The organism is Shewanella sp. 5_MG-2023, assembly GCF_030547465.1.
Lineage (GTDB): Bacteria > Pseudomonadota > Gammaproteobacteria > Enterobacterales > Shewanellaceae > Shewanella.
Genome location: NZ_JAUORC010000003.1, coordinates 115,344 through 173,014, shown reverse-complemented (window position 1 = coordinate 173,014; position 57,671 = coordinate 115,344). Strand labels below are relative to the sequence as shown.

General features: G+C 42.0%; 53 protein-coding genes and 1 tRNA gene (2 of these 54 cut by a window edge). 27 read left to right on the top strand and 27 right to left on the bottom strand.

What is annotated here, in order from left to right; genetic code table 11:
• Window positions 1–290: the end of an acetate uptake transporter gene (locus Q4557_RS02640; protein ID WP_303410487.1), read on the top strand. 337 nt of this gene lie to the left of the window's left edge; the window shows 290 of its 627 coding nt (coding positions 338–627); its start codon lies beyond the left edge, outside the window; the stop codon is at window positions 288–290.
• Window positions 291–364: 74 nt separating this feature from the next.
• Here the strand turns inward: Q4557_RS02640 and Q4557_RS02635 are convergent, their stop codons facing one another.
• The 5 genes from Q4557_RS02635 to pepA form a co-directional block, all read right to left on the bottom strand.
• A complete protein-coding gene (locus Q4557_RS02635) occupies window positions 365–1,891 on the bottom strand; it encodes an MFS transporter (RefSeq protein WP_102438809.1) in 1,527 nt (508 codons plus the stop codon).
• 177 nt (window positions 1,892–2,068) lie between these two features.
• Entirely contained in the window at window positions 2,069–2,404 is a 336-nt protein-coding gene (locus tag Q4557_RS02630; RefSeq protein WP_102438807.1) for a PBPRA1643 family SWIM/SEC-C metal-binding motif protein, read from the bottom strand.
• Between the two features lie 389 nt (window positions 2,405–2,793).
• Window positions 2,794–5,709: a valine--tRNA ligase gene (locus Q4557_RS02625; protein WP_102475554.1), complete on the bottom strand. Its 2,916-nt coding sequence runs from the start codon at window positions 5,707–5,709 to the stop codon at window positions 2,794–2,796.
• Window positions 5,710–5,767: 58 nt separating this feature from the next.
• On the bottom strand, window positions 5,768–6,220 hold the full coding sequence (locus tag Q4557_RS02620) for a DNA polymerase III subunit chi (RefSeq protein WP_102438803.1): 453 nt from the start codon (window positions 6,218–6,220) through the stop codon (window positions 5,768–5,770).
• A gap of 313 nt (window positions 6,221–6,533) precedes the next feature.
• Window positions 6,534–8,042 carry a leucyl aminopeptidase gene (pepA, locus tag Q4557_RS02615; RefSeq protein WP_102438801.1) on the bottom strand — a complete coding sequence of 503 codons (1,509 nt, stop codon included), beginning with the start codon at window positions 8,040–8,042 and terminating at the stop codon, window positions 6,534–6,536.
• A gap of 256 nt (window positions 8,043–8,298) precedes the next feature.
• Here pepA and lptF point away from each other — a divergent pair, with 256 nt between their 5' ends.
• Window positions 8,299–9,411 carry an LPS export ABC transporter permease LptF gene (lptF, locus tag Q4557_RS02610; protein ID WP_102438799.1) on the top strand — a complete coding sequence of 371 codons (1,113 nt, stop codon included), beginning with the start codon at window positions 8,299–8,301 and terminating at the stop codon, window positions 9,409–9,411.
• Window positions 9,408–10,466, top strand: a complete 1,059-nt coding sequence (gene lptG / locus Q4557_RS02605; RefSeq protein ID WP_102438797.1) for an LPS export ABC transporter permease LptG — start codon at window positions 9,408–9,410, stop codon at window positions 10,464–10,466. Before lptF ends, lptG begins: the two co-directional genes overlap by 4 nt.
• A gap of 367 nt (window positions 10,467–10,833) precedes the next feature.
• On the opposite strand, the gene Q4557_RS02600 is transcribed toward lptG, so the two are convergent.
• Both Q4557_RS02600 and Q4557_RS02595 read right to left on the bottom strand, forming a co-directional pair.
• Complete coding sequence (locus tag Q4557_RS02600; protein WP_102438796.1) at window positions 10,834–11,343, bottom strand: RDD family protein; 510 nt, start codon at window positions 11,341–11,343, stop codon at window positions 10,834–10,836.
• A gap of 94 nt (window positions 11,344–11,437) precedes the next feature.
• On the bottom strand, window positions 11,438–11,695 hold the full coding sequence (locus tag Q4557_RS02595; RefSeq protein WP_102438794.1) for a DUF2960 domain-containing protein: 258 nt from the start codon (window positions 11,693–11,695) through the stop codon (window positions 11,438–11,440).
• Window positions 11,696–11,909: 214 nt separating this feature from the next.
• Here Q4557_RS02595 and Q4557_RS02590 point away from each other — a divergent pair, with 214 nt between their 5' ends.
• Window positions 11,910–12,473 (top strand): DsrE family protein, encoded by a 564-nt coding sequence (locus Q4557_RS02590; protein ID WP_102438792.1) that lies wholly within the window; start codon window positions 11,910–11,912, stop codon window positions 12,471–12,473.
• Window positions 12,474–12,606: 133 nt separating this feature from the next.
• On the opposite strand, the gene Q4557_RS02585 is transcribed toward Q4557_RS02590, so the two are convergent.
• The 4 genes from Q4557_RS02585 to Q4557_RS02570 all read right to left on the bottom strand — a co-directional run bounded on the left by Q4557_RS02585 (window position 12,607) and on the right by Q4557_RS02570 (window position 17,644).
• Window positions 12,607–13,275, bottom strand: a complete 669-nt coding sequence (locus Q4557_RS02585) for a DUF2913 family protein (protein ID WP_102438790.1) — start codon at window positions 13,273–13,275, stop codon at window positions 12,607–12,609.
• 74 nt (window positions 13,276–13,349) lie between these two features.
• Window positions 13,350–13,985 (bottom strand): peroxiredoxin-like family protein, encoded by a 636-nt coding sequence (locus tag Q4557_RS02580; protein WP_102438788.1) that lies wholly within the window; start codon window positions 13,983–13,985, stop codon window positions 13,350–13,352.
• Between the two features lie 235 nt (window positions 13,986–14,220).
• The gene (locus Q4557_RS02575; protein WP_076541129.1) at window positions 14,221–15,522 is read right to left on the bottom strand and encodes a DEAD/DEAH box helicase; all 1,302 of its coding nucleotides are present in this window, start codon (window positions 15,520–15,522) and stop codon (window positions 14,221–14,223) included.
• Between the two features lie 334 nt (window positions 15,523–15,856).
• Complete coding sequence (locus tag Q4557_RS02570; RefSeq protein WP_102475553.1) at window positions 15,857–17,644, bottom strand: aminopeptidase P family protein; 1,788 nt, start codon at window positions 17,642–17,644, stop codon at window positions 15,857–15,859.
• 252 nt (window positions 17,645–17,896) lie between these two features.
• Between Q4557_RS02570 and Q4557_RS02565 the strand changes: the two genes are divergently transcribed.
• Window positions 17,897–19,111, top strand: coding sequence for a Xaa-Pro peptidase family protein (locus tag Q4557_RS02565; RefSeq protein ID WP_102438784.1), 1,215 nt, complete (start codon window positions 17,897–17,899; stop codon window positions 19,109–19,111).
• A gap of 287 nt (window positions 19,112–19,398) precedes the next feature.
• On the opposite strand, the gene Q4557_RS02560 is transcribed toward Q4557_RS02565, so the two are convergent.
• The 4 genes from Q4557_RS02560 to Q4557_RS02550 all read right to left on the bottom strand — a co-directional run bounded on the left by Q4557_RS02560 (window position 19,399) and on the right by Q4557_RS02550 (window position 22,199).
• Window positions 19,399–19,869: an FKBP-type peptidyl-prolyl cis-trans isomerase gene (locus Q4557_RS02560; protein ID WP_102475551.1), complete on the bottom strand. Its 471-nt coding sequence runs from the start codon at window positions 19,867–19,869 to the stop codon at window positions 19,399–19,401.
• A gap of 155 nt (window positions 19,870–20,024) precedes the next feature.
• Window positions 20,025–20,327, bottom strand: a complete 303-nt coding sequence (locus Q4557_RS19920; RefSeq protein WP_368506486.1) for a DUF1294 domain-containing protein — start codon at window positions 20,325–20,327, stop codon at window positions 20,025–20,027.
• A gap of 110 nt (window positions 20,328–20,437) precedes the next feature.
• Window positions 20,438–21,637 carry a DUF418 domain-containing protein gene (locus Q4557_RS02555; RefSeq protein WP_303410473.1) on the bottom strand — a complete coding sequence of 400 codons (1,200 nt, stop codon included), beginning with the start codon at window positions 21,635–21,637 and terminating at the stop codon, window positions 20,438–20,440.
• An 85-nt stretch (window positions 21,638–21,722) separates the two neighbouring features.
• A complete protein-coding gene (locus tag Q4557_RS02550; protein WP_102475549.1) occupies window positions 21,723–22,199 on the bottom strand; it encodes a hotdog fold domain-containing protein in 477 nt (158 codons plus the stop codon).
• 342 nt (window positions 22,200–22,541) lie between these two features.
• On the opposite strand from Q4557_RS02550, the gene Q4557_RS02545 reads away from it, so the two are divergent.
• The 13 genes from Q4557_RS02545 to Q4557_RS02485 all read left to right on the top strand — a co-directional run bounded on the left by Q4557_RS02545 (window position 22,542) and on the right by Q4557_RS02485 (window position 36,435).
• Entirely contained in the window at window positions 22,542–23,462 is a 921-nt protein-coding gene (locus tag Q4557_RS02545) for a DUF368 domain-containing protein (RefSeq protein ID WP_303410471.1), read from the top strand.
• A 264-nt stretch (window positions 23,463–23,726) separates the two neighbouring features.
• Complete coding sequence (locus Q4557_RS02540) at window positions 23,727–24,686, top strand: DUF523 and DUF1722 domain-containing protein (RefSeq protein ID WP_303410470.1); 960 nt, start codon at window positions 23,727–23,729, stop codon at window positions 24,684–24,686.
• A gap of 75 nt (window positions 24,687–24,761) precedes the next feature.
• A complete protein-coding gene (locus tag Q4557_RS02535; protein ID WP_303410468.1) occupies window positions 24,762–26,258 on the top strand; it encodes a deoxyribodipyrimidine photo-lyase in 1,497 nt (498 codons plus the stop codon).
• A gap of 320 nt (window positions 26,259–26,578) precedes the next feature.
• The gene (locus Q4557_RS02530; RefSeq protein WP_303410465.1) at window positions 26,579–27,790 is read left to right on the top strand and encodes an NnrS family protein; all 1,212 of its coding nucleotides are present in this window, start codon (window positions 26,579–26,581) and stop codon (window positions 27,788–27,790) included.
• Between the two features lie 187 nt (window positions 27,791–27,977).
• Window positions 27,978–29,297 (top strand): ammonia-forming cytochrome c nitrite reductase subunit c552, encoded by a 1,320-nt coding sequence (locus tag Q4557_RS02525; protein WP_303410535.1) that lies wholly within the window; start codon window positions 27,978–27,980, stop codon window positions 29,295–29,297.
• Window positions 29,298–29,755: 458 nt separating this feature from the next.
• Complete coding sequence (locus tag Q4557_RS02520) at window positions 29,756–30,148, top strand: nuclear transport factor 2 family protein (RefSeq protein ID WP_368506485.1); 393 nt, start codon at window positions 29,756–29,758, stop codon at window positions 30,146–30,148.
• The gene (locus Q4557_RS02515) at window positions 30,148–30,930 is read left to right on the top strand and encodes an SDR family NAD(P)-dependent oxidoreductase (RefSeq protein WP_303410462.1); all 783 of its coding nucleotides are present in this window, start codon (window positions 30,148–30,150) and stop codon (window positions 30,928–30,930) included. Before Q4557_RS02520 ends, Q4557_RS02515 begins: the two co-directional genes overlap by 1 nt.
• A gap of 83 nt (window positions 30,931–31,013) precedes the next feature.
• The gene (locus Q4557_RS02510) at window positions 31,014–32,282 is read left to right on the top strand and encodes an NAD(P)/FAD-dependent oxidoreductase (RefSeq protein WP_303410460.1); all 1,269 of its coding nucleotides are present in this window, start codon (window positions 31,014–31,016) and stop codon (window positions 32,280–32,282) included.
• Window positions 32,279–33,067: a DUF1365 domain-containing protein gene (locus Q4557_RS02505; RefSeq protein WP_102475540.1), complete on the top strand. Its 789-nt coding sequence runs from the start codon at window positions 32,279–32,281 to the stop codon at window positions 33,065–33,067. Before Q4557_RS02510 ends, Q4557_RS02505 begins: the two co-directional genes overlap by 4 nt.
• A 190-nt stretch (window positions 33,068–33,257) precedes the next feature.
• Window positions 33,258–34,535 (top strand): cyclopropane-fatty-acyl-phospholipid synthase family protein, encoded by a 1,278-nt coding sequence (locus Q4557_RS02500; protein ID WP_303410457.1) that lies wholly within the window; start codon window positions 33,258–33,260, stop codon window positions 34,533–34,535.
• Between the two features lie 5 nt (window positions 34,536–34,540).
• Window positions 34,541–35,065 (top strand): DUF2878 domain-containing protein, encoded by a 525-nt coding sequence (locus Q4557_RS02495; protein WP_102475539.1) that lies wholly within the window; start codon window positions 34,541–34,543, stop codon window positions 35,063–35,065.
• Between the two features lie 216 nt (window positions 35,066–35,281).
• Entirely contained in the window at window positions 35,282–35,842 is a 561-nt protein-coding gene (locus Q4557_RS02490) for a chalcone isomerase family protein (RefSeq protein WP_157936284.1), read from the top strand.
• Window positions 35,843–35,907: 65 nt separating this feature from the next.
• Entirely contained in the window at window positions 35,908–36,435 is a 528-nt protein-coding gene (locus Q4557_RS02485) for a DUF3833 domain-containing protein (RefSeq protein ID WP_102439149.1), read from the top strand.
• Window positions 36,436–36,526: 91 nt separating this feature from the next.
• Here Q4557_RS02485 and Q4557_RS02480 read toward each other — a convergent pair whose 3' ends face one another.
• Window positions 36,527–36,871 (bottom strand): DUF3634 family protein, encoded by a 345-nt coding sequence (locus Q4557_RS02480; RefSeq protein ID WP_102438755.1) that lies wholly within the window; start codon window positions 36,869–36,871, stop codon window positions 36,527–36,529.
• 297 nt (window positions 36,872–37,168) lie between these two features.
• Here Q4557_RS02480 and Q4557_RS02475 point away from each other — a divergent pair, with 297 nt between their 5' ends.
• Window positions 37,169–38,617, top strand: a complete 1,449-nt coding sequence (locus Q4557_RS02475) for an NAD-dependent succinate-semialdehyde dehydrogenase (RefSeq protein WP_303410451.1) — start codon at window positions 37,169–37,171, stop codon at window positions 38,615–38,617.
• 156 nt (window positions 38,618–38,773) lie between these two features.
• Complete coding sequence (locus Q4557_RS02470) at window positions 38,774–39,499, top strand: DUF599 domain-containing protein (protein ID WP_102438751.1); 726 nt, start codon at window positions 38,774–38,776, stop codon at window positions 39,497–39,499.
• Between the two features lie 132 nt (window positions 39,500–39,631).
• Here the strand turns inward: Q4557_RS02470 and Q4557_RS02465 are convergent, their stop codons facing one another.
• The 6 genes from Q4557_RS02465 to rpsU all read right to left on the bottom strand — a co-directional run bounded on the left by Q4557_RS02465 (window position 39,632) and on the right by rpsU (window position 45,684).
• The gene (locus Q4557_RS02465) at window positions 39,632–40,525 is read right to left on the bottom strand and encodes a polysaccharide lyase family 7 protein (RefSeq protein ID WP_303410449.1); all 894 of its coding nucleotides are present in this window, start codon (window positions 40,523–40,525) and stop codon (window positions 39,632–39,634) included.
• Window positions 40,526–40,939: 414 nt separating this feature from the next.
• Window positions 40,940–41,016 (bottom strand) — tRNA-Ile (locus tag Q4557_RS02460).
• Between the two features lie 215 nt (window positions 41,017–41,231).
• Entirely contained in the window at window positions 41,232–43,061 is a 1,830-nt protein-coding gene (rpoD, locus tag Q4557_RS02455; protein WP_102439278.1) for an RNA polymerase sigma factor RpoD, read from the bottom strand.
• Between the two features lie 144 nt (window positions 43,062–43,205).
• Entirely contained in the window at window positions 43,206–44,933 is a 1,728-nt protein-coding gene (dnaG, locus tag Q4557_RS02450; RefSeq protein WP_303410447.1) for a DNA primase, read from the bottom strand.
• Between the two features lie 84 nt (window positions 44,934–45,017).
• A complete protein-coding gene (locus Q4557_RS02445; RefSeq protein WP_102439276.1) occupies window positions 45,018–45,461 on the bottom strand; it encodes a GatB/YqeY domain-containing protein in 444 nt (147 codons plus the stop codon).
• A gap of 7 nt (window positions 45,462–45,468) precedes the next feature.
• The gene (gene rpsU / locus Q4557_RS02440) at window positions 45,469–45,684 is read right to left on the bottom strand and encodes a 30S ribosomal protein S21 (protein WP_055024252.1); all 216 of its coding nucleotides are present in this window, start codon (window positions 45,682–45,684) and stop codon (window positions 45,469–45,471) included.
• A 237-nt stretch (window positions 45,685–45,921) separates the two neighbouring features.
• On the opposite strand from rpsU, the gene tsaD reads away from it, so the two are divergent.
• Window positions 45,922–46,935: a tRNA (adenosine(37)-N6)-threonylcarbamoyltransferase complex transferase subunit TsaD gene (gene tsaD, locus Q4557_RS02435; RefSeq protein ID WP_076541076.1), complete on the top strand. Its 1,014-nt coding sequence runs from the start codon at window positions 45,922–45,924 to the stop codon at window positions 46,933–46,935.
• Between the two features lie 90 nt (window positions 46,936–47,025).
• On the opposite strand, the gene plsY is transcribed toward tsaD, so the two are convergent.
• Entirely contained in the window at window positions 47,026–47,634 is a 609-nt protein-coding gene (gene plsY, locus Q4557_RS02430; RefSeq protein ID WP_102439274.1) for a glycerol-3-phosphate 1-O-acyltransferase PlsY, read from the bottom strand.
• Window positions 47,635–47,875: 241 nt separating this feature from the next.
• On the opposite strand from plsY, the gene folB reads away from it, so the two are divergent.
• From folB to Q4557_RS02410, 4 genes are all read left to right on the top strand, one after another.
• On the top strand, window positions 47,876–48,229 hold the full coding sequence (folB, locus tag Q4557_RS02425) for a dihydroneopterin aldolase (RefSeq protein WP_303410444.1): 354 nt from the start codon (window positions 47,876–47,878) through the stop codon (window positions 48,227–48,229).
• 64 nt (window positions 48,230–48,293) lie between these two features.
• Window positions 48,294–48,797: a 2-amino-4-hydroxy-6-hydroxymethyldihydropteridine diphosphokinase gene (folK, locus tag Q4557_RS02420; protein ID WP_102439272.1), complete on the top strand. Its 504-nt coding sequence runs from the start codon at window positions 48,294–48,296 to the stop codon at window positions 48,795–48,797.
• Between the two features lie 17 nt (window positions 48,798–48,814).
• Window positions 48,815–49,615, top strand: a complete 801-nt coding sequence (locus tag Q4557_RS02415; protein ID WP_303410441.1) for an undecaprenyl-diphosphate phosphatase — start codon at window positions 48,815–48,817, stop codon at window positions 49,613–49,615.
• A gap of 127 nt (window positions 49,616–49,742) precedes the next feature.
• A complete protein-coding gene (locus Q4557_RS02410) occupies window positions 49,743–50,570 on the top strand; it encodes a methyltransferase domain-containing protein (protein ID WP_303410439.1) in 828 nt (275 codons plus the stop codon).
• Window positions 50,571–50,725: 155 nt separating this feature from the next.
• Here the strand turns inward: Q4557_RS02410 and Q4557_RS02405 are convergent, their stop codons facing one another.
• A complete protein-coding gene (locus Q4557_RS02405) occupies window positions 50,726–50,992 on the bottom strand; it encodes an Lpp/OprI family alanine-zipper lipoprotein (RefSeq protein ID WP_076542485.1) in 267 nt (88 codons plus the stop codon).
• Window positions 50,993–51,268: 276 nt separating this feature from the next.
• A complete protein-coding gene (locus Q4557_RS02400) occupies window positions 51,269–52,498 on the bottom strand; it encodes a multifunctional CCA addition/repair protein (protein ID WP_303410437.1) in 1,230 nt (409 codons plus the stop codon).
• Between the two features lie 142 nt (window positions 52,499–52,640).
• On the opposite strand from Q4557_RS02400, the gene Q4557_RS02395 reads away from it, so the two are divergent.
• Window positions 52,641–54,257 carry an ExeA family protein gene (locus tag Q4557_RS02395; RefSeq protein WP_303410435.1) on the top strand — a complete coding sequence of 539 codons (1,617 nt, stop codon included), beginning with the start codon at window positions 52,641–52,643 and terminating at the stop codon, window positions 54,255–54,257.
• Window positions 54,257–55,408: a general secretion pathway protein GspB gene (locus Q4557_RS02390; RefSeq protein WP_303410433.1), complete on the top strand. Its 1,152-nt coding sequence runs from the start codon at window positions 54,257–54,259 to the stop codon at window positions 55,406–55,408. Before Q4557_RS02395 ends, Q4557_RS02390 begins: the two co-directional genes overlap by 1 nt.
• Window positions 55,409–55,570: 162 nt before the next feature.
• Here the strand turns inward: Q4557_RS02390 and nhaD are convergent, their stop codons facing one another.
• Both nhaD and hemL read right to left on the bottom strand, forming a co-directional pair.
• Window positions 55,571–56,818 carry a sodium:proton antiporter NhaD gene (gene nhaD / locus Q4557_RS02385; RefSeq protein ID WP_102439266.1) on the bottom strand — a complete coding sequence of 416 codons (1,248 nt, stop codon included), beginning with the start codon at window positions 56,816–56,818 and terminating at the stop codon, window positions 55,571–55,573.
• 188 nt (window positions 56,819–57,006) lie between these two features.
• On the bottom strand, window positions 57,007–57,671 hold the 3' portion of the coding sequence (gene hemL, locus Q4557_RS02380) for a glutamate-1-semialdehyde 2,1-aminomutase (protein ID WP_102439265.1). 628 nt of this gene lie beyond the right edge of the window; 665 of the gene's 1,293 nt are visible here — the last part of the coding sequence; the start codon falls outside the window, past its right edge; its stop codon occupies window positions 57,007–57,009.

Here is a 57,671-nt window from a genome sequence, read left to right as displayed (position 1 = left end):
GCTTTATGTTTATTGGCTCTATGTGTTACCCGTTAGCCAAGCAAATTGTCTTTGGCTTGCTAACTATTTTATTCTTCTTATTAGCGGCGCGAGATTTCACTGGCAGCGAGCTAATAGGCACTATTGCAGGTTTTGAAGGTATCTTATGTGGCTTAAGCGCCATTTACTTTGCTATGGCACAAGTGCTTAATGCTGAGTTTGGTCGGGTTATTTTACCGGTAGGGAAACCTCGTTTCGTTGCTAGCAAGGCTGAAGTTGCGTCAGTTTCGGCGACGTTGAAAGCGGCATAAAAATATTACCGATATAAAAAAGCTGACACGGCTAAGGTAAGCGTTGTCAGCTTTTTTTGGGGCTTAAATTTACTTTAGCTTTGTTGTAACTTAAACAACCACTTGCCGTAAAGGTAAATCCCTACAGCGGAAATGGTTCCAACTGCAGCAATAATATACCAAGCATTGCCGATACTGTGGGTGTTATACAGCAGCGTTGTTAGCTGCTGTGCAGGCTCACCGGTATAAGTCACTAAGGTTGAAAATGCTTCGCCTTGGGGGATTGCATCAACATCTGTTTGACTCATGCCACGCTCTGCAAGAAGCTGCAGTGAGAAAATCTCTTTTGAGGCATACATCTCATACAGTTTAGGCCCAAAGTAGCCTTCCAGAGTCCAGCCTATCCCTTGAGGTAACATCACAAAGCCTAAGTACATGGCTTTTTTACCTTCAGGGGCAATATTGCCCATAAACTCATTTTTCTTCGGGCTAATCATCATTTCGCCGAATGAGAACATTGCAATAGCCAGTACAATCATCCATGCAGCATTGGTTGCGCCAATGAGCACGAATGCCAAAATACTCAGTAAACAACCACCTAACATGGCAGTGGTAATACGATACTTAGCGGTAAGTGCAGCAACCAAGAAACAACTGGTCATGATCATACCAGCATTGAGGTTGAGCATGCCTTCAGGCATCACCTTAGTACCAGTATTATCTAGGCCTAACCAAAACTGGAAAAAGCCGTTAGAGGTGCCTTCAGGGCCAAATAGAGAGGTGACAATCACGCTGGTATCAACCCATTCAGCAATATGAATAGGTAATACATCAAATAAGGCATTAAATAAGAACCAGAAACCAGCAAATACCAACATGTAATAGATAACAACGGGCTTTTTAAGCTCATGAAGCGCATCACGCCATAATGCTTCTTGTTTAATTTCGCCTGATTTGACTTTGCGGGCCCGCTCAAGTCGCTCTTCTTTACCTGGTTCTTTATAAGCTAGTAAAAATAGGAAGTTAAAAGAGATGATGGCAGCACAAGCGTAAAACACATTATCCCATGATAACTGACGCATATGTACAGCCACTAAAGGCCCAAGGAAGCCACCAATATTGACCACTTGATAGAATATGCCCCACGCCATTGAGGTGTTTTGCCGTCCGGTTGAAAGCACTAAGGTGCCTTGAATACCGGGTTTAAAGATCCCTGTCCCTGCGGCCAATAATATTGCACCAATCAAGAAGCCATAAAAGCTTGGAAACATCGCCATCACCAAGTAACCCATGATCTTGATTACTGTTGAGGCAAAGATGGTTTCTTTGTAGCCTACGCGATCAGATATGCCGCCAGTAAATACTGGAATGAAGGTTTGCATAAATGCCCAAATGGCAATAATGACACCGTAATCACTAAGGCTAATACCCAGCCCGCCTTCCGAGGTTGGTGTTTTAGCATATAAACCGGCACTGGCTTTTACCCCATAGTAGGCAATACGTTCCACCAGCTCCATGCCGCCGACAATCCAAAATATATAACTTAAGCTGGCAATAGATGCCCACATGCCCAGCTGTTTCACTTCTCTTAGGTCGTTGCCTGAGTGTGAACTTTCACTCATAAATCACCCTTATGATTATTATTATTAACAATAGGTCAGCAGACACTTTACCTAAATTAACCAAATTTACCAAAGTTACTGAGCAGGAATGTGATAATTGCGTTTCGGAGGGGGATTTTTTATACAAAAAAGCGAGCTAATCGCTCGCTTTAATTAATCTGATGTCACTTAAAGGACTTAGCCACAGCACTTTTTATATTTCTTACCGCTACCACAAGTACAAGGGTCATTACGGTTAATTTTGGCTTCTGCGGTGACTGCCGTTGGCTTGTTTAAAATACCCAGAAGTTCAAATATATCTTCAGCGACGTCACTGTTAACAGTAATAGTTGCGACTAGTTTGCTCTCTGCAACTAATGCTTCAACTTCAAGCTTACGCTTATCAGTTTGAACTGATAACTGTAAAGGAAGCGCTGCAGTGCCAGGTTTAGCTTGGCGTTTGGTGTTGTAACCACTTTCGCCATAGGCAGGTTTTGGCGTTTGACGGCCTTTGAAAAAGAATTTATCTGACATGTGTTGTGCCTGCCTATCGTTTTAAATGTCGAGTATTTGAACCAAGGTGGTAAACCAAGGCATTTGAAGCTAACTTAAGGTTGATAAGTGATTATAAGCTAAAGCTTCAAGACTCTTAAAATGGATGAAAAATATCTAGAGGCGAAGCTTATACAGTATCTAAGCCATTTTGACCATTTTTTTAGGTATTATTTGCCTGAATAAGCCGCCAGTGGCGTTGTAATTAACTTAATGGAGATAAGTTTTTACAATCTATTGTAACTGCTCAACAATCATACTTTTCATCGCTTGGGTTAATTTTAGCCATTAAAAAAGGCTATCAAATACCTTGATAGCCTTTTTAGTTTGGGTTTATTTAGCGAGATGGCAAATAAACCAAGCTTTGTTACTTAGCCTTCTAGCTTAGCAAGTTCTGCTTTTTGCTCTGCAAGCTTATCCATATCACGTTGATATTCAGCTTGCTTAGCACGTTCTTTTTCAATCACGGCGGCAGGGGCTTTAGCCACAAAGCCTTGGTTAGATAACTTGCCTTCAATGCGCTTGAACTCGCCAGCTGCTTTTTCAAGTAGCTTGTCGATACGGGCTACTTCTTTAGCCACATCAATCAACCCTGCCATTGGGATTAATAGCTCCATGTCACCGACAAGTTGGGTAGTCGACATTGGGGCAGTTTCACCATCAGCAAGAATTGTCATAGACTCAAGCTTAGCTAGTGTCTTGAAGAAAGTTTGATTAGCCTCTAAACGTGCCTTATCTTGCTCACTCACGCCGCGAAGTAGGGCGTTAAGTGGCTTAGATGGGGCAATGTTTAGTTCAGCGCGAATGTTACGCACAGCAGTAATGACTTGCTTAACCCACTCAAGATCTTCCATTGCCTGCGCGTCTACCTTAGTTGCGTCATACTCAGGGAATTGCGCAATCATTAAGGTATCACCTTCAACACCTGCTAGCGGCTTAACGCGCTGCCAGATAGTTTCAGTGAGGTAAGGCATCATTGGGTGCATTAGGCGCTGCATTTGCTCAAGTACATTAACCAGCGTATGACGTGTGCCACGCAGTTGTGCATCGGTGCCGTTTTGCATTACCGGCTTAGTGAGCTCTAGGTACCAGTCACAGAATTGGTTCCAGGTGAACTCATAAATAGTATTAGCCGCTAAGTCGAAACGGTAATTGGCCATGTGCTCATCGTAGGTTTTAACGGTTTCGTTAAACAGACCGATAATCCAGCGATCAGCTAGCGACAATTCCATTGCTCCTGGCTTGCCATCAACCAAGATTTGGCCGCAATCTAATGCTTCGCCGATAGCATCGTCTGCTGCATCTTCAGTTTGCACTTCAGTGTTCATCAACACGTAACGTGATGCGTTCCAGATCTTGTTACAGAAGCTGCGGTAACCATCAAGGCGTTTCATGTCCCAGTTAATGTCACGACCGGTTGATGCCATTGAAGCTAAAGTAAAGCGCAGTGCATCGGTGCCATGTGCTTCAATACCTTCACTGAATTCTTTACGAGTGCTTTTTTCAATTTTAGCGGCCATTTTGGGCTGCATCATATTGCCGGTACGTTTTTCAACAAGTGATTCAAGATCGATACCGTCAATCATGTCTAAAGGATCTAATACGTTACCTTTAGATTTGGACATCTTATTACCGGCTTCATCACGGATAAGTCCAGTGACATATACCGTTTTGAAAGGCACTTGCGGCTTGCCGTTTTCATCTTTGATGAAATGCATGGTCATCATGATCATGCGCGCCACCCAGAAGAAGATAATATCAAAACCAGTGACCAACACGTCAGTTGGGTGGAAAGCTTTCAATTCTTCAGTATTTTTTGGCCAGCCAAGTGTTGAGAATGTCCATAACGCTGAGCTGAACCAGGTATCTAATACATCGTTATCTTGACGTAAAACAACCGAGTCATCTAGCTTATGTTTAGTGCGAACTTCAGTTTCGTCACGACCCACATAGACTTTGCCACTTTCGTCATACCAAGCTGGGATACGATGTCCCCACCAAAGTTGACGTGAGATACACCAATCTTGAATGTCGCGCATCCAAGAGTTGTACATGTTCTCGTATTGCTGTGGCACAAACTTGATGTCGCCGTTATCAACCGCTTCCATGGCTGTTTTAGCCATAGGCGCAACTGACACATACCATTGGTCGGTAAGTAGTGGCTCAATAACCACGCCAGAGCGGTCGCCGTATGGCACTTTTAATCCGTGAGGATCAATTTTGCCTAATAAACCTAAGGTGTCGAACTCTTCAACAATGGCTTTACGTGCAGCAAAGCGCTCAAGACCGGCATAACGCTCAGGTAAGCTGTTATCTAATTCGGTGTTTGCGGTGCCATCAGTATTTACCACTTCTGCAGCGCTACGAATGTCAGCATTGATGGTTAAGATGTTGAACATAGGTAGGGCGTGACGCTTACCGACTTCATAATCGTTAAAGTCATGAGCTGGAGTGATTTTCACACAGCCGGTACCAAACTCCATGTCAACATAGTCATCTGCCACAACAGGAATACGACGGTTAACGATTGGCAGAAGAATGAACTTACCAATAAGTGATTGATAACGCTCATCATCTGGATGAACCGCAACGGCGCTGTCACCTAACATGGTTTCTGGACGCGTGGTGGCCACTTCTAAGTAGTCTTTACCGTCGGCTGTCAATGCGCCATCAGCTAACGGGTAGCGGAAATGCCACATGCTACCTTGCTTTTCTTTGTTTTCTACTTCGAGATCTGAAATAGCAGTGTGCAGTTTTGGATCCCAGTTGACTAAGCGTTTACCACGATAAATCAACTCGTCATCATATAAGCGTACAAATACTTCTTGTACGGCTTCAGACATACCTTCGTCCATTGTGAAACGTTCACGATCCCAATCAACAGAAGCGCCTAAACGACGTAGCTGTTTGGTGATGGTGCCACCTGATTCATTTTTCCAATCCCAGATGCGCTCGATAAAGTTATCACGGCCTAGGTCGTGACGACCTAAACCTTCTTCTGCAAAGACTTTACGCTCAACCAGCATTTGGGTTGCAATGCCTGCGTGATCGGTACCCACTTGCCAAAGGGTGTTTTTGCCCTTCATGCGCTGGTAGCGAGTCAACGTATCCATGATGGTGTCTTGGAATGCATGACCCATGTGCAAACTACCCGTCACATTTGGTGGCGGGATCATGATGCAATAGTTACCTTTTGACTCATCGCCATGTGGTTTGAAGTAGCCTTGCTCTTCCCAATTTTGGTATAGAGATTGCTCAATTGACTGCGGATTATATGTTTTTTCCATGGGATTTTTGTTTTCTCAATCTAAATTAATAGTTGGTATTGTTAACGAATCAACTGACTTAAACGCCAGTGAACTCAGTGGTAGTAAGCTCAATGCCCAATTGCTTGTATTCACGGTAGCGAATACGGGCAATCTGTTTAAGCGCATCATCATTAGCAACAAAATCGATAATATGCGGAAAGTTAACCGCAAATGCTGGCACTTGGTCTGCAAGGTTTATCAGTAATTGGCGACTTTTATTGGCGCCTAATTTATCAAAACCAATCTCGACAGGTGAACCTGTTATCGGTCCTTCCCCTTTTAAATTGTGGGGAACAAATGCTGTTGGCTCAAATTGCCATAATAATTCATCAATGGCATAGGCTTGTTGCTTATTCTGACAGTGAATATAAACAAGCTGCTGCTGGCGATAATGCCGTTCTGCAATCTGACATGCTGCAAGGTATACGCTTTCAAGCGCACTGGCTTGGGTATTGATTGCTGGCATTAAGTAAAACAGAGTCTTTGACATTATTTTAAATTTTGATGAAGTAAAGGCGAATTTTACACTAAAAGCATCGATTGGGGCTAGGGTGCAGGAGAGTTAATTTTGCTTAATTGAATAGAAATCTGCTGAAATTTTAGCAATCCTTGTGTTCGCATTTATTTGTCAGGCTTATCGGTTTGCTTGCTACTCAAAGGGAGCTGTTTTTGCGGTTTTAAAATATGTAAACCTTCGAACAAGAGGGATAAAAAAGGCGAAGTAACTACTTCGCCTTTTATTAGGTTACTGCCTGTTATTTACAGTAAACTATTAGCAACAAACTATTTGCAACAAAAGTCAATTACTCGCCTTGCTCAACTCCTGCGCGGTTCAATAAGAACTGGCTTAATATTGGTACTGGACGACCTGTAGAGCCTTTATTAGCGCCACTGTTCCAAGCTGTACCGGCAACATCAAGATGTGCCCAGTTATATTTTTTAGCAAAGCGCGCTAAGAAACAAGCTGCAGTGATTGACCCTGCTGGACGACCACCTAGGTTAGTCATATCAGCAAACGGGCTTTCAAGCATTTCTTGATACTCATCCCAAATCGGCATGCGCCATGCGCGATCACCTGATTGCTCACCGGCATTGAGTATTTCATGGGCAAGTGGATTATGAGATGAGAATAAACCTGAAGCATGTTTGCCCAGAGCAATGACACAAGCACCAGTTAATGTGGCAGTATCAATCACTAATTCTGGGTCAAAACGCTCAACATAAGTCAGCACGTCACATAATACTAAGCGGCCTTCGGCATCAGTATTAAGCACTTCAACAGTTTGACCTGACATAGTGGTTAAGATGTCACCAGGGCGATAAGCATTACCCGCAACCATGTTTTCACAACCTGCAAGTATACCGATAACGTTAATTGGCAGCTTCATTTCACATAAGGCTTTCATGGCGCCAATAACACCGGCAGCGCCGCCCATGTCGTATTTCATCTCATCCATGGCCTCGCCCGGCTTTAATGAAATACCACCAGAATCGAAGGTAAGGCCTTTACCAACAAGGACGATTGGCTTTTGAGTCTCATCAACTGCGCCCTTATATTCCATTACTGTCATGATAGATTCATTGGCACTAGCACGCCCTACAGCAAGGTATGAATGCATACCGAGTTTTGCCATTTGCTCTTCGCCCACAGTTGAAACCGTAAGGCTGTCATGAACTTCAGCAATTTGACGTGCTTGAGAGGCTAAGTATGCAGGGTTACAAATGTTTGGCGGCATGTTGGCAACATCACGGCATAAGTGCATACCTGATGATACTGCCATTCCATGGTCGATAGCGCGTTCACCAAGAGTTAACTCGCGACGAGTCGGGACATTGAATACCATTTTACGTAACGGACGACGGGTTTCGCCTTTACGGGTTTTCAGAGCATCAAAGCTATATAAACTGTTATAAGTGGTTTCAACTGCTTGGCGTACTTTCCAATAAGTATCGCGGCCTTTAACGTGTAATTCAGTTAAGAAGCAAACTGCTTCCATTGAACCCGTTTCATTTAAGGTATTGATAGTCTTTGTGATAATTTGTTTGTATTGGCGCTCATCAAGTTCACGCTCTTTGCCACAACCGACTAACAAAACACGCTCACTGAGCACATTGGGAACATGATGCAATAATAACATCTGTCCAGGTTTGCCTTCTAAATCACCGCGTCGAAGCAAGTTACTGATGTAACCTTCACTGATTTTATCCAACTGCTCTGCGATACCTGACAAACGACGTGGTTCGTATACACCGACAACGATACAAGCTGAACGTTGTTTCTCGGGGCTGCCGCTCTTTACGCTAAACTCCATGAGCACTCCTAGATTATTAAAGACAAATTTTTATATTTATTAGATAATGTTTTAATTCGGCCTGTTAGGCCATATTTACAAACCTTTAAGGAAATAAATCCTTGGTAATTTTCTGCTATATCAGCTAAATGAATTACACTTAAAGAAGCTCACGCGCTGGTCAGAAAACTATCAATAACTGCTAAAAGCAGACATTTAATAGTGAAGTTACTCTGATACCAGCAAAAAGACAAGTTTTAGACTGTGGATCCTACCTGTGATTGTATTTAGATACTTGATCGTTGAAGTTTTAAAAGCCCAATTTGCGATACTTTTGGTGCTGTTAACTATTTTTATTAGCCAGCAATTTGTGCGAGTACTGGGAGATGCCTCTGATGGTGATTTCCCTGCGTCTTTAGTGCTGACGTTATTGGGGCTAAATTTACCGCAATTAACCGTTTTGGTGTTGCCGCTGAGCTTTTTCTTAGGGATATTGCTCGCCCATGGGCGAATGTATGCCGAAAATGAAATGGTGGTGCTTCATGGCGTCGGGATCAGTGAGTGGTATGTCACCCGTGTGACCTTGCTTTTGGCGGTAGCAAATTTAGTGTTTACTGGTATTTTATCGGTTTATGTAGGTCCATGGGCGGAAGAAAGACAAAATCAAGTGCTAGAACAGGCACAGTCAGAAGCCGGTTTAGCAGCAATTACCCAAGGCCGCTTTCAAGCTAGCCCTAATGGCCGAGCTGTGTTGTTTGTTGAAAAAATCACTAAATCTAACGAATTACAAAAAGTGTTTGTGGCTCAGTTACCTGATCCTGAAGACGAAAAAGGCTTAACTAATATTGTGGTTTCAGAAAATGGCCGCGTAGTGGAAGATAAGTTTGGTAGCCAGCAATTACAACTTGATAATGGTACCCGTTATCAAGGTAGCCCGAATAATCTTGACTATCAAATGATTGAGTTTGGTGGTTATAAGATGGAAATTAAAGAGCAAGAAGTGGATGAACGTCGTCGTAAGCTTTCAGCTTTACCGGTTGATCAGTTACTTGCTACGCCAGGCCCTGAAGCAGCAGCAGAATTCCATTGGCGTTTAGCGCTGCCTTTAGCGATTCCACTCATGACCTTAATTGCAGTGCCACTGGCTCGGGTGAATGTAAGGCAAGGTAAGTTTGCCAAAATGTTCCCAGCGATTTTACTTTATTTAGGCTATTTCGGCTTAATGGTTGCCGGCCGTAAAGCGCTTGAGGATGAAGTCATCCCACAAGTATTAGGCATGTGGTGGATCCATGGCTCAGCATTTATTATCGGTATACTCTTACTGGGTAAAGAGCGTCCAAGTGGTGCTAAGTTACTGCAATTACTTAAACGTAAGAAGGTGGCAGTATGAAGATACTCGATCTCTATATTGCCCGAGTGATTATTGGCACATCGGCGTTATGTTTACTTATTTTAACTGGCTTGTCGGGCATCATTAAGTGGGTTGATCAGCTACGTGTAGTTGGCCGCGGTGCTTACACTATGTTTGATGCGATTATCTATGTTATTTACTTAATCCCCCGTGATATTGAGTTGTTTTTCCCCATTGCAGTATTACTTGGGGCGCTGATTGGTATGGGAATGTTGGCATCGAACTCTGAATTAGTAGTAATGCAGGCGTCCGGTATGTCTCGGTTGCAAATTACGATTTCAGCGATGAAAACTGCCATACCATTGATGATCATTGTAATGGCCTTAGGCGAGTGGGGTGCACCTGTTGCAGAAAGAACGGCCAAAGAGCTACAAGCAACCAAAGTTTCTGGTGGTAGCCTGATCAAATCTCATCGAGGCGTGTGGGCAAGAGACGGTGACTTATTTGTCAATATTGGTGAAGTTGAAACCATAAACACCTTAAATAAAGTGACCTTTTATAAGTTTAATGATCAGTTAGAGTTAACCACCATGACTCAGGCTCAAAGCGCTAAATTTTCTAATGATGTATGGCGCTTATTTGATGTTAAAAATACCATAGTTACTGATAACAAGATTAGCTTCGAATACCAAGAAGAGCGAATTTGGAACTCTACCTTAACCCCTGATAAATTAAGTGTGGTGTCAGTAAAACCTGAAGCGTTAAGCATTCAAGGTCTAGTGGGTTATTTAGATTACCTTGAAGCTAATCAGCAAGATCCGAGTCGTTATGAGCTGGCTTTGTGGCGTAAAATTATGCAGCCAATTACTGTAGCAGTGATGATTTTAGTGGCACTGTCATTTGTATTTGGCCCCTTAAGAACCGTGACAATGGGCGCAAGAGTCTTGCTTGGCGTGGTCGCTGGCTTTAGCTTTTATATTTGTAGTGAGATATTTGGCCCTATGAGTATTGTTTATGGCTTACCCGCCTATATAGGTGCAGGTATGCCACCACTACTCTTTAGTATTGGCGCGTTATATTTCATCAGAAAATAGCCTTTGCCTGATAGGGCGCTTGCTTCTGGCAAGTCTGCAATAATAAATATCCCAATGACGTTAGTTGTTGGGATTTTTTTATATTTACTTGACCACATCAACCAGGGTTTTATTGCTGTACTCTACCTCTACCTCTACCTCTACCTCTACCTCTACCTCTACCTCTACCTCTACCTCTACCTCTACCTCTAGTTCTGCTTTTAGTTTGAGCCTTAGCCCAAATCGCTGCGCCATGTTAGCGGCTTGATGTTCTACAGCGCCAATAAAAAACGCCGTAACCCATAGGATTACGGCGTGTTCTTTGATGGTATTAGTTTATGGCACTAGTTTATGGCACTAGTTTATGGCATTAGTTTGTGCCGCTAGTTTAAGCGCCGCGCCAATTGCGCATTTGGTTCGCTTCAACCGACAGTACTACGACTTCTGATTGGGTCATTTTATCTTGTAGGGCCTGTTTATCAGGATTGATAAGAATAAATAAGTTACCAATACCAGCCAGTGACCACACCACGCGGGCAAGCGCAGTAACAAAACTTAAGTTTTGTCCATTAGGGTGCTGCACTTTTAAGCGCCATGCTCTCATCCCTAATGTTTGACCGCCGCGGCTCCAAAATAAGGCATAAAAAGCGACGACACAAAGTACGACCCATAACTGATAAATACCTTTATACAGTGGGGTTTGATGCAGTGCATCTGCAATGTGCTCGTAACCATCCATTGAAATAACGCCGCTGCTGGTAAGGCCGACAAACAGGCCAAAACCAATGGCACCGGCAACCATATATACGGCTACAGCCAATAATGAGTCATATATTATGGCGCCACAGCGGCGGATAAAGCTGGCTCTAGGGAAATTAGCGTGGTCTGAATTTATCATGTAAATCCTTTTATTGTTGTTGTCACTAATAATTGGTGATGCCACTAATACAAATGCGCTTAACTCTTAACTCTTAGCGGTTAGTTTTTGACTGTTAGCTTTGCTCGTCATCATCACGAACAAATTTGATGCTACTAAAACCGAAACGGGCAAACTCGGTTTTACGGTAATCTTTTTCTGCTTTAGCCCCTTTTTTAGAGGTCATTGCAATTTGCTGTTCCATAGCCAAGAAGTTGGTTAAATCAATACCTTCAGCTTCAGCCGCAGCTTCGTATAGGTCATGATGTATATCGTAACTGAATGCGATTGTTTTGGTTTTACCTTTAAAGGTATAAATGACTTGGCGAGCCATGGAAACTCCTGAGTTTGGCGGCTTAACATTAGCTTGCTAAGCAACACATACGACTAAGATAAGCTGGCGGTTAAGCATTGATACTTGATTACGCAGCTTTTGAGATTGATACCCCTGAGCAATTTATTTACAGGGGTAAAAATTTGAGGGCTATTATAGCTAAATGCAGCGTTTCAAGATAGCTTTGTCATAATGCAATCAATAAGGATAAAAGATGCACAAAATATCAAGTCTCAAATTGCTGATGGTTAGCTTACTATTGGTAACCTCTAGTGCTGCTATGGCAGGAAAAGAGGCCTTTAAAGCTGGAACTGTGATAAAAGGCTATGGCGAAATCGCGACAATTGACAGCCAACTGGCCTTGCCAAAAGGCATGCAATTTAATATCGCTTTTGATATGAGCAAAGCGGCTAAGGTTGGTGAGGTTAATCGCAGTTTAAATACCCTTGCTAGATTTATTAATATGCATGAGGCTGCAGGGGTTAAATCTAAAGATATTAATTTAGCTATGGTCGTACATGGCAGCGCCGTTGGGGACTTAGCTGATGATGGCTATTATCGCCAGCAACACGGCTTAGCTGCGCCCATCGAAAATGCCAATAAAGCCTTGGTACAGCAATTAACTGAATATGGGGTGAAGGTCTATATTTGTGGTCAAAGCGCAGCGTATTACAACCTTAGTAATCAAGCATTATTGCCTGGAGTTGAAATGGCGTTATCAGCAATGACGGCCCATGCTATTTTGGCGGAGCAAGGCTATAGCCTTAACCCATTCTAAAGCCGTTTCTAAAAATCTTTTCTAAAATGTTTGGCTAAACATCATCTTAAAATTCTTTAAGAAACCCAACCAGAAACAAAAAAAAGCGCCGACATTAAGTTAGCGCTTTTCGTTACAGCAGTTAATTAGCGAGTTAAGCCAGCGACTCTACTAATAAACATAACTCTGATAACTGGTTGTTTGGGTATACCAAATAGGTTTTATGATGTTTGATAAGACTGGTTTTTTTATTACCTTGGCTAACCAATAGCCCTTTATTGAGCGCTTGCTCGGCAAAATATTGCTCATCACCACGCACATAGATAGCTAAAGGCTTAATGAGTCTATCTACATCAAAATAGTGCGACAGCTGATGTTCACAAATCACCATACTCGATTGACCATTACCCGCCAGTTTGAGCTTTTTGGCACCTGAGTCTGAAAACGCAGTATCAGTAATAACAAACCATTCGTTGCTATCTAAATGCTCGATAAGCGCATCGATTGCGCCTTTTTCAGATAAGGTGGTGGTGAGCACTTGTTGGTATTGAGTTGCGATACGTTGCAGTAGCTGCGGTAACATGGCGCCAGCGCCTTGGCTGCGAGCCATACGGATCCAGCTATTGAGATCATCTGCAACCATTTTAGGAAAGCGCTTATCCCGTAATGACTCCACCATCCATGCACACAGAAAATGACTTTCTTGGGCTGGGGTTCGCTTGGCTTTTTGCTTTAATGCAGACTCTTGCAAGGCTTTAATCCCTGCTTCAGCTAGGGCCAAAATCGCTTGGTTGTATGTTGGTGCTTGTGTTGTATTTTGCATAAATAACTCCGCCGCAGAAAAATGGGAAGTGCGGCGAGGCTATTGTAGCAAAGGCGAGTTATTGCTGCTGCAAATTATTGCCCTTGCAGTAATTTAGCCGCGGTTAAGATAAGCTCAGGTGCGGGGCGCACTTTATAATTTGGATTTATGTATTGAAAGTGTACCAAGCCGGTTTTATCTGCCAGATAAACTGCAGGCACTGGTAAGACTAAGCGCTGCTCACCTGCAGGTGTGGTCCAAAGAGTATTTTCAACACTGAGCTTGGCGCGGTACATACTAGTGACTTTTTCACTGGTATAAAAGGCAATACCAAATGCTTGGGATGCGGTCATATTTTCATCTGATAGCAATAGGTAATCCAGTTTATTGTCATTCATTGAGGCTTTAAGTTTAGCGGGTGAGTCAGGTGAAATCCCCACTAACTGAAAACCCATTTCAATTAATTTAGGCTCAATAGCTTTAAGTTGGCCCATTTGAACATTACAAAATGGGCACCAACCGCCACGATAGAAAAAGAAGATAGTGGGCTTAGCTGCGGTTAATGCTAGTAGGTTAACCTTATTGCCGGCAACATCTTTAAGGTCAAGGTTCGGGATTTGTTGTCCATTCATTAATGGCATGACGTGGTATTCATCGCTAGCAATAGGTTTAGCCATTGAAGGTAAGCTAAATAAGGCCATTGCGACGACTAATATAAGTTTTTTTAACATGCTGAAATCCATATTCAATTAAAGTGATGATCTTAGTGAGCGCCCTAATTGGCACTTCTTATCGCCGAGTTATACTGGTTATAATATTCGCTGTTACGGCGACAATGATTAGACCTGATCACCACAGTTTTTATTTCATCGAACTTACTTAAAGCGAATAATGAGTTACTTATTGGTTTTTAGGCATAAAAAAAGGCGCTAATAGCGCCTTAATATTGAAATAATAAAGGGATGATTACTTCAGTTTTTTGTACTTAACGGTACTGGTTGATTTACCTACCGTTACGCGGCGACCTTGCATGTTACGCTCACCGACAACTTGCTCACCCGCGCTATCAGCACGTTGTTGTTTCTTCGCAAAGCTACGACGCTTTTGAATTTGCTTTAACAGTAATTCACGGCTGCCAACTTCATAACCTGGCGCAGTAATTCGGCGAATTGGTTGACCGATTAATTTTTCAATATCATGTAAGGTGCGCTCTTCTTCGCGGCTCACAAATGAAATTGCGGTACCTGATTTACCTGCACGTCCGGTGCGGCCGATACGGTGCACATAATCTTCAGCAAGAAATGGTAAGTCATAGTTAACAACATAGCCTAAATCTTGAATATCCAATCCACGAGCGGCAACTTCGGTTGCAACTAGCACACGTACTTTACCTTCAACAAATTCACGTAATGCACGGCGTCGACTGCCCTGGGCTTTTTCGCCATGAACCACAGCTGACGGAATACCATCAAGGTTAAGTTCTTTCACTAGCTTATCTGCAGCATCACGGGTTGCAGTGAAGACTAACACCTGTTGCCAGTTTTTAGTGCCAATCAATTCAGATAGTAATTCACGCTTACGGCGCTGCTCAACGGGATAAACCACTTGGCTTACGGTATCTGCGGTGGTGTTTTGTTTGTCAGCAGTAATGACCACTGGCTTTTCAAGCATTTCGTTAGCAAGCTTCTTAACTGAGGTTGAGAAGGTGGCTGAGAATAATAAGTTTTGACGCTGCTTATTCACGGCTTGAAGAATTTTTTGAATGTCGGTGCTAAAGCCCATATCCAGCATACGGTCAGCTTCATCAAGGACTAAAAACTCAACATTTGAAAGGCTTAAGTTACATGCGTTTAAATGCTCAAGTAAACGCCCTGGGGTTGCTACAATAATGTCAGCACCACGTTTAAGCTTTTGCGCTTGGCTAGTCAGCTTTACGCCGCCATAAATGGTCAGTACTTCCATGTTGATGTTCTTACTGTAATCAGCAATATTGTCAGCAACCTGAGCAGCTAGCTCGCGCGTCGGGGTTAAGATTAACGCGCGGGTATTTGAATGCTGTAACTCACGTGGGTTTTCAACCATTTTTTGCAGCATAGGTAATGCAAATGCGGCTGTTTTACCAGTACCGGTTTGGGCGCTGGCAAGTACATCTTGGCCACGACGAATTGCTGGAATAGCTTGTTGTTGAACGGGTGTCATAGTTTTATACCCGCAATCAGCGATCGCACTTAATATTTCTGGGGCGAAGCTAAAAGATTCAAATTTCATTGGTATCTTGTTCCTATCATTATCACGTCATTCAACAGTTCAGTGGCTAGTTAACTAAAAATATTAGTTTTCAACCTGCCTGAGTATAGTTCATCGTGCTAGTACCAAAACGACTTAGCATGTCATTTTAACATGGGTTTTAAAGTTCGCTAATGGATCAGCGGCGGCGGAGTATAACAAAGTTTTTTGATTAATTCTTAACTAAGTTTTGTGGTCAGTTTTTAGGGCATGATTATGGCGACGTTATGGCAATTAGAAACGGGCTCTGAAAACAAAAATGCCCAATTTAAATGGCTTAAAATTGGGCAAGTATGGGGATAATGACTGAGTTATATTAAAGCTCAGTCGTTACCTCAGTTAACCATGCAAGGTCATCACCTGTGAGCATAGTTGATAAGGTGGTAAACACTTTTTGATGGTAGCGATTTAACCAATCAATTTCAGCTTGAGTGAGTAAGGATTTATCAATTAAACGCTTATCAATAGGGATTAGTGTTAAGGCATCAAACTCCAGCATTTCACGCTCAGCATTAACTAGGCTTGGTGATGGGAGCACAGCCACTAGGTTTTCAATGCGAATACCAAATTCATTAGCGCGGTAATACCCCGGCTCATTGGATAACACCATACCTGGCAATAATGGCACGCCATTCACGTTTTTACCAATGCGCTGCGGGCCTTCATGAACACTTAAAAAATGTCCTACGCCATGGCCTGTGCCATGGTCATAATCAAAACCATGTTGCCACAAGTACTGACGAGCAAAGCCATCTAACTGCTGGCCTGATGTGCCTTTAGGGAATTTGGCTTGATCAAGGGCAATATGACCTTTTAATACTAAGGTGACCATTTTTTGTTGCTCAGCGCTGACGTCACCAATGGCAATAGTACGGGTGACATCTGTGGTGCCATCAAGGTATTGCGCCCCAGAATCTACCAAGTAAATGCTGTTCATGGTCATTTGACTTGGCGTGGCGTCATTATGATTGTAATGACACATAGCGGCGTTAGCACCGGTGGCTGAAATGGTATCAAAGCTTGGCTCACGATACAGTGGGTCAATTAATCTGAATGATTCCAGTTTATCGGCAAGCTGGGCTTCATCATAAAGACGGTTGGCGGCAACTTCCATATCAAGCCAAGCAAGAAAACGGCTTACTGCTGCACCATCACGGATATGACATGCTCGCATACCACTAAGCTCGGCGGCATTCTTTTGTGCTTTTGGCAGCGCGACAGGATCTGAGCCCGCAACTAATATGGCGCCCGCTTGCTCTGCGGTTAGCTGGGTCCAAGCATTGCTGGTATTAGGGTCTGCCAGCAGTTTTACACCGTTAAGTTGCTTAAGCGCTTCAGCTAATAATGATTCATCTTTAAATTCAACGCCAGCGCCCACATGCTCAGCAAAGCCTTGGGGCAGTTTGTTGCTATCAGCAAATAAGGTCATATCACCGTTGGCACTCAGTAACGCGCAGCCTAAGGTGACGGGTAATCTTGGCACATCGTTGCCACGAATATTAAGTAACCAACAGAATGAGTCTAAAGCGGCAATTAATGCCATATCGGCGCCTTGCTTGGCAATGATGTCACCAATTTGTTGACGTTTATCAAGGCTATTACGGCCTGCGCCCTCATGGCTAAATAAGGTAATGGGCTCTGTTGGTAGCATTGGGCGTTGCTGCCAATGGATATCAATTGGGTTTTCAGCAACTGACACTAAGCTAATATCAGCTTTTGTTAATTGATGCTGTGCTTGTTGATACCAAGCTAAGGTATGTAATCGGCTATCTATGCCAACACGTTTACCTTGAGCTAACTTATCAATCAGCCATTGAATTTGCGGCGTATCCGTTAGGCTTTCATAACTAAACAACTGCGCATCAACTTGCAGTGCCACTTGCACTGTGTAACGACCGTCAACAAAAATAGCGGCCGTGTCTTTTAAAATAATAGCCATGCCCGCCGAGCCGGTAAAACCAGTAGCCCAATGCAGCCTTTCATTGCGCTCAGGGACATATTCACCGAGGTATTCATCTGCTCGGGGAATAATAAAAGCATCGAGATTTTGTTGCGACATGGTTTGGCGAATGGCGTCAAGGCGCTGAGTGATCGTATCTGGCATGGTTGCTCCATTGGAGGTGGCTGATTGATTCAGTCTTATTAAGGTAAAGCGATTATCGCAACGGCGGTTTATTTTCAAACAAAGCGCTGACGATAGTCATCATCTGCAGGGTAACCGCAGCGAGTGTAATGTTGAAATACAATTGATAATTTATATTGTATACATTTTGTGGTTGAAGTTTACACTATGCGGATTATCGGATCACTAATAGAATAAAATTTGCTTATCTAGCATTAATTATCGGAGCGTACTATGACAGTCGGAGTCGGAACCCAAACCCCACAACAAGCATTAGCGAGTTTGTCAGATATGACCCATGATGTGGCTGCTATTGGGGTAGGAGAGTTTGAACAGCGAATTAGCCAAGCACAGCAATTAATGCAGCAACAAGGCATTGAAGCCATCTACATTAATGCTGGCACTAACCTGTACTATTTTACCGGTACTCGCTGGTATGCTAGCGAGCGTATGGTTGGGGCGATTATTCCTGCCTGCGGTGAGCTTGAATATATTGCCCCTGCATTTGAGCTTGATACCTTACAAGGTTATATGGCCGTCAAGGGCAAGGTGAATACCTGGCAAGAAGATGAAAGCCCTTTTCAGTTATTTGCCGACATGCTAGCAAATAAAGGCATTAATGCTGGCAAGGTGGGCATTGATGAAGCCAGCGCTTTCTTTATTTTTGATGGTATTCGCAGCGCCAATGATCAACTCAATTATGTGAATGCCAAAAGCATCACTGCCGGTTGTAGAATGATTAAATCGCCAGCGGAGCTGGCCTTGTTGCAACGAGCTAAGGACATGACCTTAGCGGTTCATATTGCCGCCGCCAGTATCTTACGTGAAGGCATTAGCACCAAAGAAGTGGAAGATTTTATCCATCAAGCCCACATCAAGGTTGGCGCGCCAGCAGGTTCATATTTTTGCATTGTATTGTTTGGCGAAGATACCGCTTACCCCCATGGGGTTAAGTCGCCTAAAACACTGGATTTAAACGACACGGTATTGATTGATACCGGTTGTCAGCTAGGCGGCTATAACTCAGATATTACCCGCACTTATGTATTTGGTGAGCCAAGTGAGCGCCAACGTGAATTATGGAATTTAGAGCAACAAGCGCAACTGGCGGCGTTTGCTGCTGCGACTATTGGCGCAACGTGTGCAAGTGTTGATAAAGCGGCTCGAGAAGTAATCGTTAATGCAGGTTTTGGCCCAGGTTATGATGTGCCAGGCTTACCCCATCGCACCGGACACGGAATTGGCTTAGATATTCATGAATGGCCCTATTTAGTGCTAAACGATCACACCCAGCTAGCAGCAGGAATGTGCTTTAGTAACGAGCCGATGTTATGTGTACCAGGTGAGTTTGGCGTTAGACACGAAGATCATTTTTATATGACTGAATCTGGCGCTGTGTGGTTCACCCAGCCGGCTAAATCAATTGATGATCCATTTGGGCTAAGCTAGATATCGACATCACTATTTAGTGAGTTGCGATAAACAATATAGATGAACCAATAAAAAATCCCTTGTAGCTTGGCTATAAGGGATTTTTATTTTCTGGCGCTTAAACCTTAAACCTTAAACCTTAAACCTTAAGCCTAGAGGCTTAAACTTAGTCGCTAAAACTTAGTCGCTAAAACTTAGTCGCTAAAACTTAGTCGCTAAAACTTAGTTGTCTAAACTTAGCCGTCTAAACTTAGCCACTTAAATTGTGATCTTTAGTCAGAGTAGATTTTTAGCTGATTTCATTCTTAGTTTATTGCTAATAGCTCAACTTCAAAAATGAGTACTGAACCGCCTTGGATTTTACCTGCCGAGCGATTGCCATAAGCTAAGCTGCTAGGAACAAAAAAGCGGAACTTATCGCCCACTGACATTAATTGCACCCCTTCAGTCCAGCCAGGAATAACCCGATTTAGTGGGAAGTCGATACTTTCACCACGTTCAACCGAACTATCAAATACCGTACCGTCGATAAGTGTGCCGTGATAATGAACGGTCACTGTGTCAGTCGCTTTTGGATGCTCAGTTGCATCACCTTTATGCATTATTTCATATTGTAGCCCTGACAAGGTGGTAACGACATCTGGATTTTTTTCATTTTCTAATAAGAAAGCATTGCCTTTAATGATGTTCTCTTTCGAGGCTTTTTCATTGTTTGATTGCGTGTAAAAGTAAAAGATGATCCCTGCGATCACACAAACGGACAAAATGATTTTCATAACTTCTTCTTATGGTTGCTAGCAATAAATGAATGGTACTCACCCAAGTGCAGTGGGTAAAGTGCAGCGGCGTTTTTTTAACGGCTAAATCATGATTTTTAACCCAAAGAGCTTAGTTAGCGGTTTAGAAACATACCACATAAGTTTTAGCACAGTTAAAGCCCTTGATATTGCAGGTAAGCCAAGCCCCCCAAAGCCAATATATTGATAACTATGCTGCAGAGGTAAATCCACTTAAAAGGTGTTTTCTGGGTTTTGTGCCTAAATGTTTGTTGAGCCAAAAGCCCTGCAGGCCAGCCACTAAGTAACGCAAAAAGGTGTAAAGTGCGCTCTTGTGTTCGCCATGTTTGTTTTGCTGCTGCGCGTTTATCAAGCCATGTAATCAAAAAGCTTAACAGGTTTATCGCGGCAACATAAATTGCCAAAAATGGCCAAATGCTATAACTAAAGAGTGCCATCAAGCATAAGCTGATTAGTGCAAATATTTTCATCAGTGTCATGAATCCTTTTATTCCAAAGTATCAACTTTCATTTTAAATATCAGCTTAACAGCTAGTTTTTAACCCAGTCATTTTTTTGAAACCAGCTTACGCCAAAGTGACTCTAGCGGGCCTTGGCTAAAATAGCGCAAATAAAGCGGCGCTAACAGCAATTGCAGCCCACTTAAGCCAAGTGCAATTAAGATATAGTCAACTCTATCAAGGCTGGCGTTAAGCTCAGGCATAAGATAACGAAATAGGCTGACACCTATGATGGATTGTAAAATATAACAACTAAAAGCCAGCTTTCCCACAGCTTGAAAAGGCGCGAGCACGTGAGTGGAATCTTGACAGGCTTTTACTATAAGGTGTAAGTAAATCAATGCCATAGGAATTGCACTTAGCATCATCACTATTGCTGAAAACTCAACTAAAATAGCGCTTGAACTGAAGCTTAACAGGCTATCTAGGCTTGATAATATAATGGCCGCAATAGCGCACTTGATTAAGGTTGTCCGCTCTAATCCATGTTCAAATGCCCCTTGTTGAAAAAGTGCCATTCCCCAGATCATTAGCCCCCCTAAAAACCACATTAAGGTTAACGGTATAATCAGTAACATGTAACCGACTTGGTTAAGTTGTAATAACACTATGTCACTATAATTTGCAGACCATGCTTGCAGCTGCTGAAGGTGGAATTCAGAGCCGCGATAATAATACTCTGGCTCTACTAACAAGCTCAGCAAGGCCATAACGAGCAGCGAGCCAACAATAAATTGATTAGCCCGTTTTTTTAACTGGGTGATATCGCCGTTGAGGTAATTCAGGGCTAAAAATGCACTAAAGGCATAACTGAGTAATATATCGCCGCCCCAAATAAAAATGCCATGGAGTAAACCAAATACTGCAAGCCATATTATGCGCCGTTTTAATAATGGGTAGGCCACTAAACTAGCCGCCTCGTAGCGCTTATATTGAATATATAATCCAGCGCCAAATAGGATAGATAGCAGCGAAATAAAGCGCCCTTCAAGGAAGAAATTACTAAAGACTTCTAAAATGATGTCTGATTGAATTTGAGGGTAATGCTGCGCATAGCCATAAAAGCTATTGTTCATAAAAAAAATGTTCATGAACAAAATACCAATAATGGCGATGCCTCTGAGGGCATCCATATTGGCATTGCGATTACCGTGACTTTCATTAATGGTTAATGACGCTGGTGGTGGCTGTTGAAGTGTATCTGAGGTTAATGCATTAGGGCGATTAATATGAGTTGAAGGATCCATTTCGAGTTCATATCTTTGTTGATTAATTATTGTAATAAAAGACTAACAGCCTGCGGTTAAAATTGATACAGACTGTTAGCTGAGACTACTTAGCGGGTTTTTCTGAAATCCATAATTTGATGCTGCCACGAACAACCACTTTGCCTTCAGTATCATAGGCATTAACCGGTACTAACATATCGCCCACTTGCCATTGCTCAGGGGTGACTTCGGCGACACATAAAATATCTGTGCCTGCTTTGGCGGTGTAATCAACCGACATGCCTTTTGGGATCCAGCGTAAATGCTTTGGAATAGACGCTTCTGCCATCACGCCCATGGCCATCTCTAAACCATTACAAATAGCAATTACGTGCACGGTTTTTATGTGGTTGTGTACCGCGCGACGTTTTTTAACTAAAACAGCACAGTGGTTCACTCTTAATGCGGTCACGAGAGGGCGCACGGTAGCAAAGTAGGGCGCTGTTCTTGATACCATCATTGAGAATATTTTATTACCGAAAGGGTATTTAGTGACTTTGTGATACAAGGCTAATACGTGATTGGGTTTATCGTGACTCATAGCAGTCCTTTAATGATTCTAAACGTAGGATTAATGTTGTTTTCAGCCATCTGGTTTTATTTTTATCTGGTCAGATGAGTTTTTGGGGCTTGAGTTTAACATCCTTGTAACGGCTTGCACATAAGCGAATGATATTGATAAAAGATATATTCCTTCACTGAGCTTAGTGCAGGTATAATTTGTTTTATATTGTCTTACTGCTAACCAAGTCACATGACTTTCAGTTTATAAACGTCCAACATAAGATGTTTATCGGCTGGCTTTAAGATAAGGTTTTATCAGGTATTTAAGCTTGTATTTCTCACCTCTAAGGTGTGTTCATTTTATTAATAAGGATTGGTTTTGCATCATTTATTAAATTACTTCAAAGGCATGGCGATGGGCGCAGCCGATGTTGTACCTGGCGTTTCTGGCGGCACAATTGCTTTTATTACGGGCATTTTAGACCCGTTATTAGATGCGATTCGTAAAATTAATCCTTCACTTTTTGGCATTATTAAGCAGCAAGGTTTTAAAGCGGCTTTCATGCACATTAATGGCCCTTTTTTGGTTTGTGTGTTTGGCGGGATCCTAACCAGTATCTTCACGCTGGCAAAACTCATTTCTTGGTTGTTAACTAATCATCCTATACCGGTATGGTCGTTCTTTTTCGGGCTGGTTTTATTTTCTGTTGTTCATATGCTTAAGCAAGTGAAAGGGATTAACTTGCTCCAAGTGGCATTATTTATCTTAGGTGTCGCCTTTGCTTGGGCTATCACAGTGCTTAATCCCATTGAGCTTGAAGTGAGTTATTTTACCTTCTTTATATCTGGCTGCATTGCCATTTGCGCGATGATTTTACCGGGTATTTCAGGTGGTTTTATTCTGTTGCTATTAGGTATGTATCCAGCCGTATTAGCTGCAGCCAAAGGCTTTGATATTTTAATGCTGGCTTGTTTTGCCTGTGGTTGTGTTGTGGGCTTACTGAGCTTTAGTCATGTGCTTTCAGCCATGCTACGTAAGTTTCATGATCAAACACTGATGTTTTTAACTGGGTTAATGTTAGGCACCTTAGGTAAAATCTGGCCATGGAAAGAAGTCCTCACTTGGCGTGAAAATTCCAGTGGTGAGCTGGTGGCACTCACTGAACAAAACTTATCGCCAATGCAGTTTGAGCAAATAACTGGTGAGCCATCTCAATTAACCGCTGCGATTATTTGTCTAATTGTTGGTATCAGCTTAGTTTGGGGCTTAGAGAAGTTTGGGCAAAAACACTCGGCTTAAAGCGAGGCGTATTAACTCAAGCGAAAAACATTTTTAGAAGGGCTATGCAGATATTGCGTAGCCCTTTTTTTATGGGGTGGGACAATACTTCTATGTTTACCTTAGCATTGTTAACCTTAGTCAGAACTTCTTGAAAATTAACTGCAAAAGAGTGATTGCTTAAATTGAGTTCAGGACTAATATCAATAAAAAAAGATGATCTATTTAATGATAGTAATCGTAAATATTTCTACGCCATAAGTAGTCGCCACAAGGAGTTGTATAGTGAATACAGAAATCTTTAACTCAGAGAAAATCCAAATAGGTATTAGTAGTTGCTTGTTAGGGCAAAAAGTAAGATTTGATGGCGGCCATAAAAACTCAAATTATTGCAATAAAGATCTCGCGCCATTTTTTGATTACATCAGCGTATGCCCTGAAATGGCCATAGGTATGGGCGCGCCACGCAAAAGTATTCGCCAAGAAATTGATGGTGATAAAATTTTTGTTAAAAGTGCAGATGGTAGTATCGATGTTACCGACAAACTTGCTGAGTTTAGTGAAAAGCGGGTTAAGGAACTCAACTTTATTGGTGGTTATATTCTCTGCGCTAAATCGCCAACCTGCGGTATGGAGCGGGTGATTGAGTATAAATACGGTACCAATAATGGCACTAAATCTGGTGTGGGAGTTTATGCCAGAAAATTAATGGAGACCTATCCCCATTTACCCGTGGAAGAAGAAGGGCGGCTACATGATCCTTTGATAAAAGAGAACTTTATTACCCGCGTCTATGCTTACCATGAGTGGCATTGCTTGCAAGCTGAAGGCTGGACTAAGCACAAACTCATGCAGTTTCATGCCCGTTATAAATACCTATTAATGGCTCACAGCCCACAATGGTATCGTGATTTAGGGCCAATCTTAGCGCAGATTGATGATCTTGAGGCCACAGCACAAACCTATTTTGAAGGCTTTATGACGGCGTTAAAGATCAAAGCGACGCGAAAAAACCATACCAGTACCTTGCAGCACATTCAGGGCTATTTCAAAAAACATCTGTCTAAAGATCAAAAAGAAGAGCTTACCGAATCGATAATGAAATACCGCGAAGGACTATTACCCTTATTGGTGCCAATAACCTTAATTAACCATTATTTACGCGAACACCCAACCCCTTATATTGAAGGGCAGGTGTATTTAAATCCGCATCCAGAAGAACTCAGGTTACGCTACGCTTACTAAGTTGTAATAAACGTGGTCGTATTAACCCTGCGGTTGGCGTAAACCAGATAAGACTTTAGCTAAGAGGTTGTATTAATGAATAGCTTAATTTGGTTTAGGCAAGACTTGCGTCTTGCTGATAACCATAGTGTTGTTGAAGCTTTTGAGCTGGCTCGTCAAACAAATGGTCAAGTTAAAGCGATTTTTATTGCCAGTACTGAGCAGTGGAAAAGTCATGATGTCGCGCCGATTCAAGTGGATTTTATTGAGCGCCATGTCAACCTTTTAGCCCAAAGTCTAGCTGCATTAGGGGTTGAGTTGGAGGTGATAACCTTACCTTGGTTCGACGATGTTATGGACTGGATGCCGCAATACCTAATCGATAATCAAATAGATCAGGTATTTGCCACCCAGGAACCCGAGTTTAATGAACGTAAACGCGATCAACAGCTTATTGATATTGGTGTACCTATCCAGTTTATCGCTCAAGATTGCATTGTTGCTGCAGGGGAGGTCACTAATCTTGCAGGCAAGATGTACAAGGTGTTTACCCCTTTTTCTAAAACCTGGCGTGAGATAGTGTCATCTAGGCGAATTGCCCCTGTGGCAGTGCCAGCGGCTATGGGGCCTGCGCTTAGGGCTCCAAAGACAATTGCATTTGATTATCCGAAAGTCTCTAGTCAGCATTGGCTTGCTGGTGAGGGGGCTGCAAAGCGCATTTTAGACCGTTTCTGCGCTAATAATTTACAGGATTATCTAGCAGAAAGAGACTTTCCTGCGCTAGGCAGTACCAGCCGTTTATCGCCTTATTTAGCCATCGGGGTGATTAGTGCTAACCAATGTCTCGCCTCAGTATTGAACCGTTTTCCAGATGCATTAGTGGATGATACTAGTCCTGCTAAAACCTGGGTGAATGAGTTGGCTTGGCGTGAGTTTTATCGGCACCTGTTAGTGGCATTTCCTGATTTGTCTAAAGGCAAAAACTTTAATGAAAATGGCAGCAAAGTAAATTGGCGTAATCATCCCCAAGAGTTCAAAGCTTGGTGTGACGGCGTAACCGGCTTTCCCATTGTTGATGCCGCAATGAGGCAGTTAAATCAAACCGGTTGGATGCATAATCGTTTGCGCATGGTGGTGGCGAGCTTTTTAACTAAGCATTTGTTGGTGGATTGGCGTTGGGGCGAGCGCTATTTTCGACAGCACCTTATCGATGGTGACTTGGCTGCCAACAATGGCGGTTGGCAATGGTCTGCTGGTACGGGCTGTGACGCCCAGCCTTATTTTCGGGTTTTTAATCCGATGAATCAAAGTAGTAAATTTGACCCCGATGCCAGTTTTATCAAGCATTATATTCCAGAGTTGGCCTCGGTGAGTTTAAAGCAAATTCATCAGCCTATATTCAGTGGTGATACTTTGAGTTGTGATGGTATAAACAGCAATGAAATAAGTGAGCAAGATATCAATGCTAACGGCGAGTTATTTGCTTTTGAACGTGAGTTTTCGTCTGCTAAATTGCACTACCCCAGTCCGATAGTTGAACATGCCATGGCGAGAAAGCGTGCCATTGAAGTCCTAAGCGCGCTAAAGCGCTAGGGCTTTCTGGCCTTTTATGAGCAGTATATTTTAATCATATCTCCATTCTTATTTAGTCCTTGCTTCCCCTTTGTTTGCCGATTAAAGCTGGCGAAACGAGTGAGTTAACTTAACCATCTCCCCAATAGTCATTGCTAATGCAGTGACTTGGTTTTGAGCTTATTTGCTCCAAGCACGCTATGATTGTTTGCCTGAGTTCACAGTTTCAATTAGGTTTGTAACAGAATGGCTAATCGCTATTGCTGCTTGGCTCAGAACAGCATAATATAATATGCATATAAAATGCATGTTATGTGTTCACCAAAAAAGGCTTGATTACTATGCTCAATATTGACGACCCAGCAGAAACGGAAAAAACCGCTGCTATTTGGCGTTTAGCTTTTAGGCCTTTTTTCTTGGGTGGTGCAGTGATTGCCATGCTGTATATTCCATTATGGTTAATGGGCTGGTTTACCCCGCAATATAGTCTGTTTAATAGTAACTTTTGGGCGAACGTATTACCTTTATGGTGGCACCCCCATGAAATGTTATTTGGTTTTATTTTAGCTATTGTCTGTGGTTTTTTACTCACGGCAGTGCAAACTTGGACCAATCAACCTAGCCTTAAAGGCATCCCTCTGGCGATTACTTTTATCAGTTGGCTACTTGCTAGGTTACTGCTGTTATTGCCGATGGATATCCCGTTAATTTTACCGGCATTTTTTGATAGCGTGTTTTTAGGCGTTGCTGCATTTACCATGTGGCGATGCGTTTATCGGGTAAAGCAATGGCAGAACATTGGTTTTTCAATCATGCTCATGGTAGCGCTTATAGTTAATCTTGTGAGTTATTACGCATTAAACGAACGCAATTTTATTTTAGCTAATCAAATTTGGCAGGGAATGATATTTTGGCTGGCGCTACTGATTACCATAGTTGGTGGACGGGTTATTCCGTTTTTTACCGCTATGCGTTTAAAGGTCACCAAAGCTCAGCCAATTAACATGCTGGAAAAGAGCTTATTAGTAATAATGGTACTTTTGGTGGTTCAAGCTATATTTAAGTTACTGCCTGTAGCTGTTGAGCAAGTGTTGTTATTGCTAGCAGGTACGCTGCATTTAGTTCGATTTAGCCGTTGGTTACCCCACAAAACCCTGTCTGAGCCGATGTTGTGGTCATTACATGTGTCTTATTTGTCACTGCCACTATCGCTACTGGGGTTAGGTTGGTTTATCAATGATGACTATGCTTATCGAAGCATGTTGCACTTATTTGCTGTGGGTTGTGTCGCATCTTTATGTTTAGCCATGATTTCAAGAGTGTCACTGGGCCACACCAGTAGAAATATTTACCAAGGGCCTAGCATGGTATTGGCGTTTGCCTGTTTACCCATAGCTGCAATATTTCGTGCCATTATGCCTTTGCTTTTACCCGCTCAAACCCAAATGTGGTTGTGGTTAGCAGGTGGGTTTTGGTTTATGGCTTTTGGATTATTTGTGCTGCATTACAGCCCAATACTTACTCGTCCTCGTATTGATGGCAGGCCTGGCTAAGCTGGGTCAGCTAAAAGTGAAGTCACCGTTTTAAGCAATTTAAGTCGTTAAAACTATAGAATTTATACTAGTCAGTTATGTCAGTTTGTAATATTAAGGAAGCACAGTGAACAAACGTTTATCCCTAGTTGCCCGAGATTTAGTGGTTAAATCAAAGGCAGTAAAAGCAGTATCGGTATTATTAAGCTTGAGTTTTTTTGGCGGCGCGGTGGCGTCACAAGCCAAGGATATTTTTGAAACTAAATTTCCTGAACATTATGAGTCATGGGCGGCAACTGAAGAGCAGTCTGAACGTGAAGATATGTTAGCCCAGTATCCTGCCAATATTATCCTATGGGCAGGTTCATCATTTGCCAAAGAATATCACAGCCCAAGGGGGCATCAATTTGCTGTCGCTGATGTTACCCAAACCTTGCGTACTGGTGTGCCACCAAAAGAAGGCGAGAAAGGCACCTCTGCCAGTTGTTGGACTTGTAAAACCCCTGATGCACCAAGACTAATTAATGAGTTAGGCTTTGAAGGTTATTCAGCAAAAAACTTTACCGATTTAGGTACTGAAATTAAAAGCGTGGTTTATTGTAGTGATTGCCATGAAAACGGTTCTGAAAAATTAGCCCTACCAAGGCCTCATGCTCAGAATGCGATGAATAAAGTGGGTCTGCCATTTGCGGAACAATCAGTTTCTATGCAGGGTGCACAAGTTTGTGGCCAGTGCCACGTGACTTATTATTTCCAGCCTGAAAAAAGTAACGTAGTAAACATGCCTTGGATCTTCGGTAGTACAGCTGATGATATTGAGAAGTACTATGATACCCGCCGTTTTTTCGAGTGGATTCACCCTATTTCTAAAACGCCAATACTCAAAGCGCGTCATCCAGAATTTGAGCATTGGAGCCGAAGTAAGCATGCTGAACATAACGTAACCTGTATTACTTGTCATATGCCTGCGGAAGAAAATGAACAAGGTGAGACATTTACCAGCCATAAGGTTGATAAAGCATTACCGTATTTTGATCAAACCTGTAAAGGCTGTCATCAAAGTAAAGATGACATCACCGCAAAGCTTAACAGTGATAAGCAAGAAATTGATGCCATGGCGCGTAAGGTTGAGGGCTTATTAGTTAAAGCTCATTACGAAGCTAAAGCGGCTTGGGATGCTGGTGCAAATTGGCATCAAATGAATGAAGGCATCATGGGGATCCGCCATGGTCAATGGCGCTGGGATTTTGCCATGGCTTCACATGGCCTTTATGCCCATAACCCAGATGAAGGCCGTGAGTTACTGACTAAAGCCATCGAACAAGCAACAGCTGCGCGTGAGTCTATTGCGGGAGTCCTTAGATTGCTTAAGGTTACCGAGGTGCAATACCCTGACATTAGCAGTAAAGAATCTGCTCATGCTGCGGTTGGAATTGATGAAGTTAAGTTAAGCGAAGAGAAGCAAAAATTCATCAAAGAAGAAGTTGAGAAAAACTGGGACCCAATTGCTGCAAGAGGTTACCAGTGAACTAAATTTATTAGCTTAAAATAGCGATAGAGACTGATATCGCCAAAGCTGATTATTGTGTTTATTAAAGGCGCTTAGTGAAAACTAAGCGCCTTTTTTATTGTGAACTGCAGCGACTATCGTTGCGTATTAATCATTAACAATCCGATAAAGTAGCATTATTTACTTATTGAAAATCAATGATTATTTAAGTTATTTATCGGTTAAACATAGGACAAAACGTGCAACTAAGCTTACTATTAATCTTGCAGTCGCAATATGACAGCTCGATTTGATTACCAAAGTTTGCAAGGTTTAGCTAAGCGCCACCTAGATTGCTATTAGTTAATCAGCTAATCGTTATTTGAGGTGGTAAAGGAGACATAATGCCAAGTACTGCCAATACCGTGAGTCATTTAACTGAGCCAGCCAGCAATAATGATCTTGCCAGACCACAAATAATTGATGACTTTATCGGCATGTATCAGCAGCTAAATAAAGACAGCTTACACTTGCTTAATCAGGTGTATAGCGATGAGATTATCTTTCAAGATCCATTACACAAAGTTGAAGGTATTGAACATCTCAGCCTGTACTTTGCTAACCTTTATGCCAACGTTGACCATATTGAATTTGATATCAAAGAGGTGAGCTGTAGCCATCAGCAGGCCGCCGTTTTCTGGGCAATGCACTACCGCCACCCTAAATTAAACAACGGCCAACTCATCACTGTTGAAGGAATGAGCCAGCTTAAATTTAGCGATAAAATTACAGCCCATCGCGATTATTTTGATCTTGGCAGTATGCTGTATGAACAACTCCCGTTAGTAGGTCGGTTGATTACGTTCATCAAAAACAAGGCGTCAGCATAATGGAACAAGCTAACTCTCATCAGGGAAACGTTCATCAATCAGTAGCAAGACCTGCAGTGTTAATCACCGGGGCCAGTTCTGGTATCGGTTTAGCACTAGCGATGCTTTATGTTGAAAAAGGCTACATGGTATTTGCTTGTGGCCGTAATGAGCAGCGCTTAAATGCCATAAGTGGCGTTGTGCCGCTTGCTTTTGATATTAACGATAAAGCGCAAATTCAAACCGCAGCGCAAACATTATCAGATAAATTAGCCGCATCTAACGCGAAATTACAGCTGGTTATTCTTAATGCGGGTAGTTGTGAATACATTGAAAATCCGCTGCGTTTTGATGGCGCTTTATTTGAGCGAGTGATTCAAACTAATGTCATCTCGATGGGTTATTGTTTAGAGCATTTTTTACCGCTAGTGGCCATTAACGGCAGAGTGGCATTAATGAGCTCAAGTGCGACATACCTGCCTTTCCCAAAAGCGGAAGCTTATGGCGCCTCAAAAGCGGCGGTAAATTACCTCGCTAGCAGTCTTCGCCTTGATTTAAAAGCATTTGGTATTGGAGTCAGTGTTATTTGCCCAGGCTTTGTTAAAACGCCTTTGACCGATAAAAATGACTTTGCTATGCCCATGCAAATTACTGCTGAAAAAGCGGCAATAACAATATTTACAGAATTAAAAAAAGCTAAGGATGAAATTCATTTTCCGAAGCGATTTACCTTATTGCTTAAGGGCTTATCATGTTTACCATCGGCACTGATTAATAAAATTTTAGCGCCGAAAATAAGTTAAGCCTGCTTGAAAAATTAACAATAATTGAAATGCCATTAACTGTAGTCATAGCAAAAATAATAATAATGAGTTGAAGGAATAATATGAAAAAAATAGCAATTGTGGGTTCGGGTATATCAGGGCTGACCTGTGGGCATTTGCTCAGTGAACTTCATCAAGTTAGCGTATTTGAAGCTAATGATTATATAGGCGGCCATACCGCGACCATTGATGTTGAAGTAGGCGGTAAGCCCTATGCTATCGACAGTGGCTTTATTGTATTTAATGATAGAACTTATCCACGATTTCAAAAGCTAATGGCAAAAATAGACGTTGAATCATTACCCACTGAAATGAGCTTTAGTGTACGTAATGTGCAAACGGGATTGGAATACAATGGCCACACCTTGTGGAGCATGTTTGCCCAAAGACGTAATTTATTAAAACCTGATTTTTATAAGTTTTTAGCAGAGATAGTACGGTTTAATAATCAATGTAAGGCCATTTTTGAAGCTAAGAATTACCCGAGTAATAGCTTAGGGGAATTTTTAGATGCTGAAGGTTTCTCTGACTTTTTCAGCGAACATTATATCTTGCCAATGGGCGCTGCAATTTGGTCTGCCAGTATCAATGATATGCGCAAATTCTCACTGCGCTTCTTTATCCAGTTCTTCCATAATCATGGCTTACTTAATATCAGTGACCGCCCACAATGGTATGTATTAAAAGGTGGCTCTCGCAGTTATATTCCTGCGCTTATTGCTCCGTTCAAACAGCGATTGTTTTTAGACTCTGCAGTGACGTCTATCGAACGCAGCGACGATGGGGTTAACTTACGTATTAATGATGGCGAAGTTCAACGCTTTGATGAAGTCATTCTAGCTTGCCATAGCGACCAAGCGTTGGCGATGCTTACCGATGCAACTGAGGATGAAAAACAAGTACTTGGGGCGATGGCATATCAAAATAATGAAGTAGTTTTGCATACAGATACTAATCTACTGCCAAAACGCAAAGCGGCATGGGCCAGTTGGAATTACCGCCTAGAAGGCAAGGATGCAGCTGAAATTGCTGACAGACCTGCCAGCGTGACTTATAACATGAACATTTTGCAGCGCTTACCCAAAGATGCGCCGACGTTTTGTGTGACTTTAAATCAAACAGATTTAATTGATGAGTCTAAAATTCTCAGAAAATTCAATTATGCCCATCCAGTGTTTAATGAGTCGAGTATGAAAGCCCAAGGCGAACGTAAACGTATTTGCGGCGTTAACCATACTCATTTTGCTGGCGCCTATTGGTATAACGGTTTTCATGAAGATGGTGTCCACAGTGCACTTGATGTGTGCAATGATTTTGGCATTAGCCTATGAGTGAATTCACCAGTGGAATATACAGTGGCGATATTATTCACCGGCGCTTTACGCCGAAGCTGCACAGCTTCAGTTATCAGATTGCCTTACTGGCAATAGACTTAGATGAAGTGGCGCAGCTATCTAAGGTTAGCCGTTTATTTAGCGCAGTTGAGCGCTCAGTACTACGATTTAATCCTGATGATTATTTAAATGCCCTTGAAAGCCAGTTTAATTGCTCCCCTGTTGATGCAGCATTGATAGATAAAATGAGCCCGCCGCAAGCGCTGAAACAGCGGGTGTTATGGACGATAGCAAAGCTTGGGGCTCAGACGCAGTGTGACAGAGTCGTGTTTGCTGGCCAAGTGAGGCATTTTGGTTTTTATTTTAGCCCGGTTAACTTCTATTTTTGCTATCAAGGTGACGAAGCGGTTTATATGCTGGCGGAGGTAAGTAATACGCCATGGGATCAGCGCCATTGTTACTTAGTCAATCTCACTAAAACCACCACCACAGATAAAGTGTTTCATGTTTCGCCATTTATGGATCTTGAGATGCATTATTTTTGGAAGGTCATCGCGCCAAGCAAGCGCTTAAATGTGACCATACAAAACAGGGATGATGCCGACAATAAGCTGTTCGATGCCAGTTTGTTGCTCAATAAAAAGGATTTTACCGCCAAAAATATTCGCAGTATGTTGCTCAGTTTTCCGCTAATGACATTGAAAATTATGTTTGGAATTTATTGGCAAGCGCTGAAGTTATTTATTAAACGGATCCCTTTTATCTCTCATCCACAAACTTAAATTAAACCAAATCATGAAATGATGCGTATTGGTTTAGTAATGTTCAACTCATAACAAATAATTTTTGCCTAGCGAGAGTTTTAGTGTATTGAAATCTAACCTGTTGTTTATGAGTAAAAATAAAATTTACAGCTAAAATACTAATAGCGCACAAAAAATTGCATATAAAAAGTAGTCAGCGGAGAGAGTTATGGAAAATGCGGCAACCAACACCTGCTTAGTGCAAGAGACTATTTCTGACAGCTTTGCGAAGAAGATTTTGCTTAAGGCATTAGCCCACTTGTCAGATGGCCATCTTACCATTGTTAGTTCTGATAACTCTGCAATTGGCAGCTCAGAGCAAAGCTTAAGCTTTGGTAATGTCGATTCTGACTTGCATGCCACTATGCAGGTGTCTCACCCCAGTTTTTACAAGCAGATCATTTGGGGTGGTTCAATTGGCGCTGGCGAAGCCTACATTCAAGGTCATTGGTCGAGCCCTGATTTAACTAAAGTGGTGCAGCTTTTTGCCCGAAACCTCTCATTACTGGATAAAATTGAGCGTTACTTTTCATGGTTTAGTGTTGGTATTAATCGTATCGGTCATTTGTTTAACCGCAATTCATCAACGGGTTCAAAGCGCAATATTCTGGCGCATTATGATTTAGGCAACCCGATGTATGAGCAGTTTCTAGATAAAGAAATGCTCTATTCAAGCGCGCTATACCCGCACCACGATGCCAGTTTAGAACAAGCCCAGCAGCATAAGCTGCAAACCATTTGTGAGCGTCTTGATTTACAAGCGGGGCAAACCGTTCTTGAGGTCGGTACTGGTTGGGGGGCGTTGGCGATATATGCGGCCAAGCACTTTGATGTCACCGTGACCACGACAACTATCTCTGATGCCCAATATGATTACGCACTAGAGCGGGTAGAGCAAGAAGGCTTAACTGACAAAATAACTTTGTTAAAAGACGATTACCGTATTTTGACCGGTGAGTATGACCGCGTGGTGTCCATTGAAATGATTGAAGCTGTAGGTCATGAATATTTACCGGGCTTCTTTAAGAAGTTAGAAAGTTTACTTAAGCCAAATGGGCGCATGTTAATTCAAGCCATTACCATAGCTGATCAGCGCTATGACAGTTACCGTAAAAGTGTCGACTTTATCCAGCGCTATATTTTCCCTGGTGGTTGTTTACCGTCTATCAGTGAAATGAATAAGCATATAGCCAATAAAACCGACATGGTGGTGTGGTCCATCAATGATATGGGTAAAGATTATGCTCAAACCTTAAACCATTGGCATGAAAAATTTGATAAAGCCCAAGACCGAATCAAAGAGATGGGCTATGGCGAAGACTTTATCAGAATGTGGAAGTTTTACCTGAGTTATTGTGAAGGTGGATTTTTAGAAAGAACTACCAGCACAGTTCATTTAGTGGCAGTAAGGCCGCAATATCGTACTGCATTAGCCAGTGGCGCATAACGTATATGCTCTGGGTTAATCATAATATCATCATCAATGTTATTGCCTTTCAGATTATCTGGTGGGCAGGGGTATTAGCTGGCAATCAGCTGCTATATATCCCAGGATTATTGTTGATTTGGCACTTTATCGTCAGCCGTCAACGGGTTTTAGATATCAAAGTGATGCTCAGTTGCACCATTATCGGGGTACTAGTTGACTTAACGCTTACCTTAACGGGGCTTTTTGATTTTACGGTTGTGCCTATATGGTTATTACTGCTGTGGTGTTATTTTGCGATTTCACTTAATTACAGTTTAAGCATTTTTAGCGGCTTACCCATTATTGTTCAAGTGTTAGTTGGTGGCGTATTTGGTAGTTTAAGTTACCTTGCTGGAGCCAACTTTGGCGCGGTCGATTTCCCTCACGGCGATTTGTTTACCACTGCAATTCTAGCCATTATTTGGGCCTTGTTGATGCCGTTATTTTTTCACATTGCCAAGTTCATTCGCCACAAACACGAAGTGAAACAAATTGCCCAGCTTATTTAATTAACCCAGCTTTGTGTACCTAACGGCGGTGCAATTATCAGGCTGTGGTTGGCTGATTATATTGGCTCAATAGAGGAACTCAATATGATGAATAGTTATTCTCGGATAAGCTCGTTAGCAGTTCCTAATGCGCTTGGTGTAAATACACGTGCAATTTTTCACTTAGTTGTTTTGAGCTTAGTTAGGTTTTTTTTTAGTGCCTGTATCTTAGCTGTTATGAGTACAAACGTATTGGCTAACGCACAAGAGTTAAATACTGAGCCAACTCCCGCAGCAGAACTAATTTCATCAGTGCAATCTTCGTCAGTGCCAACGACACCAGCTTCGACAGCATTAGCCACGACAGATTTTAAACTGGTAGGCCAAGCCGATCTGGATTTATTGTGGTTTTCGGTTTACAGCGCCAAGCTAATGTCAGTAGATGGTGAATACAAAAATCAGCAATATCCACTGAAACTTGAAATCCAATACCATAGAGATATTGATGCAGAAGATTTAATTGAAGCTACCGTAGAGCAGTGGCAGCACATTGGTATCGAGCAAAGTCGCATCCCTCAACTGCAGGCTCATCTAGAAGGTATATGGCCTGATGTTAAGCAAGGTGACACTCTAAGCTTTATGATGCACGAGCAAAATAAAGGCCAGTTTTTTTATAACGAACAGCCTTTGGCGATGATCTTAGAACCGGGGTTTGCAGACGCATTTCTTGGCATTTGGTTATCAGAAAATACCAGTAGACCTAAATTACGTCAGCAGTTAATTGGAGTTAAGAAATGATTAAAGCAAGTTTAGCGTTAACTGAATTAAACAGGACGTGGCGACAGTTGCAATGCGCTTACGCTATGGCTAAGAAGTCATCTTTGCTGGTCATTTCGTTAGTGTTATTGACGGCGTGTTCATCAGCATCTATTGAAGATTATGATAAAACCACTCCGGAACTTAATTTACGTAGCTTTTTTGACGGCAAGTTAACTGCGGCGGGTATCGTACAAGACTTCTCTGGCACAGTGACCCGAAAATTTACCGTCACTATGGAAGCCAGTTGGCAAGGTAATAAAGGGGTTATTAACGAGTGGTTTATTTATGATGATGGCGAAAAGCAAACCCGAATTTGGCATATAACCGATTTAGGTAATGGCCAATATGAAGGTACGGCGAATGATATTTTAGGCACTGCGACCGGTGAGGCCAGAGGCAGTGCGCTGCGCTGGGCTTATGACATGATTTTAGAGGTTGATGACTCAGAATATGAGGTGCATTTTGATGACTGGATGTTTTTAGTGGATGAAAGCACCATTATAAACAAAAGCGATATCATCAAATTTGGGGTTACGGTTGCTCAGGTTACGTTAGTCATCAGCAAAGAGTAACTCAAATATCAATGGCTGAAGGCAGATTGAAGGCATTACAGTAGCGGTCAACTAATACAACTTATATTGACCGCTAAAGCCTCTGGCTTCCTTAACCCTTTAGCTTTGAATTGTCCTGTTGCTTCTTATCATAATACTCAAATGGAAAAACGTTTCTGATCCGTTGGGTGATTTTGTCACCGACATTGGCAGAGACATGTAATCTTACCCCGTTCAGTTTTTCAGCTCTGACAGTACAAGTGAGCTTTTCGTGTTTGGCTATATTTTTACATTCCCGCAGAAATGCTTCAGGGATTTTCCCCGAGTGCTTATCGAGTTTGCCGTTTTTAAAATGCATTTCAAAGACTTTCAATCCTCTGCTGCCTGAAAAAATGAGCTTGTAAGCGATAACCAGAAATAACAGCACAAATAATATTTTAAATAGTGTATCTACCATAACAATATCCTTGTATTTACAGCCTGAGTGCCTTGAATATTAATTGAAATGACTCAGTAGGTTAAATCAAATTTTCAATGTCTTACTGATTAAAATACTCTGCTAGTTGAGGAATGCAATTATTTTTAACGCTTTGTAATCTAGCTCACATTTACAGGGCATTTAAGCGGCGATTATAAAGGGCGAAATGGGGGCACAGCTTGGTTGTTAGCCAGTTGCTAAATCGTTAGCTCGTTAACCTTCGCAAACTTAGCTAAGATAGTAGTGTCTGCTATTTTGCTGCTAAAGGATACGATTGTGCATTTACAAGACCCCAGTTTGTTACGTCATCAATGTTATATCAATGGGCAATGGCGTGATGCCATATCGACCCATTGCGACACGATTATTAATCCTGCCACCAATAAAGAGCTAGGTACAGTGCCAAGAATGGGCCAGACTGAAACCCAGCAAGCCATTGAAAGCGCCAATAGTGCCTTAGCAGCATGGCAAGCACTCACAGCTAAACAGCGCCAAATAATATTAATGACTTGGTTTGAGCTGATATTAGCCCATAGCGATGATTTAGCGCTGATTATGACCTTAGAGCAAGGTAAGCCATTAGCCGAAGCCAAAGCTGAAGTCGCTTATGCCGCCTCCTTTGTGCAATGGTTCGCTGAAGAGGCCAAACGGGTTTATGGTGAGACCATTCCAGCCCATCAAGCTGATAAACGTATTATGGTGATTAAGCAGGCCGTAGGCGTTACCGCTGCTATTACGCCGTGGAATTTCCCGCTTGCGATGATAACCCGTAAAGCTGCACCTGCATTAGCAGCGGGTTGCACTATGGTGCTTAAACCTGCGCCGCAAACCCCCTTTAGCGCCTTAGCCTTAGCTGAGCTTGCAAGTCGAGCCGGTGTTCCTGCTGGGGTATTTAACGTGATCAGCGGCGATGCCATCGCCATCGGTGCAGAGCTTTGTGCTAACCCCATAGTGAGAAAGTTGTCCTTTACTGGCTCAACCGCTGTAGGCGTAAAGCTGATGCAGCAATGCGCGCCAAGTATTAAAAAGCTATCCCTTGAGCTTGGTGGTAATGCGCCGTTTATTGTCTTTGATGATGCTGATATTGACGCGGCAGTTGAAGGGGCTATTCAAGCCAAATATCGTAATGCCGGACAAACCTGTGTTTGCGCTAATCGTATCTATGTTCAAAAAGGCTTATATCAGCAATTTGTGGCAAAGTTTACCCAAGCAGCAGCGCAGCTCAAAGTGGGTAACGGCTTAGATGATGGCGTCACTATTGGACCACTAATAAACCAAGCCGCAGTAGCAAAGGTGCAAGCTCATATTGATGATGCGCTACAACAAGGCGGTCAAATTGTATTGGGTGGTAAGGGCGATGCTTTAGGCGCTAACTTTTTTAAGCCGACAGTATTGGTTAATCTAAAGCAGTCGATGAAAGTGGCCAAAGAAGAAACCTTTGGGCCGTTAGCGGCGATTTTTGAATTTGATTCAGTTGAACAAGTGATCAAACAAGCCAACGATACCGAGTTTGGTTTAGCGGCTTACTTTTACGCCAAAGATATCTCTACCGTATATCAAGTATCAGAAGCCCTTGAGTACGGTATGGTCGGGGTTAATACCGGGTTAATTTCGAATGAAGTCGCCCCCTTTGGCGGAGTGAAGTCTTCAGGGCTTGGCCGCGAAGGCTCCCATCATGGTATCGATGAGTATCTTGAAATGAAATATATTTGCTTAGCGGTTTAAAGGCTGCCTTGGTCGTAAATATACGCTTCAATCAAGCTGATAACTGCCTAGCTGTTATTAAACTTGATTATTTAGCGGTTAATAACATGAAGGCTATTTAAGGCAAGAGTAATGTGTTGCATAATTAACCATTAATTCCATAATAGCTTGAGTCTTATGCTTTTCTCTTTTATCGATTTTATCGCTTTAGCGTGTTTCTTCTCATGCTGGGTGGGTTACACTTTTTTTGCCCGTAAAAAGGCCAAAACAACGAACTGTATCGCCCGCTGTTTGCATCAGCATCGTATCTATTGGATGGCCGAAGTGATGACCAAGGAGATCCGTGTGGGTGAGGCAGCATTGTTGGCAAACTTAGAACGTAATATCGCTTTTTTTGCCTCAACCACCTTACTGGTGTTGGCGGGTGTATTGACCTTATTTGCTCAAGTTGAGCGCCTTGAAGAAGTGATCAGCTCTATTCCCTTTGCCGCTGAACCTAATCATGCCTTAGTGCAGGTGAAGTTGGCTATGCTGGCAAGTATTTTTGTATTAGCCTTTTTTCAATTTACTTGGTCAATGCGTCAATATGGCTTTTTAAATGTGATGATTGGCGCAGCGCCCATTGATCGCACACGAAGCAATAAAAACTTGGCAAAGTATTCGCGCCAAATGGCCACGGTGGGCGATCAGGCCGCTCACTCTTACAATTATGGCTTACGAAGTTATTACTTTTCCATGGCAGCGCTTTGTTGGTTTTGGAACCCCATCTTACTGATAATAGCCAGCTTGCTGGTGGTTTATATTCTCTATCATCGAGAGTTTAACTCTCGGGCTGTTAAAGCCATTACTGCGGCGCAAAATTATTTGGAAATCGCTCAACAGGAACGTGAAAGTAAGAACTAAGTACCTGTTTAAGGGCCGTTAGAGCTATTTCAATGGCAAGGTAAGATGGAAAAACCAATGTAATCCGTGTGTTTATAAGAACGGTTTACATTGGTTTGTAATGCGGTGTATTACTCAGCAATTAAAGAGAGCTTATTGCGCTTGTTTTGTGTCTTTGGCGTATTCTAAATTGTAGAAATGAGCTTCGCTTTTACCGTTTTCGAACTGGTTATAAACCCCAGCTTTGAAGTAGCTTAGCATGTCTTTCCAGTAGCTAATGTCATGCTTCACTTTAGTGACACCATCAACTTTAATGACCAGCTTTTGATCGCCAACAATGATGTCAAAATGCGTTGGCACATCAGGGGTAAACTTCCCTAAATTCATTCTCACATACGAATTTTTACAAACAGGCGTATCGCGGTTTCCACTGTCTTTACCACAATTCACATTGTTATTTTTGATGATAGCCCAGTAATGATCTTTTATGCCTTTTCGGTCGGCTTCGTAAACGACACGCAGTAATGGGTGAGGGATATAACCCACACCATGCTTGCCATCGTCAAAAGTACCTTTGTTGTGTACCTGTAAGAAGGTCATCGCATCATTTTTCGAAGGGCTGTTTTCTACGGCTTCTCGTGGATTGATAGGCATTAAATCAGCAGATAGACGATAAAAAGTTTGGCTTTCATCAGATTTGAAGTTTTCTAAGACGCGTAGTTCATTACGTAACTTATAACCTTCCATATTCATGACCAGGGCTTCAGAGCCTTTATCTACATAAAAGTGCTCATTAACGATACCGCTAAAATTGCTGTCTTGAGCTAATTCATATTTACTGCCGGGTTTTGCGTTTGGTGTTGATACTTGCAGTTTTGAGGCACTTAATATTGATGAAAATTTTGCATAATCAGCAGGCGCTACTTGCTCACCTGTTGCTGGTTTCATCTCGATATTTGAAGGTGTTGGCGTTTCGGAGCTTGATGCACAACCACCCAGTAAACTACTAACAATAAGCGCTAAGGGTAACAGTTTTATTTTTTTCATTTTTATTCCTTTTAACGAAAACCTTGAGCCAAAATGTCATGGCAAACAGCGATGTAACAGTATTAGGTTTAATTTAATATAATAATACAAATAAACTGTGTTTTAGATCAATTTTTTGTGAAGTTATCATTTGGGGTATGTGTTTTTGTTAAATTTCAGTAAGGCAGCCAAATATAAAAACGCTTTGAGTGTTATTTGCAATCAATGGAATGTTAGTTTGATGTCTTTAGGCTCACAGTGGAATTAAAGTCATGATAAAGCTGCTAGAACTATTTAGTGACTTACATCATTTGTGAGTTTTCAGCCGCTATCTACGTGGAATGATGATGTTGATATTTGTTGGTATTTCGCTAAAGTTAAAATTTTAAACATGAAAAAGCCGCTTGAATAAATCCAAGCGGCCTATCAATAAATTGGTGGCCCCTCCCAGACTCGAACTGGGGACCTGACGATTATGAGTCGTATGCTCTAACCAACTGAGCTAAGGGGCCGACTTAAGATAGTCGTCACTATCGAAAGCGGAAAGAAGTATACGAAGTTTATTCACGGTTGTCACCCGCCAATTGCTGAGAATTGTGACTAAAAGATTCAATTGGTTATCTGTTAAGCAATCATGAGGTTTTTTATATTAAATAAAGTAATTTTGAGGCAAAAAAAAGCCCGAAATAACGGGCTTTCATTATTGTTGCAACTTCTTAGTGAGACTCTATTCGTCTAAGAAAGATTTCAAGATTTCTGAGCGAGAAGGGTGACGCAATTTACGTAGTGCTTTTGCTTCAATTTGACGAATACGTTCACGGGTTACATCAAACTGTTTACCCACTTCTTCAAGGGTATGGTCGGTATTCATATCAATACCAAAACGCATACGTAACACTTTAGCTTCTCGGGCTGTTAGGCCTGCTAGCACTTCATGAGTGGCATTTTTAAGACTTTCGCTTGTTGCTGAGTCTAATGGTAGCTCAAGCGTGTTATCTTCAATGAAGTCACCTAAGTGCGAATCTTCATCATCACCAATAGGTGTTTCCATTGAAATAGGCTCTTTAGCGATTTTCAGCACTTTAAGGATCTTATCTTCTGGCATTAACATGCGCTCTGATAATTCTTCAGGTGTTGGTTCGCGGCCCATTTCTTGTAACATTTGACGTGAAATACGGTTAAGTTTATTAATCGTTTCAATCATGTGTACTGGAATACGAATGGTACGTGCTTGGTCAGCAATTGAACGAGTAATCGCCTGACGGATCCACCAGGTTGCATAAGTTGAGAACTTATAACCACGACGGTATTCGAACTTATCTACAGCTTTCATCAAACCAATGTTACCTTCTTGAATCAAATCCAAGAACTGTAAGCCACGGTTGGTGTACTTTTTAGCAATAGAAATTACTAGACGTAAGTTCGCTTCAACCATTTCTTTCTTCGCACGACGAGCTCTTGCTTCACCGATTGACATACGACGGTTGATGTCTTTAATTGCGCGAATGACTAAGCCGGTTTCTTCTTCGATAGCAGCAAGTTTAGTGCTACAACGAATCACATCGTCTTTAACCATACGTAAGCCTTCAGCATAAGGCTTATTACTGCTCATTTCAGCATGGAACCAAGTTAAGTCAGTTTCATTACCGGTAAAGAACTTAACAAAGTTTTTCTTTGGCATTTTAGCTTGTTCAACACAAAGCTTAAGGATTAAACGCTCTTGTACACGTACGCGATCCATCATAGAACGCATACTTTTTACTAAGCGATCAAATTGCTTTGGTACTAAACGGAATTCTTTGAAAAGCTCGCCAATGACAAATAAAGCACCGATGGCTTCAGGGTGATCACGGCCTTTTTTCTCAATAACAGCTAAGCCTTTTTCAAACACTTCGCGTAATTGAGTAAACTTCTCTTTAGCTTCTTCAGGATCTGGACCTTTTGGGCCTTCCTCTTCGTCTTCAGCATCTTCGGCATCATCTTCGTCTTCTAACTCTTCTTCTGATAACTCAGAACCAACGTGTGTTGCTGTTGGTGCTACGTCATCATCATCAGGGTTAACAAAACCTGCGATAATGTCAGTTAAACGTATTTCGTCAGCTTCATACTTATCAAACTGCTCTAAAATCATCGCAATCGCTTGCGGATATTCAGAGACAGAACTTTGAACCGTATTAATGCCTTCTTCAATACGTTTTGCGATGACGATTTCGCCTTCGCGAGTCAATAACTCAACTGTACCCATTTCACGCATATACATACGTACTGGGTCAGTGGTACGACCTAATTCACTTTCTACCGTTGCAAGCGCTGCTGCAGCTTCTTCTGCTGCATCTTCGTCGGTGTTGTCCTCAGACATCATCATGTCATCGGCATCTGGCGCTTGTTCAAACACGCGGATGCCCATGTCATTGATCATCTGGACAATATCTTCAATCTGATCAGAATCGACCATGTCAGCTGGCAAGTGGTCATTGACTTCAGCATAGGTTAAATAACCTTGCTCTTTACCTTTAGCAAGCAACAATTTAAGTTGCGACTGCGGAGTATGCTCCATAGATATCATCCAAGTTGGTAACTGAAATAACGACTGGACACCTGCCGAGGCAAAGTGTCAAGCAAATCGTCAATTATAGCTCTATGAACTAAAGTACGCTAGTCCATGACATGACTTAAGGGAACATTTTTTTAATAAAAGATGTTATTTAGCAATGCCTTTCATTATAGAAATAAGCTTCGTGAGCTGAATTTTTTCAGCTTTATTTAGAGTTTGTTTAAGACTCAGTTCCTGATAGCGTTGTTCAATATATTGATTGTTCAACCAGATCAGGGATTGTTTAAACTCTTGAACTAGGTTTTCATCCGCCACTTGGTGGTCCCATTGGGCCAATTTTATCAACGCATTTTTTTGTTCATGCTGACGATAAATCTCAAGTAGTTGTGCGCTGTTTAACTTTCGGTCTCGAGTTAAATTCAATAAATCACTGAGCAATTCGATGCCAGCAATCTTTAAATGTGCAAGTGAGGGTTGTACAGCTAAGCCATATCCTAACTCTGGACGTTGTACTAATAATGCAATGGCTAATCGCAGTGGGGTACCACGCCCTTGTAAACCTTTTTTATTCATAGGTTGTTGCTGTTTTACTGCAAAACCTAACTTTTTCTTTAGATCATCTGCGCTATTCATACCAATTTTATGGGCGAGATTTTCTAATAATAAATTTTGTAACACAGTGTCTTGAACACGTTCGATTAGCGACATAGCTTGTTTAGCCAATGAGCTTTTATCACTACCGAATTTACTGGTTAAGGTCTCAAATAAAAACGCCGGTAAGTCGAGGGCGCTGACCATTAACTCTTCAAAACCGTCTTTGCCTACTTGGCGAACCATGGTATCTGGATCTTCGCCTTGAGGTAAAAACATAAACCTAACGACATCACCAGGCTTTAATAAAGGCAGTGCGGTTTCTAGTGCACGCCAAGCGGCTTCTTTACCTGCTCGGTCACCGTCGTAACAACAAATGACTTCTTTAGCACTACGCACTAACAGCTGAAATTGTTCAGCGGTTGTTGCTGTGCCAAGTGATGCAACGGCATAATCAACACCAAATTGGGCAAGTGCCACAACGTCCATATAGCCTTCAACAATTAATACTTGTTGTGGGTCTCTATGGGTTTTCTTGAGTTCGTAAAGACCGTAAAGCTCATTTCCCTTATGAAATATGGGCGTTTCTGGCGAATTCAAGTACTTTGGTGTTCCATCGCCTAAAACTCGACCACCAAAGCCAACAACTCGGCCTCTGCGGTCGCGAATAGGAAACATTAACCGATCGCGAAAGCGGTCATATCGCTTGCCATTATCGTTGGCAATTAGCATTCCGGCGGTGAGTAATTTGTCTTGTGCTGCAGGGTTTTGGCGATATCGACTTAATAGTCCATCCCAACCATCTGGCGCAAAACCGATTCCAAAATGCTCTACAACATCACTGGAGAGCCCTCTGAATTCTAAATAATCTACAACTTTTTGTTTGTCGCTGTGTTGACGCAATTGATTTTGATAATAAAGATTCGCTTCTTCCATCAATTGGTATAAGTCACGACTTAAACTTTGATCTTTTTTAGGACCAGTACCTTGCTCTCTTGGTACCTCGAGTCCGAGTTTACCGGCAAGCTCTTCAATGGCATCGACAAATTCTAGTCGATCATATTCCATGATAAAATCAATGGCGTTGCCATGAGCACCACAACCAAAGCAGTGGTAAAATTGCTTGTCTTGACTGACGGTAAAAGAAGGTGATTTTTCGCTATGAAAAGGACAACATGCAGAGTGATTTTTCCCTGCTTTTTTCAAAGGTACACGGTGATCAATTAGATCAACAATGTCAGTTCGAGCTATTAGCTCATTGATAAAGTCACGAGGTATCGCCATAAATGCTATAGGTCTCGCATTACCAAATAGATAAAACAAACAAGCCGTGCAAGGTGCACGGCTTATTCACACATTAACGATCTGTTAGTTTAATTTAGCACGGATTAGACTGCCAATGGCACCCATATCTGCACGACCTTGAACCTTAGATTTTAATGCTCCCATTACTTTGCCCATATCCGCCATGGTTGATGCACCTACCTGAGAGATAGCTTCATCAATGATTGCGGCAACTTCTTCTTCTGTTAAAGGAGAAGGCAAGAAAGTTTCAATGACTTGAATCTCTGCTGCTTCAGCTGCTGCTAACTCCGGGCGATTTGCTGACTCATACTGAGTTATAGAATCGCGACGTTGTTTTACCATTTTGGTTAAAACGGCTATTGTCTGTTCATCAGTCAGAGTTTCGCGGGTATCCACTTCAATCTGTTTAATGGCAGACAGTGCCATACGAATTGTCCCCAAACGCGCCTTATCTTTGGCACGCATAGCTTCTTTCATTTGGTCTTTTAGCTGTTCGACTAGGCTCATAGTGAGATTAGTATAAACGTACGCGACGTGCGTTTTCGCGAGAAAGCTTCTTAGCTAGACGCTTAACAGCGGCAGCTTTTGCGCGCTTACGTGCAGAAGTTGGCTTCTCGTAGAATTCACGAGCGCGAACATCAGCTAAGATACCTGCTTTTTCACAAGAGCGCTTGAAACGACGAAGAGCTACGTCGAATGGTTCGTTTTCACGTACTTTAATAATTGGCATACGCCATCACCCCTTAGGTGTAGTTAATTTGGCACTACCTGTTTTGGTAGATTAACCAAGGCTATTTAAAATGGTGCCGAATTCTACATCGATTACGATGCTTTTGTAAACCCCTTTGTTAATCGCAAATGACAATCAAGGTGTCATTTTTTTGAGACTGATGATTATGCTTGGTGGAATAAAATCTTCTCAACAGGTAGAATTGCCGCCCTTACAAATTTATCAAGACGAGATGCTATGCGGGTTTTAGGTATTGAAACATCATGCGATGAAACTGGAATCGCTGTTTATGATGATGAGCAGGGACTATTATCCCATGCTTTATATAGCCAAGTGAAATTACATGCAGATTATGGTGGTGTTGTGCCTGAATTAGCATCTCGTGATCATGTGCGTAAAATTATTCCATTGATTAAGCAGGCGCTTAAAGAGGCTAACTCTACTGTTGATGATATTGATGGCATCGCTTTTACTAAAGGACCTGGATTAATTGGCGCGCTATTAGTCGGCGCTTGTGTTGGGCGTTCATTGGCATATTCGTGGGACAAGCCTGCAATTGGAGTTCACCATATGGAAGGGCATTTATTAGCGCCAATGCTTGAAGATGATGCGCCTGAGTTCCCTTTTCTTGCTCTGCTGGTATCTGGCGGTCACTCAATGTTAGTGCAAGTAGAAGGCATTGGCCGTTATCAGGTGTTAGGTGAATCGGTTGATGACGCTGCTGGTGAAGCATTTGATAAAACCGCTAAGCTGATGGGGCTTGATTACCCTGGTGGGCCACGTTTAGCTAAGTTAGCAGCAAAAGGTGTTGAGGCGGGTTATAAATTCCCTCGACCAATGACAGATAAACCAGGGCTTAATTTTAGCTTTTCAGGCTTAAAAACCTTTACCGCGAATACCATCGCTAAAGAGCCTGATGATGAGCAAACAAGAGCCAATATTGCCCGCGCTTTTGAAGAGGCAGTGGTGGATACTTTAGCGATTAAGTGTCAACGCGCATTAAAACAAACAGGTTATAATCGCTTAGTTGTAGCAGGTGGAGTGAGCGCTAATACTCGGTTAAGAGAAAATTTAGCGACCATGATGGCTAAGTTAAATGGTGAGGTGTTTTATCCAAGAGGTGAGTTTTGTACCGATAATGGTGCAATGATCGCTTTTGCTGGCTTACAGCGCTTAAAAGCTGGGCAGGTGGAGTCGTTAGAGGTAGAAGGCAAGCCGCGCTGGCCATTAGATACCTTGTCTGCTGTGTAATTAAGTCATTACCTGATATGAAAAAACCTAAGCCATGGCTTAGGTTTTTTTATATCAATAATATAATCAGTTAGATAGTTTGAGTTAAAACTAGTTAGCTTGTTTTTTCTTACGGGAAAGCTTGCTTTCTTCGCCCACTCTCAATCGCTTAATATTATCTTTATGGCGAATGACAATTAATAAAGAGAGCATTGCCACTGGAATGACAAAGCGCTCGTCTAACCACCATGTGTAAACTGGTGCAAGTATTGCAGTTAAAATGGCGGCTAATGATGAATAGCGAGTAATAATTACAAATACTAACCAAGTAATAATTAACATGGCGGCTAAATCGCCGCCAATAGGAGCCATCGCGCCAAAGGCAGTTGCTACGCCTTTGCCGCCTTGAAAGTTAAAAAAGAGCGGATAGATGTGGCCTAAACAAGCTGCGATGGCAATGAGCCCTAATGACACCGCATCTTGACCGAGTAAGTAGCTGCAATAGCTGGGCGCGGCACCTTTAAGCATGTCGAAAAATAAAACTAAGGCAGCAGAGCTTGCGCCACCGATACGAAGTACGTTGGTTGCCCCAGGGTTGCCTGAGCCTTCAGTGCGAGGGTCGGGTAAACCTCTTAATTTACAAACCAAAATGGCACTTGAAATAGAACCGGCTAGGTAGGCGGTTATAATCATCAATATTGTGATTGTAACAGCGCTCAAATTGGTGTCCTTAGTCTTCTTAGGGTATCATCGCCCATTAATTTATATCACTTGATCTTAATGGTTATTATCAGCTTTTAAAACGCTATTTAGAATGGTTATCATTCATAAATAGCTAGCCATTATCCTACTGCTTTAGTTGCTCAGGAAAAAGACAAAAATCATGATAACGGTTAATTGATGTCATTATCAGCTTTTTTAGGCTGTTTTTTTAAAAAAATGAGTAAAACTCGGAGAAAGCATGGATAAAGTACTTATTCGCGAGCTAAAAATTGAAACTGTAATAGGGATCTACGAGTGGGAAAAACAAATACAGCAAATATTGCTCATCGATTTAGATATGGCTTGGGATAATAAAATGGCTGCTGGCACTGATGATTATCAACATGCCTTGTGCTACGAAAGTGTGTCTAATCGCCTCACTGCATTAATCACTCAAAAACCCGTTGAGCTAATTGAAACTGTCGCAGAAATGATTGCCGAGTGTTTGATGACTGAATTTAAGGTTGAAGGCGTTAAAGTGACAGTGATGAAACCTGGTGCGGTACCTACTGCAGTCTCTGTTGGTGTGGTTATTGAGCGCGGTCAATTTTAGTAACATGTTTTAGCACTATTTAATCATCTTTTCATGTTTGTTCTTTATATTACAGAGTGAGTTAATGGCACGTATTTATATCAGTCTAGGCACTAATATTGACCCTGTTGCACACATGCAGTCAGGATTAATTGATTTGCAGCAGCAATTTGGCCCATTACAGTTATCAAGGATGTTTGAAAGTGAAGCAGTTGGGTTTCAAGGTACCAACTTTTTAAATATGGTGGCCGCAGCTGATACCGATATGAGTATTGCTGAGGTGGTTGCCAGCTTTAAACGAATAGAAAAGCAAAATGGCCGCATTCGCGGTGAAAAAAAATTTAGTCCACGAAGTTTAGATATCGACTTACTGCTTTATGATAATGAAATTTGTCAGCAACCGGTTGAACTGCCTCGAGGTGAGATTTTATTTAATGCTTTTGTATTGTGGCCGCTGGCAGAAATTGCGCCGCAATTAACTCACCCAATAACGCATCAACCCTATCAATTACTTTGGGATAATTACGATAAATCTAGCCAGCATATTTGGCCGATTGAGTTTGACTTCCCTGCAACACTGACACGTTAATATTATAAAGGACAATCATGGAAACCATTCAGATTATTATACTTGCCATCATTCAAGGGCTAACAGAGTTTTTACCGATTTCAAGCTCCGCTCACCTGATTTTGCCGGCGCAAGTTTTAGGCTGGCAAGATCAAGGTCTTTTCTTTGATGTCGCTGTTCATATTGGTTCATTATTAGCGGTAGTGATCTATTTTAGAAAAGAAATATGGCTGATGCTCAATGCGTGGATAGCGAGCATGGTTAAAGGTGTTCATACCCAAGACAGTAAATTAGCTTGGTGGATCATTTTAGCGACATTACCGGCGGTGTTCTTTGGCTTTATGGCAAAAGATTTAATCGAAACCTACCTTCGTGGCCCAGGGGTAATTGCTATCACAACAGTTATATTTGGTTTGCTGTTGTGGGTCGGTGATAAAATGGCCCGTAATGAGCTAACCGAGTATCAAACCGGTTGGAGAAAGGCGCTATTAATTGGTTTTGCTCAAGCGTTGGCGATTATTCCAGGCACGTCACGTTCAGGTATTACCATCACCGCCGCTTTGATGTTAGGTCTAAACAAAGAAGCTGCAGCACGCTTTTCATTTTTAATGTCAATACCGGTGATTTTAGGTGCGGCGATTTTAATGACTAAAGATGCCGTTTCAAGTGACTTGGTGATTAATTACGGTGAGGTGCTACTGGGTATCGTGGTTTCGTTTTTTGCAGCCTATACTTGTATTTACTTTTTCTTGAAAATTATCAGCAAGATTGGCATGACCCCATTTGTGCTGTATCGCCTAACTCTTGGCGCAGTATTATGTGGCTTTATATTCCTGTAATATAAACCACAATAGATTAATCATTATGAGAGACAAAATCATCAATGATTAATAAAATAAAAAACGGGTGTTATCACCCGTTTTTTATTCCTTAAATTTAGCTGTAAAGTCTAGGACGTTTTCTGTAATGAACTCAATTTTGATCTGCCCTAAGTGTGCGACAGCATTGCATTATCATCAGGCCTCAGCAGGCTACTATTGTGATAATAAGCATCATATTGATAAAAATGCCCAAGGCTATTTATCCTTTGTTACCTCAACCAAGTTCAAGGGCGCGAATGAGTCACGTCAGCAACTGCGCTCGAAACGCTTTCTTATGGCTGAAGACTTATTTAAACCGTTAATGGATAAACTGAGTGAGTCATTTAATCAATTGATTGATGGGCGCACCGAACTACAGCACCTGAATTTTAGTTGTGCAGATGGTCTATATTTGCGACACCTTGCTACCAGCACTAATGTTGATGTTAGCCATTGGGGCGTTTCTGAAGCTGAGAACGCACTATTTGCAGCCAGCAAAGAAAATACCCCAGCTAGTCTAATCCTTACCCCTTATAAGAAGTTACCTTTTGCTGATAACAGTTTAGATATCGTGTCGCTATTTGACGTGGCTTTAAAAGGTAAAGAGTGCCTAAGGGTGTTAAAAGACAGCGGTCGATTATTAATGTTAGTGCCCGGTCCTCGGCATTTATGGCAACTGAAGCAGCAGGTATATGACAATTTAGCGGAAAAGCCATTGCAGTTGAATTTACCCAAGCAGATTGAAGTGGTTAATACAAAATCGATTAGCTTTACTGGTGATGTGAGCGGCGAACAAGCGATGACACTGTTGGAGATGAACCACCTTGCATGGCGGGTTAATGATCAATTAAAGCATCAAATTAAGAGTCATCCTGTGACAGGGTTAGAATTTGATTATTTATTGATTACTGCAAAGCTAGCAGAAGCCAAGTAAGTTTATTACAGAGTTAACGTTTGCGCGGCATGCCCTTATGTTGATTTAATCCTGCAGATACAATTAAGGCTTGAAATGGTAAACGACTTAAGTCTGTTTACTATGTTCAAGCCTTAATAATCAACCTATAAAAATAAGCTAATTTTCATGGTTTCTTACTTTTTGTAAGAAGAAGCCATGTTATCGATGCGATCGTTTGCACGCTTAGCTTCAGCTTGAGCGTCCATAGAAGCTGCTTTAGAATCTTTCACATCAGCAGATAATTTGCTTTGCTCTGATTTTAAAGAGCTAACTTCAGAAGATAGTTGATCAACTTTGTTACCTAGGTTAGCAACACTTTCTTCTAAAGCAGTAGTGTTTGCACAACCACCGATAAGAGCAGTCATAGCAACACCAGCAATCATTAATACTTTCTTGTTCATGGAAAATCCCTTCATTATAGGTTGTAATAAGTTGCTGAGGCGTAATACCCAACAGCCTTTTAATTATGTCACAGCTATTGTATTTTGCTACACAAAATGGCAAAAAAAATCATAAAAAACAGCGTAAACCCAATTAATATAAGGATATTCATCTGTAGAAATTTGTAAAAAGGCATAATCTACGGCGTTAGTATTAGGTTAATCACTCTGATATTGAAGTAGTGCTAAGGTTTCGTTTAGTGCATCACAAATGCTTAAACGTTACAATTGCAACGCTTATTGTACTTGGCTTTTTTTATACAGGCTAATGGCCTCAGCTCTGCGTATGCTCAACTGCTGTTTAATTTCTGTGCCCTTAAACCCATCACTAATCACCTGTTGCACATCGACCTCTTTAGCAATGTTAAAGCAATGGGTTAAAAACTCGCTTTGAGGATACTGCGCTTGCTCAAAACCTGTTCGACCTTGAATATCGGCCTGACAACATAATAGTAAGTCTGTTAAGCGTTGCGGTTTGCGCCAAAAATCACCCTTATCAAAAATCTTTATAATGGTTTCAGCGCGTAACTCTAGCGCATTATGGATATTTTGATGTTGGTCGCTGCACAGCAGTGCCAATTCCTTGTATTCATTTGGGGCTTTAATTCTTTGTACTAGCTTTTTGATTATCGGTAAGCCCTTTTGGCCGTGCCCATGATGTTTTGGCCAAAGCTCTGCAGGGGTGATGGCCTTACCTAAATCATGAACTAAAGCGGCAAAACGTATGGTTTTTTTATCAGTGAGCTTAGCCGAGGCTTGCAATACCATCATGGTATGAATGCCTGAATCAATTTCAGGATGCCATTTTTCAGGTTGAGGTACGCCAAACAAGGCATCTATCTCGGGAAATAGCACCTTAAGCGCCCCACAACTCCGCAGCTGCTCAAAAAAGACTTCAGGGTTCTGACTGCTTAACGCTTTATCTAGTTCTTGCCATACTCGCTCTGGCGTCAAATACGCTAACTCGCCTGAGTCACAGATACTTTGCATCAGTGCTATTGTTTCTTGGGCGATAGTAAAACCAAGGTGGGCAAAACGCGCCGCGAATCGGGCAACCCGCAGAACCCGTAATGGATCTTCAATGAATGCATCCGACACATGGCGTAATTGGCGACTTTCAATATCCGCCATGCCGCCATAGGGATCGTATAGATTGCCTTGGTCATCTTGGGCCATGGCATTAATGGTTAGATCGCGCCGCAGTAAATCCTGTTCCAGTGTTACCTCTTTATTGGCATCGCAGCTAAAACCAGAATACCCCTGGCCGCTTTTTCTTTCGGTACGTGCTAAGGCATATTCTTGTTGGGTTTTAGGGTGCAAAAAAACGGGGAAATCACGGCCAACTTGACTATAGCCAAGGGCGAACATCTCCTCGGTTGAACCGCCCACTACCACATAGTCTTTATCTTTGACTGGAAGTGATAAAATGCCGTCACGTACAGCGCCACCCACTAAATAGATTTTCATAAATGTTTTTGCCTAAGGAGATTTATCTTAAGTATCTTAAGATAAATCTTAGCACGACTAACATTTCTGCTGCTAAATTTTGACAAGCAGTACTGCAAGATATAACTTGAGCCGTCAGTTATAGATAAGGATTTTTGGCCAGATGTATAAAGCATTTTATGGATTAAATGATAATCCATTTTCAATCGCACCCAACCCACATTATTTGTTCTTAAGCGACCGTCACCGAGAAGCATTAGCCCATTTAACCTATGGTCTGGGCGAGACCGGTGGCTTCGTGTTATTAACTGGTGAGGTTGGCACTGGCAAAACCACTGTGTCACGTTGTTTATTAAAGCAATTACCTGAGCACACGGATACTGCTTTTATACTTAATCCTTCATTAACTGAACAAGAGTTACTGGCAACCTTGTGTGATGAACTTGCCATTAGCTATGGTGATGTTCCTTCAATTAAACAACTGACCGACTTAATCAGCCAGTATTTACTCAATAATCATAAAAATGGCCGCAATACCGTATTAATTATTGATGAAGCGCAGCATTTGCGCCCTGAGGTGTTAGAGCAACTGAGATTATTGACCAACCTTGAAACAGATACCAAAAAACTGCTGCAAGTGATTCTTATTGGCCAGCCAGAATTACAGCAACTGCTTAAGCGTCAAGAGCTACGTCAGTTAGCCCAGCGAATTACCGCAAGATATCATTTGTTGCCTTTGACCGTTGAAGAGATAGCCTTGTATGTGCAACATCGATTACAAGTCGCAGGGCGTTTTGAGCCGTTATTTTCTAAAAAAGCCTGCAAAGCATTACATAAGTACAGTGGCGGTATTCCACGCTTAACTAACCTGTTGTGTGAACGAGCCTTAATGGCCGGTTATGGCCAATCAAAAGTGCCAATCGATCAGCATATGGTTAAGCAAGCTGCTGCTGAAGTATTAGGTGAAATGCCGGTTGAGACTCGCTCCCATTGGCCTTTAACCATTGCTGCGACATTAGTGATTACCTTTGGGGTGTCTTTTTATGGCTTTTTTCCTCAACAGGTCGGCTCAGAGCAGGCGAGTGCTTTAGTCAATAAACAAGCGGTTGATAAAGTAGCTGTTATTGAAGATGTTGTCCCTGTGGCATTAACACAAGTTAATCGCAATCAAAGCATTGTCCGCGCCGCAATGGCGCAAAGTCGCAGCATTGATAATGCATTTGCTGGACTGTTTGCCTTATGGGGAAAACAACCCATTATTGGTTTATCTTCTTGCCAAGCAGCGACTGAGCAAGGGCTGTTGTGCCATCAGCAGCAGGGGAACTGGAACAGTATTGCAAGGCTTAATTACCCGGCGGTGGTGTATTTAGAAGATCAGCAAGCTAAGCAATTCTATGGGGTTGTGGTAGCTCGCGAAGGTGAGCAAGTCTTACTGCAATTAAATGAGCAGCAGCTTTGGGTCAGCAAGGATTGGTTTAACCGTCATTTTAGCGGCACCTTTGAAATTTTATGGCAAACCGATGGAGTAATGCCAAGTGAAATTGGTCAAACATCCAGTTTGTCGCAAATTCAATGGTTAGAAAATAACTTAGCCTTGGTGCAACAACGAGCGCCGAGATTATTAAACCGTTTCGATGATACCTTAGAGCAAGATTTAATGGCCTTTCAGCGTCAACATGGACTTAAATCTGATGGCATAGCAGGGAACCAAACCTTGGTGCAGCTTAACTTATACCTCAGCAAGCAAGGCCCAAGATTAACTAAAGTAGGGCGCAGCTAATGTCTATTTTATTAGATGCCGTGACCAAAGAAAAACAGCAACAGATGGGCGAATTACCTGATGCGGTATTAACCCCAAGGGCTGGTTATAAACCAGCGACTAACCAGCATTGGTTACGTCAGCTTTGGGGCAAGGCGCTGGTGTTAATCTCAGTGATCTTATTAGGTGTGTTATCTGCTTGGGGCTTATCGAGATTAGTGAAACCGACTTTAACGGCGAATTCAGGGGTAAGTTCTAGTCAGGAAAATGAAGCTGTTAAGCAAGCCACATCGCAGCAAAGCCAGAGTTCCAATACCGCTCAAGCAGATAGTGGTGAGATAAGAATTGCCAATAAAGTGGCTTTGCCCTTGGCAAAACCACAAGCTGTTGCTGGCTATGACTTATCTTCAAATAACTCGTCTTTAAATAGCTTATCTTCAAGTGATTCACCTGCAAAGAGTCCATCAAATAGTGGTGATAATACCCAGTATGAATATCGCTTGAATGAGAGTAATCGAGGTCAAGTAAGCTCACTATCGCAAAATGAGCTTGCAGCCACCGCTGTAAGTTCAACAGGTACTGCAAATGCTAGCTCGAATAACTCCCAAAGGCAGTTAACTGCCGCTGAGTTAACCGCGCTCTATGGCGAAGATGCGATTATTTTAGGGGCCAATTCTAACTACAAGCAAACATCGGATTTAACTGCACTGCAGATGAAAGTGGCAACCGCAGCTGAAAACGTCAATTTTGAGCAGCAAGGCGTGAGCAATGAAGTGACCGCTACCCAAAACACCCCAGAAAAAAATCAGTTAACTGCTGAGCAATCGAATAATTTAATGGCCGCTTTTCAAGCCGCTCTTAAAGATCTTGAATATGAAGAATCAGCCAATAAACCTGTGACTGAAGCTGAGTTTGACCCAATCCCTACTCCGAAATCAGATAGCATCCCTAAATACGGTGAGCTACCTGCCAGTGTGCAATTACAAGTACCAGAGTTTAATATTCAGGCTCATGTCTATTCTTCTGATGCAAATAATCGCTGGTTAAACATTGATGGTGCAGAGCTTCAAGAAGGCGATGTGATCAGTGGTAAGCTTAAAATTATCGAAATTAGACCCAGAGATGTGGTACTTGAAATCGATGGCTCAGAGTTTAAAGTGCCAGCAATTTAGTTTGGGTAACTTCTTTAGTTAATCTCTGATTTTAATAAAGGCGCCAATGGCGCCTTTATTGTTTTATGTGTGCTACTAGCGCAGAGTATCGGGCCTGCACAGACTATTAGCGCTTAGTTATTAGCTCTGATTATTTTAGCGCTTAGTCTGAAAGCTAACACCTTAGCTATGGATCTGATTAGCGATTAAAATCGTTAAGCCATAACCCACGGAGTAACACAGTAATAATGCAGGAAAGTATTTTAAGTAACTCACAAAGGTGAGCTCTTTTATCTTACTCATGGCAATAATCCCCGCAGCAGAGCCAATGACTAGTAGTGAGCCTCCGACACCGACAGAATAGGTTAAACCTAACCATTGGGCTGTGGTGAGTACTGGCTCTGCTTTAAGTAGCGCCGCAGTCAGTGGTACGTTATCTAAAATTGCTGAGCCTACTCCGGCAAAATAGTTCGATATCGCTGGGTTATACAGCCCATAAGCCTGCGTCAGTAGCTCCAAAGTGCCAATTTCCTTGAGCATGCCTACAAGCAATAAAATCCCTAAAAAGAATAGTAAAGTGTCAAATTCTACTTGGCGAATGTACTCTAAAATTTGAATTTCTTCTTTTTTAGTGTGACTGGTACGCCCAACTAAAAACATCACCGATAATCCAGCAAGAAAGGTAAGCACGGGCGGAATATCAAATAAGATATTAAATAGCATTGTCAGAACAATCGTGACTAAGAAAATCAGTCCGATAATGATATCAATAGGGTTTAGTTGTTTATCTACCGGTGTGGTACTGACATGACCTTCAGCGTTTAGAGAGAACAACAGCGCTAATAGCATCACACTAATGCCGGCAGGTAAAAACAAAATCAGTAGTTGTGACATTTGCACTTTACCGGCAAGAAATATCATTAAGGTGGTGACATCACCCGTTATCAAGGCTACTCCGCCTGAGTTAACCGCGAAGATAATTAATACTGCCATACGGCGACGCATTCGACTTGCTAAATTAAATGTGGTTAATAAGCCTAAGGACACCAAGGTGGCAGTGACATTGTCACAGAAGGTGGATAGTACCAGTGCAAAAAGGCCGACTTGCAGCATCAGCATTCTGACAGAAACTTGCTGCGGAAAGATTTTTTGTACTAACAGCTGGATCATGCCTTTGGCGTTGAGATAAGCCACAAAGGTCATTGTCGACATGAGAAATAACCACAAGGTGGCAATTTCCAGTAAATTGTCGTTTAACTCTGCGGCAATGAATGGGGTTTTGTCGGTGCCAGCAGCAGAGATGAATAAACTAATCCAAGCAATACAGCCGAGAAATAGCGTGGTTTTGGCTTTGTTAATATGAGTGACTTCTTCAAACACAATACTGAGTAAGGCAAGTACTGCCAGCGATATGAGAAAGACTTCAAACATATTGATATTTCCATTGCTGCTTAGCAAAGCTAGATTGCTAAAATGAAAGTAGGCAAACCAAGTTAATATTGGTTTGTTTCAGTGCGCGGAATTTCATCACATAAACAGGGTTGTTGCAACTTTGTTCTTATTTGGTTAAAAAAGGGGTTGATAGCAATGCTATCAACCCCTTTTATTTTATCGGGCGATTACAGTGCTTTTAACGCCGCAAAAGCTTTATCTGCTGCCGCTAGGGTCATTTCAAGTTCTTCTTCGCCATGAGCCATTGATAAGAAGCCTGCTTCATAAGCACTTGGTGCTAAGTAAACGCCTTCATCTAGCATAAGGTGATAGAAGTTACGGAAATGCTCCATGTTGCACTTAGTCACTTGATCAAAACTAGTAATAGGGCTGGTATCTTCAGTGAAGAAGAAGCCAAACATGCCGCCAACATAGTTAATGTTAAGTGGTATACCGTGCTTGTCTGCAGCGGCTTTAAAGCCTTCTGCAATACGTTTAGTTTTTGCTGCTAACTCGTCATAAAGACCGTCTTGGCAAAGGGCTTCCATTTGTGCAAGACCTGCAGTCATCGCAATTGGGTTACCTGATAAAGTACCTGCTTGGTAAACTGGGCCAGTAGGTGCAATAAACTGCATCACATCCTTACGACCACCAAAAGCGCCCACTGGCATGCCGCCACCGATTACTTTACCTAGGGTAGTAAGATCTGGTTTCACATTGTAGTGACCTTGAGCGCCGCTTTTAGACACGCGGAAGCCTGTCATTACTTCATCAATGATCATCAATGCGCCGAATTCATCACAAATTGCTCGCAGGCCTTCTAAGAAGCCGGCAACCGGAGGAATACAGTTCA

What these genes read in the sequence shown, in the direction of transcription:
- Q4557_RS02635 (WP_102438809.1), bottom strand. Translation starts at nt 1,891, where the DNA reads ATGAGTGAAAGTTCACACTCAGGCAACGACCTAAGAGAAGTGAAACAG.
- Q4557_RS02630 (WP_102438807.1), bottom strand. Translation starts at nt 2,404, where the DNA reads ATGTCAGATAAATTCTTTTTCAAAGGCCGTCAAACGCCAAAACCTGCC.
- Q4557_RS02625 (WP_102475554.1), bottom strand. Translation starts at nt 5,709, where the DNA reads ATGGAAAAAACATATAATCCGCAGTCAATTGAGCAATCTCTATACCAA.
- Q4557_RS02620 (WP_102438803.1), bottom strand. Translation starts at nt 6,220, where the DNA reads ATGTCAAAGACTCTGTTTTACTTAATGCCAGCAATCAATACCCAAGCC.
- pepA (WP_102438801.1), bottom strand. Translation starts at nt 8,042, where the DNA reads ATGGAGTTTAGCGTAAAGAGCGGCAGCCCCGAGAAACAACGTTCAGCT.
- lptG (WP_102438797.1), top strand. Translation starts at nt 9,408, where the DNA reads ATGAAGATACTCGATCTCTATATTGCCCGAGTGATTATTGGCACATCG.
- Q4557_RS02600 (WP_102438796.1), bottom strand. Translation starts at nt 11,343, where the DNA reads ATGATAAATTCAGACCACGCTAATTTCCCTAGAGCCAGCTTTATCCGC.
- Q4557_RS02595 (WP_102438794.1), bottom strand. Translation starts at nt 11,695, where the DNA reads ATGGCTCGCCAAGTCATTTATACCTTTAAAGGTAAAACCAAAACAATC.
- Q4557_RS02590 (WP_102438792.1), top strand. Translation starts at nt 11,910, where the DNA reads ATGCACAAAATATCAAGTCTCAAATTGCTGATGGTTAGCTTACTATTG.
- Q4557_RS02585 (WP_102438790.1), bottom strand. Translation starts at nt 13,275, where the DNA reads ATGCAAAATACAACACAAGCACCAACATACAACCAAGCGATTTTGGCC.
- Q4557_RS02580 (WP_102438788.1), bottom strand. Translation starts at nt 13,985, where the DNA reads ATGTTAAAAAAACTTATATTAGTCGTCGCAATGGCCTTATTTAGCTTA.
- Q4557_RS02575 (WP_076541129.1), bottom strand. Translation starts at nt 15,522, where the DNA reads ATGAAATTTGAATCTTTTAGCTTCGCCCCAGAAATATTAAGTGCGATC.
- Q4557_RS02570 (WP_102475553.1), bottom strand. Translation starts at nt 17,644, where the DNA reads ATGCCAGATACGATCACTCAGCGCCTTGACGCCATTCGCCAAACCATG.
- Q4557_RS02565 (WP_102438784.1), top strand. Translation starts at nt 17,897, where the DNA reads ATGACAGTCGGAGTCGGAACCCAAACCCCACAACAAGCATTAGCGAGT.
- Q4557_RS02560 (WP_102475551.1), bottom strand. Translation starts at nt 19,869, where the DNA reads ATGAAAATCATTTTGTCCGTTTGTGTGATCGCAGGGATCATCTTTTAC.
- Q4557_RS19920 (WP_368506486.1), bottom strand. Translation starts at nt 20,327, where the DNA reads ATGGCACTCTTTAGTTATAGCATTTGGCCATTTTTGGCAATTTATGTT.
- Q4557_RS02555 (WP_303410473.1), bottom strand. Translation starts at nt 21,637, where the DNA reads ATGGATCCTTCAACTCATATTAATCGCCCTAATGCATTAACCTCAGAT.
- Q4557_RS02550 (WP_102475549.1), bottom strand. Translation starts at nt 22,199, where the DNA reads ATGAGTCACGATAAACCCAATCACGTATTAGCCTTGTATCACAAAGTC.
- Q4557_RS02535 (WP_303410468.1), top strand. Translation starts at nt 24,762, where the DNA reads ATGAATAGCTTAATTTGGTTTAGGCAAGACTTGCGTCTTGCTGATAAC.
- Q4557_RS02530 (WP_303410465.1), top strand. Translation starts at nt 26,579, where the DNA reads ATGCTCAATATTGACGACCCAGCAGAAACGGAAAAAACCGCTGCTATT.
- Q4557_RS02520 (WP_368506485.1), top strand. Translation starts at nt 29,756, where the DNA reads ATGTATCAGCAGCTAAATAAAGACAGCTTACACTTGCTTAATCAGGTG.
- Q4557_RS02515 (WP_303410462.1), top strand. Translation starts at nt 30,148, where the DNA reads ATGGAACAAGCTAACTCTCATCAGGGAAACGTTCATCAATCAGTAGCA.
- Q4557_RS02510 (WP_303410460.1), top strand. Translation starts at nt 31,014, where the DNA reads ATGAAAAAAATAGCAATTGTGGGTTCGGGTATATCAGGGCTGACCTGT.
- Q4557_RS02505 (WP_102475540.1), top strand. Translation starts at nt 32,279, where the DNA reads ATGAGTGAATTCACCAGTGGAATATACAGTGGCGATATTATTCACCGG.
- Q4557_RS02500 (WP_303410457.1), top strand. Translation starts at nt 33,258, where the DNA reads ATGGAAAATGCGGCAACCAACACCTGCTTAGTGCAAGAGACTATTTCT.
- Q4557_RS02495 (WP_102475539.1), top strand. Translation starts at nt 34,541, where the DNA reads ATGCTCTGGGTTAATCATAATATCATCATCAATGTTATTGCCTTTCAG.
- Q4557_RS02490 (WP_157936284.1), top strand. Translation starts at nt 35,282, where the DNA reads ATGAGTACAAACGTATTGGCTAACGCACAAGAGTTAAATACTGAGCCA.
- Q4557_RS02485 (WP_102439149.1), top strand. Translation starts at nt 35,908, where the DNA reads ATGGCTAAGAAGTCATCTTTGCTGGTCATTTCGTTAGTGTTATTGACG.
- Q4557_RS02480 (WP_102438755.1), bottom strand. Translation starts at nt 36,871, where the DNA reads ATGGTAGATACACTATTTAAAATATTATTTGTGCTGTTATTTCTGGTT.
- Q4557_RS02470 (WP_102438751.1), top strand. Translation starts at nt 38,774, where the DNA reads ATGCTTTTCTCTTTTATCGATTTTATCGCTTTAGCGTGTTTCTTCTCA.
- Q4557_RS02465 (WP_303410449.1), bottom strand. Translation starts at nt 40,525, where the DNA reads ATGAAAAAAATAAAACTGTTACCCTTAGCGCTTATTGTTAGTAGTTTA.
- rpoD (WP_102439278.1), bottom strand. Translation starts at nt 43,061, where the DNA reads ATGGAGCATACTCCGCAGTCGCAACTTAAATTGTTGCTTGCTAAAGGT.
- dnaG (WP_303410447.1), bottom strand. Translation starts at nt 44,933, where the DNA reads ATGGCGATACCTCGTGACTTTATCAATGAGCTAATAGCTCGAACTGAC.
- Q4557_RS02445 (WP_102439276.1), bottom strand. Translation starts at nt 45,461, where the DNA reads ATGAGCCTAGTCGAACAGCTAAAAGACCAAATGAAAGAAGCTATGCGT.
- rpsU (WP_055024252.1), bottom strand. Translation starts at nt 45,684, where the DNA reads ATGCCAATTATTAAAGTACGTGAAAACGAACCATTCGACGTAGCTCTT.
- tsaD (WP_076541076.1), top strand. Translation starts at nt 45,922, where the DNA reads ATGCGGGTTTTAGGTATTGAAACATCATGCGATGAAACTGGAATCGCT.
- folB (WP_303410444.1), top strand. Translation starts at nt 47,876, where the DNA reads ATGGATAAAGTACTTATTCGCGAGCTAAAAATTGAAACTGTAATAGGG.
- folK (WP_102439272.1), top strand. Translation starts at nt 48,294, where the DNA reads ATGGCACGTATTTATATCAGTCTAGGCACTAATATTGACCCTGTTGCA.
- Q4557_RS02415 (WP_303410441.1), top strand. Translation starts at nt 48,815, where the DNA reads ATGGAAACCATTCAGATTATTATACTTGCCATCATTCAAGGGCTAACA.
- Q4557_RS02410 (WP_303410439.1), top strand. Translation starts at nt 49,743, where the DNA reads ATGAACTCAATTTTGATCTGCCCTAAGTGTGCGACAGCATTGCATTAT.
- Q4557_RS02405 (WP_076542485.1), bottom strand. Translation starts at nt 50,992, where the DNA reads ATGAACAAGAAAGTATTAATGATTGCTGGTGTTGCTATGACTGCTCTT.
- Q4557_RS02400 (WP_303410437.1), bottom strand. Translation starts at nt 52,498, where the DNA reads ATGAAAATCTATTTAGTGGGTGGCGCTGTACGTGACGGCATTTTATCA.
- Q4557_RS02395 (WP_303410435.1), top strand. Translation starts at nt 52,641, where the DNA reads ATGTATAAAGCATTTTATGGATTAAATGATAATCCATTTTCAATCGCA.
- Q4557_RS02390 (WP_303410433.1), top strand. Translation starts at nt 54,257, where the DNA reads ATGTCTATTTTATTAGATGCCGTGACCAAAGAAAAACAGCAACAGATG.
- nhaD (WP_102439266.1), bottom strand. Translation starts at nt 56,818, where the DNA reads ATGTTTGAAGTCTTTCTCATATCGCTGGCAGTACTTGCCTTACTCAGT.